We start from the raw sequence: 57,671 nt of genomic DNA on the forward strand, positions 1-57,671 counted from the left end.
TTATTTGCAGGTTATTCAGATGATATCGACAATTATTTAAGTTTTTCAAGAACAATCATGTTCTTTCCTATTTTTTATTTAGGTTATTTATTTACTAGTGAACATACACGCTTATTAAGAAGTAAAAAATTCATGCCAATCGCTGTCAGCATTCTACTCCTTTTTTATATCATTTATACTTTACATCCTATAAACGCTGATTGGCTTTTAGGAGATTCACCGTATATGTCACTGGAAGGTAAACAAGATTTATATAGTCCAATTAAACGATTGCTATTATACTTTATTATTTTAATTACAATGTTTTCTTTCCTTAATTTAGTACCTGAAAAAGAAAGATTTTTCACATATATTGGTCGTCGCACTATGTATGTATATTTACTACACGGCATTGTAATTGGGATTATTCGTGGTTTTGATATTTATCCATTTAAAGATCAGATTTCTATAATGACATATATATATCTAATCTTACTCACAAGTATTATTGTATATGTATTATCAACAAGATTTATATCTAAGTGGACCAACCCAGTCATAAACTTACAATCCCCTGCCAACTTTAAAGATTAATACAATATTCAACCGATTTGTAGTTGATTCAAATATGTTATGATAGTATTAATTTGATATTAAAAGCTAATCATACTTTTTTATCTACAGATCGGTATTTTTATTTTGAGGTGAAAAACAATGAAGTTATCTTTAAACGACAATTCTAAATATTTAACGGCACCAAGTATTAGGCAATTTTCAAATAAAATTAAAGATATTGATGATTGTATCAATTTAACAATCGGACAACCAGATTTTCCTATGCCTGATGTCGTAAAAAACGCATATATTAATGCAATAAAAGAAAACCAAACAAAATATTCCCATAACAAAGGGTTACTTGAAACACGTAATGCAGTCAGTCATTATTTTAAACAGCGCTATGATTTTCATTATAGTTCTGATGAAATCATTATTACAAATGGTGCTAGTGAAGCATTAGACACAGCTTTGAGAAGCATTATTAACCCAGGTGATGAAATATTAATCCCAAGCCCTATTTATGCAGGTTATATCCCTTTAATTAAAACACTAGGTGGCGTTCCTGTATATATCGACACTACAAAAACAAATTTCAAAATAACACCTGAAGCAATCAAGCAAAATATATCGTCAAAAACAAAAGCAATTCTTTTAAATTATCCAACAAATCCCACTGGTGTTATTTTAACTTATGATGAAATTCATGCACTTACAGAAATGTTAAAAAATGAAGAGATTTTTATCATTAGTGATGAAATTTATGCAGAAAATACCTTTAATCATCAACATACTTCTTTTGCTGAATTTGAATCCATCCGCGATCAGTTATTGCTTGTAAGTGGATTAAGTAAATCTCACTCTGCTACAGGTATTCGTATTGGTTTTTTAATAGGTCCTGAATATTTAATTGAAAAGTTAACATATATGCATGCTTATAATTGTATATGTGCTAATGTACCTGCTCAAATTGCTTGTATAGCAGCTTTAAACGAAGGATTAGACGCGCCTCATTATATGAATAAAGCATATATTGAAAGACGAGACTTTTTAATTACAAAACTTCAAACTTTAGGTTTTAAACTCGACGCTAAACCAGAGGGTGCTTTTTATATCTTCCCTAGCATCGAAAATTTCACTGAAAATGATTTTGATTTTTGCGTAGATGTACTTGAAAAAGCACATGTTGCAATGGTACCAGGTTCTGCCTTTACAGATATCGGTAAAGGCCATGTACGTATTTCTTACGCCTATGAACTCGATGCTTTAAAAGAGGCTATGAGAAGATTAGAGCTTTATATTAAAGAACACTATGAATAACAATATATTAATTTGTAGATAAAATATATTTATCATTGGTCAATATGCCAATATATGTATTCAATATTTGAGGCAATAACCTAAGTGAATACATACATGATTTTTTATGCGCATTAACATCCAACATCAGACTACTGCATAAAAATTGATAAACGCTAAGATACAGTCAATCATTGCAGTGATAAATAAAATCCTTGTATATAAAGAAAGCCATTATGAAGAAGCTTTTGAGGAAACAAAATTGTATATACCTACATACTTTAAGTAGTGGTGAATTTCTTAAAAACATCTGCTTTTTAAGAAATACGTTATAAAAGAGGTTCGTAAATGAAATTCAAAGAAAATTCATTTACGGGCTTCTTTTATACTATGATTTATTTTGCAAACATATACGTTTTATTGATAGATGTTTTTTTCAGCAAACTTTTTCATCAATTTATAATATATATCTATATCTTCCGAACTCATATTAAACTGTGTTAAAATTTCTTCTGAGATTTGTTCAAATTTCTCTTTTAATCCATTTCCTTTTTTTGTCAATTGTACTTTGACTCTGCGCTCATCCTCTTCTGTTCTCATGCGTTCAATTAATCCTTTTTTTTCTAGCCTTTTAATAATTGTGCTTATTGTACCAGAATCTAAATATAACTGATCGCATAATGTTTTTATAAATACAGGATTTGAATTTTCTATATGTAACATCACAACATAATTAGGAAAGCTAATATCATACTGCTTTAGGTGTTTATTAAACTTATTTACTATCTCTTTACTAGAAACATAATACAGAAAACACATATCCTTCATAAGGTCTTTATTTTTATATAGTGCCATTCATTACTCTCCTCTGCCCTTTTTTATTATATTAATAGAAATTTTATTTTGGGTCAAATATAATAATAAAATGTTTAAAACTTTTAAAATCAATAATATTAGTCAATAGAATATTCTGAAAACGAAATTCATCCATTTTACATGTTTTTTAATTACTTTTAAATAATAAATTAAAAATCTGAATTCTCATATTATATTTTAATTTTTTCCTTAGTGAAATGAACATTTTATAAATATTCGATTTATAAGCTTACAAGCTTTTTGATCTTAATGCCTGTCACGATATGTAAAATAATGAATAAATAGCTGTTAATATATAAAAAAACGCTAATTTCCATATAATTTAATAGAAATTAACGTTTTTGGTTAGTTTTATCTCATAACCTATAGCCACAGCTAACTAATTTTATTGATATACTGCTGTTAAACAATTTTGCTTATGGGAATTTAGGGAATTGATCAAAATCAGGGTTACGTTTTTCTTTAAACGCATCTCTACCTTCTTTAGCTTCGTCAGTTGTATAATACAATAGCGTAGCATCGCCTGCCATTTGTTGTAATCCTGCTAATCCGTCAGTATCAGCGTTCATTGCCGCCTTTAAGAATCTTAATGCTGTAGGAGAATGTTGCATGATTTCTTCACACCATTTTACTGTTTCATCCTCTATATCAGCTAAAGGTACAACGGTATTTACTAAGCCCATATCTAAAGCTTCTTGTGCATTATATTGACGGCATAAATACCAAATTTCACGTGCTTTCTTATGTCCTACAATACGAGCTAAATATCCTGAACCATAACCAGCATCAAATGATCCTACTTTTGGTCCTGTTTGACCAAATATTGCATTATCTGCAGCAATTGTTAAGTCACAAACAACATTCAAGACATTTCCACCACCGATGGCATATCCTCTAACCATCGCAATTACTGGTTTTGGAATAATTCGTATAAGTCTTTGTAAATCCAACACATTAAGACGAGGAATTTGGTCATCACCAACATAACCACCATGGCCACGTACTTTTTGGTCTCCACCTGAACAGAATGCCTTTTCACCTTCACCTGTTAAGACAATAACTGAAATACGTTGGTCATCTCTAGCTCTTGTAAAAGCATCTATCATTTCTTGTACTGTATTTGGTGTAAATGCATTACGAACTTCAGGTCTATTGATTGTTACTTTTGCTATACCGTTATAAAATTCATACTTAATATCTTTATATTCTTTAATTGTTTCCCATTGTCTAGTCATTTTGCTCCTCCTTAAAAATAAAACCTAATACTATTTTATCAAATTCTGTCATTTCTTCCACATGTACCGTATGACCACACCCATTCACTTCATATAAGCTCGTCTCTGGTATTAAATCGCACATATTATAAGCAGTTTTTATAAATTTTTCATCTAAACTACCTACAATTATACACGTTGGAACTGTAATGTTTGCTATTTTCGGCCATAAATTAGGCATATGGCCAGTGCCATAGTCTCTTAAAGCTTTTGCTAATCGCATGGGATTTTGTTGCAATCGCATTCGACGAATTTTTTGTTTTATTTCTGTACTTAAACCATACTGACTTTGAAATAAAGGTAATTTTTCCCAATCATTTACAAAAATTTCTAATCCAGCTATTTCTAAAACTTTTGCACGCGCCTGATCAATTTGTATTCTTTCTATGCGATCATCTTCATCTGCAATACCTGGAGAACTACTTTCCAATATTAAACCATCTAAGTGATGCTTTCCATGGAGTGCGTAATATAAAGCAATTCTACCACCCATAGAATAACCATGTAAAAAAATACGGTATGATGACTTAAATGAAGTTAATGTATCATCTAATGATTGACAAATAAATTCAAAATTCCAAGTATAATTTTTACTTGATTGATCAAGCCCATGACCAGGCAAGTCAATAGTTAATACATTTATTTCATCAGTGAACGTCATGATATGTTCATCGAATGTCGATTGATCACTTATAAATCCATGCAATAATACGAGCAAATCTTTTGAGTTATTTGTAGCTTGATGAAATTTATAATGTAACATCGATAATATCACTCAATTTCGAATAGAGATTTTGGTGTTGGTTTAAATTCTCATCACGGTTTGTAATGATTTCATATATATGCGCACCAAGTTTTGATAGTTCAGCATATTTAAAAGTCTCAATTGTTTCAAAACGTCTGTAAGAAAAATCATAAAGTAATGCAGCATGTTCAAAGTTTAATCCTGTCGGTGTACCAAAAAGTCTTTCAAAATAAATATCAGCTGCCGATTTTTGTGGTAGAAAAGAGAAAATTCCGCCACCATCATTATTTATGAGTATGATATTTAGGTTGATATTATTTAATTTTGACATGAGCAAACCATTCATATCATGATAGAATGCTAAATCACCTATTAATAATGTTACGCGTTTATGTGCTGCCATTCCTATCGCAGTAGAAATAACACCATCTATGCCATTAGCTCCTCTATTAGCATAAACCTCTGCTTCACAATCTACAAATAAATTATCGACATCACGGATTGGCATACTATTGCTAACAAACAGCGTATCTTCTTTCGTTAATTTATCTAATACATTTGCTACAAAAGCTGATTCATCTGTAGCAGTTCTCAAATGGTCTTTGATTTTAATATGTGCTTGTTTCTCTAATGATTGCCATTTTTCTAACCAATTTTTGCGTTCTACGGTAGGAATTTCAGAAAGTTGTCTAAAGAAATCATTGGCCGACATTTCGTAAGATACGTGTGGTACCTTTGGAAATGCATCTGGTTGATCATTATTTTGCACTAATATTTGAAATGCTTCTGTAGCTTTTAACCATTGATTTACTTTTTTAGAAATCACTGGTTTACCTACACGAATAATAAAATCAGCATTTATAGATAACCCCGATCTATACAATAAATCATAAGTTGTCACTACATTAGGATGATGTTCTTTACGTAATTGACTCAAAGGGTCTGCTAATATAGGCATGTCATGAATCGTCGCAAAAGTAAGTATTTGATCGACATCTTGATGTTGCATATCACCTACAACAATAAGTCCTTTGCGTTTTTGCATAATCGCTTTGATTTCATTCAAACTTGCTGTCTTTTGATAATGTGGCAATATCTTGTTATCTGAACTTAACCATTCTACTTTTTCTAAGTTCGGAGTTAATGGTTCCCTAAATGGTAAATTCAGATGTATTGGCCCACGATGTGGCCCATAAAAATATTGACTTGCTTTTTGCATTTGAAAATTTATCGTGTCTAACAAATAATCTTGTGCTTCATCAGCATCCGCTATTGGAAAATCAAATTGATATTGAACATAGTTCTCAAACATATTTGTTTGATTTATCGCTTGAGGTGCACCTATTTCCCTTAATTCATGTGGTCTATCACTCGTCAAAACGACTAATGGTAAATGACTTAAATTACTTTCTGCAATCGCAGGTGTATAATTGGCAGCCGCGGTCCCTGATGTACATAAGATCGCAACTGGTCTTTCGCTACCTTTCATTAATCCCATTGCAAAAAAAGCAGCACTACGTTCATCTGGATGAATCCAAGATTTTAATTTAGGATGTGCCTCTATAGCAATAGCTAAAGGTGTTGAACGTGACCCAGGGCTTATTACCACTTCTCTTATGCCATATGCATATAGTTCTGAGACTAATGTAAAAACTTGTTTTGTTAAAGCGTCTGTGTAATTATTCATATTTCTCTACTCCTAAAGCTTTCATCATCGGATTGAATTTAACAGCAGTTTCTTCCACTTCACTATCAGCATCAGAATTTTGTACAATACCGCACCCAGCAAACAAAGTAGCCTGATTCTTTTTAATTAACATAGATCTAATCGCTACGATGAACTCACAGTTATCATACATATCAATATAACCTACCGGAGCACCATATAGGCCTCGAGTACCAAACTCATTGTTTTCTATATAAGAAATAGCTTCTTCTTTAGGATAACCACCTAATGCTGGTGTAGGATGAAGATTATCCAATAATCCAATATATGAATTCTGTATTAAGCGCCCTTCAATTTTTGTATATAAATGGTATAAATGATCGTTCGTTAAAATTTGTGGTTTTTTATTAAATGTTATTTGCTCTACATAAGGCTTGATATCATTTAAAATACTTTTCACAACAAAATGATGCTCATTTAAATTCTTTTTATCATTTAAAAATCCATCAATGTTTGCCTTATCTATGTCATCTCGGTGTGTTCTTTTAATCGTACCAGCAACTGCTTTAGTTGATAGCACATCATCTTTTACTTCCATTAATTGCTCAGGAGTCTGGGAAAAAAACACACTATCCTTTGATTCAAGCACAAATAAATAGCTATTATGTTCACCTTGCATTGCCCTATTTAATATATATGGGATGTTAATGTTTTTATCAAACATAATGAGTCTTTTTCTTGCAAGTACAATTTTTTTATTTTCATCTAAAATATCAATTGTATCTTTAACTAGGTCACGCCATTCGTCTTTATAGATATCGTCAATTCTTTTAATTTCCCCTATTTCATTATTGGGTTGAACGTCCTTTTGCGTAAGTTTATCAATAATTGCTAAGAAAGCATCCATCTCAAACTTATCAGATTCGACAGTATACGTTATAAAAGATTGTCCCTCTTCCATCGTGACGAGTACTTCAGGCAAGACAAAATGATTAATGCCAAACTCACGCCATTCATCACCTGATTTGTGTGTTGAAAATTGGAAACCGCCACAAATTTTCAAATGATGTTTTTCAGAATTTGGATGTATTAACTCAATATCATTTTTATACTTTTCCCACTCACGAAAAATGGATTGTTTATTTTCAAAATCATTTTTAAATCTCGTAATAGCATGATAGCCAAAGAATGAAGTTTCGTTGTCATTTTTCTTGAAATAAAAACGGTCTCCTGCACAATCTTCGGTTAAATGAAATAATAATGTAGGTTCTAGTTCATAATCTAATTTTGCTTCTACAGAAACCCAAGTTTGGTTACTTTCGTATACCGCTTCGACAATTTCACTTTCCTTGACATCTAAAGTCATCTATTTCACTTCTTTCATTTCATTATCTGTTTACACTCATTATAATATTGTACCACTTTTCACAATCTGTGTACGTTTTTCAGCTTATTTCATGTAGACATTTTTTACGTAAGTTGACCTTTACAACTTCTTCTATTAAAATTAATTTGATAAAAATTAATTATATTAAAAGAATTCGAGGTAAATTATTATGGCATCTCAATACCAACAATATTCAACGGTCAGAAAATACTGGCATCTAATGCGGCCACACACTTTGACTGCTGCAGTAGTTCCAGTTTTAGTAGGTACTGCAACTGCAAAAATATTCCTTCTAGGTAGTGAAGATCATTTAAAGCTTAGCCTATTCATAGCTATGTTAGTCGCTTGTTTACTTATCCAAGCAGCTACAAACATGTTTAACGAATACTATGATTTTAAAAAAGGCTTGGATGACCATACTTCAGTAGGTATCGGTGGCGCAATTGTGCGTAATGGCATGAGTCCAAAATTAGTCATGAACTTAGCCATAACGTTCTATATTATCGCAGCAATATTAGGCATATTTATCGCTTCCCAAAGTTCTTTCTGGTTACTACCAATTGGGTTAGTATGCATGGCCGTAGGTTACTTATATACAGGTGGACCATTCCCTATTTCTTGGACGCCCTTTGGTGAACTATTCTCCGGAATTTTTATGGGCATGATCATTATTTTAATTGCTTTCTTTATCCAAACTGGTAATTTACAAAGTTTAGCAGTATGGATTAGTATTCCAATTGTAATTACGATCGGGCTTATCAATATGGGCAATAATATCAGAGATTGGGCAAAAGATAAGGCAAGTGGCCGGAAAACATTACCTATTTTATTAGGGAAAAATAATGCTGTACGCTTTTTAGCATTGATGTATATCGTTGCTTATTTACTCGTTATCTACATTACTTTCTTTAAACCTGGTGGTTCAATTTTCTTCTTGCTAGCCTTATTGTCATTCCCAATGCCAATCAAAGCAGTTAGAAGATTTAAAAAGAACGACACACCTGAAACAATGATGCCTGCAATGGCTGCTACAGGTAAAACTAATACATTCTTTGGTTTCCTTTATGCATTAGGTATCTATATAAGTGCCCTATTAGGTGGTATTTAATAACAACTAATTTTAAGCTTTATGCTTATATATACAAAATCGTTCTTCATTCATTTGATGAACGATTTTTATTTTTAACAAATATAACCTAAATATGTACTAAGTGATAATGCATATGACCATATAAATCAAATTCACTTGCAATTTCAAAACCTAATTTTTCATAGACGCGTAATGCTGTAAGATTATCTATATCACAATTTAAACTCCATTTTTCATCTGGATAGTTCGCAATGACATGTTTGATTAATTTCGTTGCTACACCATTCCCACGGTATTGCGGAAATGTTGCTACAGTTTCAATATACCATTCATCATCATTAGCCTCTTTCATAGGCATAGGTGTACCATAGGATTTTATATCTGCTTCTAAGTCCATATCTAGCCACGCTTGTTCCAGTTCCAATTCCTTATTGCCTGGATATGCAATTAAACATCCTGCTACATTGCCATCAATTTCATACACCCATACATTACTAATATGTCCTCTATATTTAACATCTACCATGCTTTGTTCCATTATTTTTAGCAAACGAAACTTTTCGACTTCTTTTACCATATCGATATCTAATTGACTCCAAATGATATAACATAATTCTGCAATATCTTTTTTGTCACTAGGTTTAGCTTTTCTAATCATTTGATTTCTCCTTTATTTATAGCAATTATTAATTCTATTATATATGAATCAAATTAAAATTTCGATGTAATAACAACTTTATAACTCAAATTTTGTCACATGTTTTGTTTGTTCATTTTCACGATTTAAGAGATAATTAGAATAATAATTTAGATAACGAAAGGATATTATACACATGAAAGTAAACAAAGTCATTTACGTCGCGCTTGCATTTCTTTTAGGATGGTGTGGCATCCATAAATTTTACTCAAACCAATTACTACAAGGTATTATTCACTTAATATTTTTCTGGACTGGTATTCCCTATATTATTGCTATCATTAGTGGTATCTTAACAATTTTCTTTAACAAAGCAGATGAAAACGGGCTCATCACTTTCGAAAAATAGTTTTATACTAACGTTTTAAAAAATACACTTATATTTTCATTACTCTGATAATAAATGGGTAAAGGTATGTATGAAGCATGTATGAGTTTCGTTTAGGAGGTAAAAGTTTATGAATATTATAAAACGTGTTTTTAGAACACTGATTGTCGGTTATATTGTAAGAGGAATTAGAAACTTAATAAGTAAAAAAACAAAATAAATTCAAGCCCCACTAACTCAATATATTGAGTTAGTGGGGCTTATGTATGAGCAATGATTCCCCTGTCACATTGCAATAACGAAAAACAAAACCATATATTAATAAATCACCCTCTATTCTGTCCCCATTCACATCTAAAGTATTCATTCAAACTTACTTTTATGTTTTACTGAAAGGCAATTGTTATTTCTAATATTTGCTAATATTGTCGCATAATTTGTATTACGTATTTATCGAAAATTATCCGTACATACCAAAAACCCGTTAAATCAACGTATTACTTACGTCAACTTAACGAGAATACTGTATTATCTTTAGCGTCTTTTAAACCTTCCATTTTGTTATGTGATAATATTGCACAGACTTTACCAGCTTCTTCATAGAATTTTTAATATTCGCCTATCTAGCTTACCATTATGTAAGTTTTTATCTACACTCCATTGTTCTACTTGTATTACTAATTGATCTAATGTGTTAGCAATTTAAATGTTATCCCATATCTAACAATATCGTTAGGTTTTATATATTGCTTCAAATTTATTTTTTAAAATGTTTCAATTGTGTTGGAGACGATTAAATTGGAACAACCTAATAAAAGTCAAAATATTTTATCTGCACTAAGTTATTTTAGTATGCTTTTCGCACCAATTATATTTCCAATATTAGTTTGGATATTAGCTGAAAAGCCAACTTCTACACATGGTAGAAAAGCATTATTTAATCACATTTGGGTATATATTTTCTTTTTCTTAGCAAATGTAGGTTTCATCTTTTCTCGAGAAGTCTTCGATAAACCTTTTGACAATCAAGAAGTAATATCTAATGTTTCATTCGGAATAGGAATATTTTTATTACTAATTGCAGGTATTTTCTTCCTTTTTAACATCATTCGTGGTATCAAATTACTTACGAATAAGTAACATTCCCCATCCTTAACTGGGTGGTTTTTTTCTATCTTCTATATTTACTTGCTGACCAACTTAAGTAATAATTTTGTCATTTCATTTAACTTACGCTACTCAAAATTTTCAAATATATTAACATCCAATTCATTAGGAGTGCTAATATGAGCCTTATCATTTATACATTATTAATCTTTCTACCTGTATTCATTGTTATAGGAATAATTGAATATTTCACACACAAGAAAAAATGACAGTCTTGTAAGGTTTGTTTAAATGCTCTCTTCAATATGTTGTAATTAACTTATCAACTTTATGAAGGAGTTTTCAATATGTTTACAACTATACTTGTAATACTTACTATCCTTGCGATTATATTAGCTACAGCAATTCCAATAGCATTCATCGTATTAATAGTTAAAGTATTAAGTAATTAACTTTTTATAGCCATAATTGGTGATATTTTATGTTTATTCATCTCCCATATCGCTTAGTAGATTTCTAAATTCTTTTGTGCCGTCTATTTCATACATTTTCCGTAATATATTTCTTTAGGTTTGATGTTTAAGCTCTATAGAGAGTTGTTTTGCATTACATATACTCTAATAAATGCTTTTTTCAACTCTTGCATACGTTCTTTTGTTAAAAACGTACTATCCACCTACATTAAAAAGGATAAGATACCAAACCAATTTTAAGTATGTGAATTTTTTATCCTCTTTTAAGAATTACACAATATTTTTTAATCAAAATTATATTGTACACTCGCACACACAAACACCGTAAATTAATAAATGGAAATGTATATATTGAAAGAGAATAATAGGTCATGCAAACTTTGAAATTACTTGGAGCGTATATAGTCATTTACTAGAAGAATTAAAATCAGAGGAAGATAATCAGCTAGATGAAGCCCTTAATTTTTAATTGGACAACTAAACGGACAAAATAATTTTAAAACTGGTCAAATTGTCCACATGTTGACCAAAATTTATAGGATTCACTTTTATGTATTTTTTACAAAATAAAAAGAACGCTGATTTAACAACGTTCTTTCGTTATCCAAAGTATTCACTTGGAATGATTTTTCTGTTTTTACGGAAACGGAGGGATTCGAACCCTCGCGCCGCTCTCGCGACCTACACCCTTAGCAGGGGCGCCTCTTCAGCCAACTTGAGTACGTTTCCAATGGCTCCACAGGTAGGACTCGAACCTACGACCGATCGGTTAACAGCCGATAGCTCTACCACTGAGCTACTGTGGATAAATAGTATCTCTAATCAAGCACAAATATTATTATATCAATTAATAGCAAATTTTCAAGTCATATCACAAAAAAATATGCAGAACATTTACACTAAATTAATATAATATTCCGCATATTCCACTTTTACATCAATATTTTTAATAAACTTTACTATTTACTTTCAAACAAAGAGTACTTAGCGAGCGCTTCATATATATTTAATTGTGGTTTTGTATAATCTATAGGAGATTCTGGATCAAAAGTGGCAACTCTTGCTGCTCTATCCATCATATAATAGTAATAAATGCCATTTAAATATTGATGTTGCATGCTATGAGCTGAGATATTCACAATGATAGATTGATTATCAACAAAGTTCACTCTACATTTTTTATCTTTTAGTGATCTAATACTTTGAACATAATGGATATTAATCCATGTATTTTGTGTTTTTCTATCAGAATGTGTCGGGAAAAAATAAGTGGGAAATAATGGAGTAAATAAAATTGGGGGCTTGCTACTAATGCCTGTAATACGGATTGTGTCCTCTTTTTTAAAAACATAACTACTACCATAAAATCTACAAGAACGATCAATGATTTTATGGGTGCGTTCTTTTATCGTACTTTCGTCTTCTTTATATCTTAATACTCGTGTTCCTTCATATTGGCCAGCAGGCAAATGGCACGGTTGTAATGTCATATCACCTTTTTTTATAATATACGGTTGTATCATAGTTGTAACCTCCTTGCAGTTTTGGTGATACTCAAATAATATACTATCGTCATTTTAAAATCAACTTATATTATAAAATAATTTCTATATATTCTACAATTAAATTTTAGCTGCGAATCTTTTTCTATTTCTTAATTATTGAAAGTTTCGTATTACACTTATTTTTTCGGAAAAGTCAGAATATTCGTTGATTTAAAAATCAAAACCTTGTATAATATATTTTAAATATAGATAGAGGGGTTGTGTTGGCAATGAAACATAATACACATGTAAAATACAATACTTTAGAGTCTTTTGTTTCTACAATTAATGACTTAGGTATTGAATTAATTATTGATGAATCATTAAGGAATGTACGTAAACAGCAACTAGAAAATCTCATCGATCATGCGCTTAAAAATAAAAACGAGAATGATTTCAAACGCTATACAGAAGAATACAAAAATTTGGAGGCATATCTCGTTGGTTAATTTAGTCATAATTCATTTAAAATAAGGTCTATTCACTAATTAATTATAGTTAGCGAATAGACCTTTAATATTGTTCATTTAAGACATTAATCTGATTAACTCATATCTATCAATATCTCCAAAATAATGATAAATATCATACTCTGCTAAAGCTTCTTCTATACTATCAAAATCATGCAACGTACCTTCCAATGCATGTTCTAATTCAGTAACATCTCCTACGCCAAAGAAGTCACCGAAAATTTTAGCATGTTCAATTCTCCCCTTTTTAACATCCAGTTTAATTTGAACAAAACCTTTTTCAAATTTTTCTTCTCGCTCAAAATTATATTTAGGATTTCTACCATAATTCCATTCCCAAGTTCGATATTTTTCATTACTTAATTGCTCTATATTGGCCCAATCCTCCTCTGAAAGCTTATATTCTTCAACTTGTGTCGCCTCACCAAATATTGTTTTTAAAATAATTTCTTTGAAAGTATCAATATCTAATGGTTCAGTTAAAAATTCTGAGATGTTAGCAACTCTACTTCTCACAGATTTAATGCCTTTTGATTTGATTTTTGCAGGATTCACACGCAAAGCATTTTGAACTTCATTTAATTCACTGTTTAACATTAAAGTACCATGGCTAAACATTCTATCTTTTACTTTGACCATCGCATTACCGGAAATTTTAGCTTTACCGATTTGAATATCGTTTCGGCCACTCATTTCAGCATCTAAGCCAAGCGATTTCAATGCTTCTACAATAGGTTCAGTGAACTTTTTAAAATTATGAAAACTATTGCCATCATCATCTGTTATAAAACTAAAATTAAGGTTACCTGTATCATGATACACGGCACCGCCACCTGAAATACGTCTTACTACATCTATACCATGTTCATCAATATAGGGTTGATTAACTTCTTCAATCGTATTCTGATTTTTACCAATAATAATTGACGGACGATTGACATAAAACAGAAAATAACTATCGTCATTCGGCATGTGTTTTAATACATATTCTTCCATTGCCAAATTTAAAGTTGGATCGGTAATATCATTATTACTAATAAATTTCATTTACTGCACTCCTTTTCCTCTTAATACCCTTACCTTATTTATGCAATATTTTTATTAAAAATGCCAATCATTTAACTGATTTATACTAATTTTTCTAAAAAAAGAATGATAACTGTATATTTAAAGGTTATTTGTTTATTTGTCTGTTGTTTTTTTGTATAATACTATCTAGTTAGCATTTCTAGGGAGGATTCAATATGACTGTTGCAGAAGTCGGAAATATAGTGGAATTTTATGACGGTTTAAAAGGCCGCGTAGAAAAAATTAATGATAACTCTGTAATTGTAGATTTAACAATTATGGAAAACTTCAATGATCTAGACCTGCCTGAAAAAACTGTCATCAATCACAAACGATATACAATCGTCGAACAAGAAGGATAGTTTATATGAATAGAATTTCAAACGCTTTAATCTGGTTTATTGTAAGTTTTATCGTTTTTCACATTATTTTATATATAATGTGGGGCGAAAAGCAAGAATACTGGTACCTTTATACTGGTATCATGCTCATCGCAGGTATCAGTTATATCTTTTACCAAAGAGATATTGAATCAAAAAGATTATTAACATCTCTAGGGATAGGAATTATTACTGGTATCGTGCTCATTATTGTACAGCTTATTTTAGCGGTTATCTCATCAGATATTCAGTATACAGCACTGATTAAAGAGTTAACGCGAACAGGCGTATATTTTAAATGGCAAATGTTAGTTACATTATTATTTGTAATACCATGTCATGAACTCTATATGAGAACTGTATTGCAAAAAGAACTACTCAAATTAAACATTCCTATGTGGTTAAGTGTATTAATAACAGCAATTTGTTCTGCTTCTTTATTTTTCTATCTAGATAAAATGTGGATTGTTTTCTTTGTGTTTATCGTTCAAATTGTGCTTTCATTAAGCTATTATTATACGCGCAGAATTGCTACGACTGTAATAGCACAAATTGTTGCAGTTGTTATTCTATTAATTTTCCACGGTTAAATTGAAACGAAAACTCAGGCTTATGAATGATGTGAAAAAGGGTTGAGATATTAGCCCTCTTATCCAAACTTTAAAAGAGATTAACCATGAATGAAATGATCTCTGCACGAAAATAAACGCCAACTTCTATTGAAATAATATAGAAATTGGCGTTTTCTTTGGTTTTATAACATTTTTTACAGCTAATGATGACATTCAAACTTTATGTGTCCTATCAAATAATAACGTTAAATGTTTGTTTCTGTTCGATATGGTAATCATTATTTTTTAAATTTCTAGAAATTAATTCTACCATTGTAATTTCTCCAGTTTCATGTATGACAGCATTTTCTAAATACTGCTTGTAGTTTCTATAGCAGTAATCAGTCATGCTTACACGATACATGTGATCCAACTTAATATTTTCTAATGTTACACGGTGATAAGGTTCAGCATTCATATCTATGGTGTATTGAACACCTTGCCAAAACGTACATAAGGTTTCATCTACAATTGTTAAGCTCAATGCGCCGTCACTAAATTCTATATGTGAATAGCAATATTCTAAAATATCGTGAATTTGTTGACCTTTCATTGTTAAATCAACAGGTACATCTGGATGAGGATAAGCATTGAATAAATCTTCATTTGTAATGATGCCTCTGAGTCCTTCTTCACCACTCGTTGGTAAGTGCACACACGATATATCATAATCATAGGCTAACCGAATACTATCATGTAATAACTGTGTAAATGGATGTGGTTTTGTAATAACATCACTCAAACCATTTACCTCAGCTGATAAAGTATTTTCGTTAATGCTTTCTTCACTCCAATTACAAACTGTTTTTCTATCATAAAAAGTCAAATCTAATAATGCTTGGTCTTCTGGATAATGATTTAGATCTACGATTTTAGAATTGACATTTTCTAATTCATATGAATTTGTGCGCTTTTTAAAGTTTATTTTCACATGAATAAGTTGTTCAGCATTTTGTCCAGCTTGCACATAAAGCGTTTGATCATCTCTACCAATGAATGTTTGATGTTGATGACCAGTGATTAATAAATCAATAACGCCTAAAGTTTGCATTATTTTTTCCGCTTCATTAACATTTTGTTCACGTTTATTTGATGTTTTATTGAGTTGATTAAGCCCACCATGGTATATAACAATTAAAAAGTCAGGCATTTCACTTTCGTGAATAAATCGAATCCAGCGTTTAGAAGAGCGCAATGTCTTTTCAATCCGTACATCATTTTCCATTTCAAAATGTTCACGCTCCATTAAACCATCTGAAGTTAAACCCACAATTGCGATTTTTGCACCTTCAATTTCTTTAATTGTATATGGTGTAGAAAAATATGGTTCTTTCGTACGTTTATATTCAATATTAGCGGATAACCAAGGGAACCTCGACAATGATACAGCTCTCGAAAAGAATGACAGTCCAAATTTAAATTCATTAGGACTAATACCACTTGCATCGTATTGCATGGCATTCATTAATTTTATCATTGGATGACGCTTATACGGAGCTACAACTGCATAATAAAATGCTGCTAACGAACCTGCTAAACTACCGCCACTATCTAATAGGATAACGTGATCATTTGTTTCTCTAATATTTTTAACATAAGCGCCTGCTCTATAAATATTTGAATTATTTTCACCACTTTGAAAATAACTATGCATATCAGAAGTAGTAATAATGTCTATTGCGATTTTTTCACTTTTTTTCATACGCCTCTCCCCTCATTAATCATAGTCTAACACGTTTCTAAATTAGCTTGAAACAATTATGAACATATATGATTAGCAATATTTACTTCCTTTATTTCAAAATTAAAAGCACCAGCACATCATTTGTTAGATATACTGGCGCCATGGTCTCACAACTTATTAAGTTTAGATTTACTTTTGACAATTAACCAATTTGAACGCGTTCTTTAGGATAATGGAATTTATCTGGTTCTCTACGTCCACCAATCATAATGATAAAACTGATTAAGCCTACACGACCAATGAGCATCAATAGCATCAAAACACCTTTACTCATATCATTCACATCACCTGTAATACCCAGCGATAACCCACAGGTTCCAAATGCCGACATGACTTCGAAAAATGCTTGTAAAAATGATACCTTTCCATTTTCAACAACTAGTATAAAAATCATGCTCGTAAAAGTTAATATACTGGCCATGATAAATACAGCAAATGAACGTTGAACATCAGTAATGTGAATCTCACGATTAAATGCTTTGATAGATGTTTTTTCTGGTTGGTTGCTAAAGTTTAAAAGGAATAATATTAAAATAGCAAATGTCGTTGTTCTAATACCACCACCTACTGAACTTGGAGATGAACCTATAAACATCAGTATACCCATAACGATATTTGTACCTTCACCAAATCCACTTACATCAATAGTTTGAAGTCCTGCACTCCTAGTGGTAGCTGATTGAAACAATGCATAAAATAACGATTTATGCCAACTCATATTTTGAAAAGCTTGGTTATGTTCAAATAATAGAATAATTATCACACCAAAAATAAACAAACCAAAATATGTTACCGTTGTAATTTTTGCAAATAATGAAAATCTAAAATTAGGAATTCGATTTTTTATATATGCTTTCACTTCTATTAATACAGGAAAACCAATTGAACCTAACATAATTAAAAACATAACGATTGTTTGTACAAAATAGTCATTTGCATAAGGTATAAGTGACTGTCCTGTTATATCAAGTCCACCATTTGTCGTCGCCGATACCGATACAAATAATCCTTGCATGATTGCATATTGTATATCCGGGTTATCTCTATAAAAATAAAATGCTAATAGCGATGCACCAACAAGTTCTATAATGATGATTGTTCGAACAATATCTAAAATCAATTTCACAGTGCCACTCATCGTATGTTTATTATTATCTAGCATGATTAATTGGCGTTCGCGCATACCGATATGCTTACCTAAGACAACCCATAGCATGGTTCCGATGGCCATAACACCAATCCCACCCAAATTAAGTATCAGCATGATTATAACTTGACCAAAGGTTGTGTAAGTATCAATAATATTAACTGGCGTTAATCCTGTTACACTGACACCAGATACAGCAACAAACAACGAATCGATTGGATCTACAGACACATTGGACTTATGAACAAAGGGCAAGTTCAGCATTAAAAATGCTACAATAATTGCCACGATATAATACATTACAATCCCTTGTTGAGGACTTGATTTTTTTAACAATTGGTTGAAAATGGACAACGTTTCTTCACCTCAACGTTACTTCAGTTTAATCTTAATATCCTTTTCTTTACCATCTCTATAGATTTTAGCTGGTAATGTTTTTAAATCATCTTTATGATTAAAGATAATTTGTCTGTATCTAAGATTATCTTCTAATTCTTTACCATCTAATTCTACTATGACATCATTTTTTTGCAACCCAGATTTTTCACCTAATGAATCTTTTTTAACTTCACCTATAAATACGCCTTTTTTAACGTCTTCTGGTAAATTAATAGATTGCTTTGTAGCCTCATCAATATCTCCAATATTAGCAATCTTTACGCCAGTGTTAGGATATTTGACTTCACCTTTAGCTTCTAACTGCTTGGCAATATCTTCAGCGTCATTGATTGGTATAGCAAAGGCGATACCCTCAACATTATCCATATCTATTTTTAGTGATGCTATACCTACTAACTTACTATTTCTATCGATAACTGCACCACCTGAGTTACCTGGATTTACAGGTGCGTCTATTTGAAAAGCACTCATTAATACATCAAATTGATCATCTTTATTGATATCTACTGGTATGTGTCTATTCAAACCTGAAATAATACCATCAGATATACTACCTTTAAAGTCTACACCTAAGGGATTTCCTACTACTATGATCGGTTCACCTAGTACTAAAGTACTGGAATCGCCTATTTTAATTGGCTTCACTTTACTATCTGATTTTACTTTAGCTTTAACAACGGCGATATCTGAATATTTATCCGTTCCAATAACTTTTCCAATAGAATAGTCATCATTACCATATGTAATCTTTTGTTCTTTTTTATCTCCAACTACATGTGCGTTGGTCATAATAAAAATAGAGTCGCCCACTTTTTTGTAGACGACACCTGAACCTAATTCATTTTCTTTACCTGCTTCTTGTGTCTCTTTTTCAGCAGAAGTCCTATCATCACTCGTATCATTTTCAACAGTTACTACGGAATGAATTGCACTGTTCGCACTTTTCATTGTTGCTGTATAAGTCTTATCTTTATTTTGATTATCATGAAAGACATGATCATTTGAAGTACCATTTTCATCAACATTTTTGAATATAGCCTGTATGAGTGTCAGTAAAACAATAACTGCCACAACAATTAGAATTTTGGCCCAATGTTCAATAAAGAAAGCCTTAATTTTATCTAGCGTGTTAGGCGTATTATGGTACTTATTTTCTGTGTTAGAATTCGCATATTCCCTAGAACTTTTTTGTTGTGGAGTTTGTTCATCATTATTCAAATAATAATCAACTCTAGATTGTTGCGCATTTTCTGAATAAAAGTTCTGTTCTTGTTCTTTTTCAGGTGGGACATTTTGTTCATTTGACGATGTACTGTCATTTTGAGTCTCGCTCACAGTGTGTACTGATTTTGAGTCTTTTCTATTTTCTTCTGCCACCATATCGTCGTTTTCATTATATGAATGATTGATGTTATTTGCTGAAGTTGTTTCATTGCGCTGTGTGTCTTCTTGCGTATGTTTGGAATTCTGTGCTGCAGCAATCGCTTGTTGTTGCTGAATTTCTTCTTGTGTTAGCTTTTCAATACGTGCTTTTCTTAAATTTTCTTTCACACGTTCTTCATTATTTTTAGCAAGTATTTCAGCTTTTTCTTCGCGCTGTTTTCTAGCTTTACGCTCTTGTTGCACACGTTGTTCCCGTTCCTCGTTATGAAAGTATTCACGTCGTTTACGTCCATACTTTACTTTTGGGATGACATGTTTTTTATTTTGCGTCACAGTAAGCCCCCCTATTACTTTTGATTACAATTCTATTATGACATAACATATATAATTTTTCTGCTTTATTTTGTCATATAAAGTTAGCATACTACAGATTATAGTCTCTTTTAGTAAAAAATTCTAACTTTATCACATATAGAGCAAAAAGCCTGAGTCATAAATTTTATGACTCAGGCTTACATATATTATTTATGTTCTTTTTTATTTTTTTTAACAGATGTTAACCAACCGATAATTACAAGTGCAATCATGACCGTCCAGAAAATTGATTGCCATAATACACTGTGTGGGAAATGTTCTGGTAATATTTTAATATCAGGGTGTGCTAGCACCATAATTACTAATTTAATACCTACCCAACCTACAATCGCAAATGCAGCGCCTTCTAAACCAGGATATTTGTTCAATAAATTTACAAACCAAGTGGCTGCAAAACGCATGATGATCACACCTAGCATACCGCCTAGGAACATGACTGCAAATTGACCAAGGTCCATACCGCCAAAGTGTATACCAACAGTAGGTAAAGTTACTGCAATAGCAAGTGCAGCTAACATAGAATCAATCGCAAATGCTATATCAGCAAATTCTACTTTTAATACTGTACCCCAAAATGCTTTTGGACTTGCATGTATTTCCTCACCCGATTCATCATAATGATGATCATCAGTACCATCCTCTTTTTGATGATCTTTTTCTTTAAAGAATGAAATGAGATTTTTAATCGACATGTATAATAAGTAAATTGCACCAAGCGCTTGAATCCACCAAAAATGTGCAATAATGCTTATTAAGAATAAAGAAATAAAACGGAAAATAAATGCGCCTAACAGTCCATAGAACAATGCTTTTTTACGTTGTTCAGGTGGCAAATGTTTAACCATAACTGCCATTACAACAGCATTATCTGCTGCTAATAAACCTTCTAAAAATACCAGTACTACTAGAACCCATAAATAAGGTAAAATCAAACTCGGATCCATTTAGGACAACTCCTTTAGTTTTTTTACATAAAAATAGAGACCTAAGCTAATTAAATGCTACACACATTTTTTAATCATATACACCCACTAAAGTAAATTAAACTTTCAGTCTTATATAATTTGTATGTTTGTAACATTTATAAGCAAAGGTCTCACTCGACAGTATTTTTCCTGCCCATTTTACCGGAAACGTTTAACGTTTCGTAATGACGACAAAATGACTATGTTAAAAAGATATATAAAACAGATATTTTATGATGATATGACTATCTCATATTTCTCTTTAAAAACAGTTGAGTTACTCCCCTCCGACTACAAAGTCATAGGTATTCTATTAATAATATAGTATTATACACAATTAATCATGTTATAACAAACTGTATAATTTAATTTCCGGAAATTTTTCTTCAAACCATCTCGTTGCAAATTCATTTTCAAATAAGAAGACATAATTATCATAAACATCTTTTACTAGTATAGAACGAGAAGAACTCATTTTATCTTTAATATCTTCTTCATTTTCAATCCATCTTGCAATTTTTGGACCAACCGGTTCCATGATGACATCAACATTATATTCATTTTTAAGTCTATGTTCAAAAACTTCAAATTGTAGTTGACCAACTGCACCAATGAGAATTTGATTCGTATGCAGTGCTTTATAGTATTGAATGGCACCTTCTTGAACTAACTGTTCAATTCCTTTATGGAAGTGTTTTTGTTTCATGACGTTTTTCGCAGAAACTTTCATAAATATTTCTGGTGTAAACTGTGGTAATTCTTGGAAACTGAATTTTTGATTTCCACCTACTAATGTATCTCCAATTTGGTAATTACCTGTGTCATACAAGCCTATAATATCTCCAGCGACTGCATGATTGACAGTTTCTTTGTCATCAGCCATAAATGAAGTTGAACGTGTTATTTTTTGTTTCTTTTTCGTTCTTTGTAATGTAACATCCATACCTCGTTCGAAAGCACCACTAACAACCCTCATAAATGCAATTCTGTCTCTGTGTTTAGGGTCCATATTCGCTTGGATTTTGAAAATAAAGCCTGAAAAATCTGTATCATATGGTGTAACTTCTATATCTTCTTTCGTTTGTCGAGCACTTGGCATAGGGGCATGATCAACATAAGCATTTAAGAAATTTTGTACACCAAAGTTTGCTAACGCTGACCCAAAGAACACTGGTGTTAAATCACCTTTTCTCAAAGCTTCATTATCAAATGTTTCTCCCGCTTCTTCTACCAACATTAATTCTTCTATTGCTTGTGTAAAGGCACTATCATTTTTAATTTTATGATCTTCTTCCAATTCATAATCATCATTTAAATGAAGCACATTTTGTTCGTCTCTAAAAGGCTCAATCGTATGTGTATCTCGATCAATGATACCAAAGAAATTTTGTCCCATACCCACTGGCCAATTCATAGGATATGTTTCGATTTCCAAAGTAGACTCGATTTCATCCAATAATTCAAACGGTTCTTTACCTACTCTATCTAATTTATTGATAAATGTGAAAATAGGAATGCCCCTCATTTTACAAACTTTGAATAGTTTTAAAGTTTGCGGTTCAATACCTTTCGCACAATCTATAACCATTACAGCACTGTCCACGGCCATTAATGTTCTATATGTGTCTTCAGAAAAATCTTCATGTCCAGGCGTATCTAAAATGTTAATTTTGTAATGATCATAATCAAATTGCATCACTGAACTTGTCACTGAGATACCACGTTCTTGTTCAACTTTCATCCAGTCACTTGTCGCAAATTTACCGCTTTTTTTACCTTTTACAGTCCCTGCTTCTCTAATTGCACCACCAAATAATAGTAACTTTTCTGTTAATGTGGTTTTACCAGCATCTGGATGGGAAATAATCGCAAAAGTTTTTCTGGATTCTACTTCTTCCTTTATACTCATTTGTTCTCTCCTTTAATTCTCAAATATCGATTGACCAATATCATCAGCAATTTGTACTGCTGTTGACTCATCAAGTAACGTAAACAAGTGTATCACAAGTTCCTCCTTGATATCATCATCATTTAACGAAGTATCAATTTCTAATGACCAATTCAAGTCTGGTATTGCCAAAAGCAAGACTTCATCGTTATCATTTTTATAAATATAACTACGGACTGTTACATCATTCAAAGTGATAAGTCTAATCTCCATTCGGGCCACCGCCAAACTTTTTATAAGCTGCTTCTAAACCGATTAAATCATCTCGATGTGGTACTTTTACATGACCAGGCATAATTTGGTAAGGTTCACGTCCCTTAGAAGCCAAGACAACTGTATCGCCAGGATTAGCAATTTCAATAGCATGACGAATCCCCTCTGCACGGTCTTCAAATTCTATATAATTATTATGTGTTGCGCCTTTAGCGAGTTCGCTTGTTAATTTTTTAGGGTCATCATTTGCTGGGTTGTCTGGTGTAAAAATAACGTAATCCGCTCTACAAGCGACGCGCCCCATTTCAGGTGTTTTACCCATATCTCTTTCTCCAGCCATACCACACAAGAAAATTAATTTTTGTTTTGCAAAAGGTTTCACAGCATCTATCAGTTTATCCATACCATCCGCTGTATGTGCATAATCAATAATTAAATTAATTGGCAATTGTGGATCTAAAACTTCAAGTCGACCTTCAACAGGTTCTAAATTTTCTACGGCTTGAATAATTTCTTCTAACGTAGCACCTTTTGCCCAGACAGCTATCATTGCAGCCATAATATTAGAAACGTTGAAGATGCCTACATAGGGTGACTTTACAGAAAATGTACCTTCAGGTGTATTAAAATCAAACGTTACGCCTTGTAATGACTCATTAATATTTTCAGCCATAAATTGTGCACGTTCATTTATGCCATAGGTAAAGACTTCATAAGGTGTAACTGAAGCTAAATATTCTGAAAATCCGTCATCTTGATTTAATACAACATATTTTTCTTTTGATAAATCTTCACCTAACTGGCTGAATAATAATGATTTAGCATGACCATAAGCTTCCATTGTGCCATGAAAGTCTAAATGATCTTGCGTTAAATTTGAAAATACCGCCACATCAAAATTAACGCCACTTAAACGTCCCAATGACAAACCATGACTTGATACTTCTAAAGTCATAGCTTGGGCTTGCTTTTCTACAGCTTCATGAATTTTTTTAGTTAGCGCTACTGTTTCAGGGGTTGTGTTTGTACCTTTAGATTTTTCCTCATTAATTTGGAAACCATTAGTACCTAAATAAGCACTACCTTTATCTAATTTTCTATATATATGATGTATCATTGTCGCTATAGATGTTTTACCATTGGTTCCAGTAATACCGTATGTAGTTAGTTGTTTACTTGGATAATTAAATAGTACATTTACGAGTAAACTGGCAACACGCAACGTGTCAGGAACGATAACTTGAGTTACATCACCTTTCAACAATTGTTCATGATTTACTACAATGACTTTACAGCCTTGATTTACAACATCTTGACAAAATTTATGACTATCGACTGTATAACCTTTAGAAGCAACAAATATACTTCCTTCTTTAGCAGTACGCGAGTCTGTTGTTATATCATTAACATTCATATCTAATGTACCTATCACTTGTTTAACTCTTATTTTTTTAAACAACACATTTGCATTCAACATTAACCGCTCCTTTATTTCCAATACTTCTATTATACACATTTTCAAGTGATTTTATAGAAACTAATATTGCTATTTATTTCTTTCTCTACTATTATATATTTTTCGTTTTCATTTAAAAAATTTTATAACTATCATGAGCAAAAACTAGATTCAGATTGTTAATCATATGTAATTCATTGTGTAGATTTTCTTTTTTATTTGTTTAGTTTCTTTTAAGGTTGCTTATTTTAAAAGAAAGCGTGGTATGGTATACATATAGAACAATCTAAATTTAGCGTGATATAATTTTTAAAAATAAGTATGAATCATTTTCTATGCGCTTGTAAAATGATATAATCCCTAATAATTATGTTTTTTCTTTCGCATGACAATAAAATGCGTTAAACTTAGCATGAGCTAAATTTATACTATTGGAGGGTGACTCAAAATGGTTACTCGTAACAAAAAAATATTGATTATTACTGGTTCTTTTGGTAATGGACATTTACAGGTTACTCAAAGCGTAGTAAACCAATTCAATGAAATGAATCTAGACAATTTAACTGTCATTGAACATGATTTATTTTTAGAAGCTCACCCAATTTTGACTTCTATATGTAAAAAGTGGTATATCAATAGTTTCAAGTATTTCAGAAATATGTACAAATCTTTTTACTATAGTAAACCTGACCAAATAGACAAATGTTTCTATAAATATTATGGATTAAATAAATTAATTAATTTATTACTAAAAGAAAAACCAGATTTAATATTGTTGACCTTCCCTACGCCAGTAATGTCTGTATTAACAGAACAATTTGATATGAATATCCCAATCGCCACAGTTATGACAGATTATAGATTACAAAAGAATTGGGTTACACCACATTCTCAAAGGTATTACTTGGCAACTGAAGAATTAAAGGATGAATTTGCTGAGATAGGGATTCCAAGACATCAATTAAAAGTTACTGGCATTCCAATATCTGATAAATTCGAACAAGATATTGATCAATCTTCATGGTTACGTCAAAATAATTTGAATCCAGATAAACCAACAATACTTATGTCCGCAGGTGCTTTTGGTGTTTCTAAAGGATTCGGTCAAATGATTAGTGATATTTTGACTAAAAGTCCACAATCACAAGTAGTCATGGTTTGTGGTAAAAATAAAGAGTTGAAACGCACATTATCTAGTCAATTTAAAAATTATGATAACGTACTTATCTTAGGTTATACAAAACAGATGAATGAATGGATGGCATCAAGTCAGTTGATGATTACAAAACCAGGTGGCATCACAATTTCTGAAGCACTAACCCGACAAATTCCAATGATTTTCTTAGATCCTGCACCTGGCCAGGAGTTAGAAAACGCGCTTTATTTTGAAGAAAAAGGTTACGGCACTATCGCTTATTCACCTGATGAAGCTATTCAGCAAGTAGCATCATTAACAAATCATTCAACTTCACTAGTGGAAATGTCTAAAGCAATGAGTGAATCGCGCATTCCATATTCAACATATAAATTATGCAAAGATTTGTTAGATCTTCTAGACCATTCAACACGTTATGAAGAAGTTTATGGAAAGGTTCCTTTATATGCAAAGCTCTTCGTTAAATAATACTAATTACAATTCAAGTAAAAATTTTATTATTATGTTGATTATTTTATTTTTAATGGAGTTTGCTAGAGGTATGTATGTGTTGAGTTATTTAGCATTACTTCCAACGGCAACTTCTATTGCGGTAGGTGTTACATCTATCGCTATTTCTATTCACTTTATTGCTGATGCAACAACCAACTTTGTCATAGGTTTTTTACTTAAACGGTTAGGTACAAAACTTGTTTTGACACTTGGATTTTTATTAGCGTTTGGTAGTTTGTTCTTAGTCATTTGGTTTCCTACATCACCTATTGTGCTAATCACAAGTGCAATATTACTAGGTATCGCAGTGAGTCCTATTTGGGTCATTATGCTTGCAAGTGTAGATGAAAATAATCGTGGTAAACAAATGGGTTATGTTTACTTCTCATGGTTACTAGGTTTATTAGTTGGAATGGTTGGAATGAACTTAATTTTTAAATTCCATCCAACTCGTTTCGCTTTTATGATGTCATTAGTCGTACTAATTGCATGGATTCTATACTATTTCGTTAAAATAAGACTGACTAATTATAATACAAAACCTGTAAAACAACAGTTAGGTCAAATTGTAAATGTCACTAAACGTCATTTAATTCTGTTTCCAGGTATTTTATTACAAGGTGCTTCTATCACTGCCTTAGTACCGATATTACCTACATATGCAACAAAAGTCGTGGGCGTTTCAACAGTTGAATATACGATCGCAATTATCGTTGGTGGCATAGGTTGTGCCATTTCTATGTTATTTTTATCTAAAATTATAGACAACAATGGCACATTATTTATGTATGGTATCATTTTTAGTGGATTTGTTTTATATACTTTAATGATATTTGCGTTATCTATTATTACGGATATTAAATTAGTTTGGGGCTTAGCATTATTTATCGGCCTAATGTATGGCATCTTGTTACCTGCATGGAATACTTTTATGGCAAGTCATATACACATGGATGAACAAGAAGAGACTTGGGGCGTGTTCAATAGTGTACAAGGTTTTGGCTCTATGATTGGTCCACTCGTAGGTGGTTTAATCACAGAATTCTCTAAATCTGTTAATAATACTTTTTATTTCTCAGCATTAGTATTTTTATTTTTAGCAATATTTTATGGTATTTATTTTGTTAAAAATAAAAAACACCATACACACACTTAACTATATTTAGCAATGTTCAATATACAAAAGAGTCGCCATCAATTTTTTAGATAAATTCTAAAATGATAGCGACTCTTTTAAGTTTCAATATTACCATAGATTGAAATGATAACTTTATATAAAAAAATTATGCAAAATTAAAATTCTCTAAGACTTTCCATTTTTCCGCACTTTCATCATAATAAACTAAAGAAAGTTGCTCGATTGCCTCTTTATAGTCAATACCCGCTAAGTTCAATTGACCAAAAATGTCTTCGAACTCTTGACTAGTCAAACCTTGTGCAATTGTAAAATGTGGTACAAATGGATGTTCAGGACGACCATAAAAATCACCACTATTAAATTGATTAAATAATTTTTCTAAATTGTCTGTTTTGGCAACTTTAAAATAAATTACATTTGTAATTGGCGCAAAGTTTGAAGCCTTTGTCGCGTGTACTTCAATCGGTGGTATTCCCTCGATTCTTGATTTGATTGTCTCTTTGACAGCGTCAAGATCACCTTCGTTTATTTTAAAATGCTCTTTAATCGTAATGTGTGGCATTATCGTTGCATAGTGAGCATCATAACGTTTACGATATGCATTTACTTCATCTTGAAACGCTTTTGACGGAATTAATGCTAATCCTAAAATCATTTAAATTCCTCCTTTGTTTAACATAACTACATTATATCAAATTTCACAAAAATTCGTTACTTTTAACTAAATTTCCTACAGATAATTAAAAAGAAATATTATCTGATAAAAAATATTTTAATAAATCTTCTAATAAATGTTTCCAAGATTTCCATCTATGACCACCATCAAACTCTGTATAATGATAAGTAATATCACTACGTTCGATAATTGATTTCAGCTGGCGATTAGGTGTTAAAAAATCCGCTTGTTTACCTGTCGTTGGTAAAGCAAAGTTTTTTTCTTCTAATCCAATTGCATGCCATATTGTCAATTGTTCTTGAAATTGACATCGTTCGATTAATGTTTTTATCACTTCATCATGTTGAGGACTCAATAATCCTACTTGGCTAAAAACTCTTGGATAAGATAATGCAGTAATCAAAGCTGCACTTCCAGCTAAACTGTCACCTAAAATAACTCTGCCATTTCCTACTTTATACGTTGGGAATTGAGCATCTATAAACGGTAAAATTTCATTCGCCATACATTTTACCGTTAAAGCCGTTTTTGCTCCTTGGGGATGAAATTCTGTTCTCCTTTTTTCAACATCTTCATAATGAAAACCTACAAATATTGCTCTTTCTACTTCATTTGTTTCCCATAATTTTTCATATGTTCTGTGTATTCTGCCAAAGCTAAAAAAGTCTAAACCATCAAAACAAAAGACGACTTTGTATTTAAATAGCTCTGTAAAATCTTTAGGTAAATAAATAGAAAGTGTAATGTCTCTATCTAATATGTCACTTGAAAAATTAATTTTATTAATTCGCCCTGCTTGAAAATTGTCCATAAAATAATGCGCCCCCTCATAGTCTTAATGACATTGTATCAAGAGACGCAATATTTTAAAATAACTCGTATTTATTTGTCTTAGTGACATATGTTTTTTAGTCGTTAATATTCTCTTTTTTTAGACGTTCAGGATAATCTTTCAGCCAAAATACAGCATTGGGTACTTTTTCAGCGTCTGGTTTATAAATAGCTTTTTTACCCGATCCTAAACGTTTTTTCTGCAATTCATAGTCTTTCAATGCACTTATAGCTGGTTTGTGTAATAGCCAAATTGCTATGATATTAAGCCAGGCCATCATACCTACACCTAAATCTCCCATCAGCCACGCAATATCCGCCGTTTTCACTGCGCCATAAACGGTTGCAAGAATTAATACAATTCGCGTTATATTGATAAATATAAAGGAAGTCTTATAATTTGTGTTTCTTGTTAAGTATGCAATATTGGTTTCTGCAATATAGTAATAAGCCAATATAGTAGTAAAGGCAAAGAAAAACAAAGCAATTGCTATAAAATAAGATCCAAATCCAGAGAACGATGGATCAAAATGATAACTTCCACCTTGTAATGCTTTGTCTATACCTGCTTGTGCATACATTGCAGTTCCAGAATAATCTTTATCTCCATTTGACATTTCAACAAAGATACCATTATCTTTTATTAAACTTGCTTTATCACTTGGTGTGTTACCGCCATCTGTTACATTATATGTACCAGAAAGCAAGATGATCAATGCTGTTGCAGTACAAACAAACAAAGTATCAACGTAAACTGAAAACGCTTGCACCAAACCTTGTTTTGCTGGGTGTGATACCTCTGCTGCTGCAGCTGCGTGTGGTCCTGTACCTTGTCCGGCCTCATTTGAATAAAGACCTCTTTTGACACCTATTTCAATCATTGCACCTACTATTCCACCAAAAGCAGCTTCCATACCAAATGCAGATTTGAAAATTAATGCAAATAATGAAGGAACCGCTTCAATATTAAGTATGATAATAATTACCGCCATTAAAATATAAAATACTGCCATAAATGGTACAACTGCAGTCGCTGCATTAGCAATCCACTTTATTCCTCCAAAAATGATTAGACCGATAATAATTGCTAAAAATATGGCTACAATCCATGGATTTAATTGAAATGCATTTTTCATAGAACTAGATATAGCATTTGATTGAACACCTGGTAATAACAATCCGACTGAAATCACAGTGACGATTGCAAAGATCAGGCCATATATTTTACCAAGTTTCCCCTTTATACCATATTCAATATAAAATGCTGGTCCACCTCTATATTGTCCCTTTTCTTCACGTTTATATATCTGACCTAGTGTCGATTCTATAAATGCACTACTCGCCCCTAAAAATGCTGTTGCCCACATCCAAAATACGGCACCCGGTCCACCAATAAATATCGCTGTTGATACCCCAACAATATTACCTGTACCTACACGACCTGCTAACGATAATGCGATTGCTTGAAAACTTGAAATACCTGTTGGTGACTTTTCCCCTTGAAACATAAGTCGAATCATTTCTTTAAAGTGTCTGACTTGGAAAAATTTCATAAATAGTGAAAATAATATACCAGTGATTAACAAACCATAAACTAATGGTTTGCTCCATACTATGTCATAGAGCCAAGTTAAAAAACCTTCTATCATAACGTATCCCCCTTGTTATACCATTAAAGAAAATGATATTTTTTTATATTATACACATATGTTATATTCCGCGCAACGCATTATATAAGTTATTATTTTCACAAATTATATATTTTGCTATGAATTTTTTGTATAAATAACATTAATGTATTTAATATTTATATTATCTTATAATGCACTACGCATTACTGATTTCACTTTCCTTTTACTCTGAAATTGCAATCAATCTTCACACGCACATTAAGTACAAAGTTTCACAAATTTATCTTTTGTTCTATCTTTTTTTAAGATATACTGAATTATAAATTAAAATAAAGTTTTATAGGAGGAACCGTTCTATGCTTAACAAAGTATGGTTTAGAACAGGTATCGCTTTATTAATCCTGTTTTTACTAATCAAACTGATTATGGAAGTACATAGTATTTTCACACCATTCATTATTATCCTTCAATCAGTATTGTTGCCATTATTATTAAGTGGCTTTTTATTTTATATTTGTTTGCCTTTTCAAAAAATACTTGAAAAGAATCATGTGCCACGTTGGGGCAGCATTACTATAATTTTTATAGGCTTAATTATTATTATTAGTATTGTTATTGGCGTGTTAGCTCCGTTGATTGCAGAACAAATTGAAAACTTAGTACATCAAATACCTGCATTACAACATGAAGTGCAGAACATCATCAATTTTGCACTAGATCAAATGGAAAGATTGCCGAATGATGTAACTGATAGAATTAATAAAATGGTACAATCTATTAGTGACAGTACCGCTGATATTCTATCTAACTCTTTAGGATACTTAACATCATTTATTTCAACCCTTTTCTTATTGATAATGGTTCCGTTCTTTTTAATCTATATGTTAAAAGACCATGAACGTTTCATCCCTTTCATTGCAAGATTGTTTAAAGGAGATAGAAAAGTTTTCACTGTAGAATTATTAAAAGATTTAAATGAAACTGTTAAATCTTATATCCAAGGCCAAGTAACAGTAAGTATCATTCTTGGAATAATCTTATACATTGGTTATTCAATTGTAGGCCTTAACTACACACTATTGCTTGTTATGTTTGCTTGTGTTGCAAATATGATACCGTTCTTAGGTCCTTGGATGGCATTTGCACCTGCTGCAGTCATTGCAATTATTCAAAGTCCTTCAACATTTATATGGGTATGTATTATCACGCTCATTGCACAACAATTAGAAGGCAATGTAATCACACCTAACGTAATGGGTAAATCACTGAGTATTCATCCTTTAACAATTATTGTGGTAATATTAGCTGCAGGTAACCTTGGTGGTTTCGGTTTAATCTTGATAGCCGTTCCGTTATATGCTGTAATAAAAACAGTTGTCAGAAATGTCTTTCGATATAGACAAGATATCATCGCTAAAGCAAATAGTGATGTCAAAGAATAAAATAACGTTATAAAACAAAAAGACTATTCGTTTCAACGACAGAAACGAATAGTCTTTTTTAATAGATAAATCTTTAATCATATTTTATTTACTTATATTTTAAATCATAAATTACTTAACGATATGATAACCACTATCTACATGGATGTTTTCACCTGTAACACCACTTGATAAATCACTCAATAAGTACGCTGCAGTTTTCCCTACTTCTTCTTGGTCTACATTACGTTTTAATGGCGCACGTTCTTCAATTTCTTTCATGATTGTGTTAAAACCACCAACACCTTTGGCGCTTAATGTACGAATTGGACCAGCTGAAATCGCATTGACACGGATATTATCTTCACCTAAATCTAATGCTAAATAGCGTACATTTGCTTCTAAACTCGCTTTAGCTACGCCCATTACATTGTAGTTTTGTACAGCATATTCACCACCTAAATAAGTTGTAGCAACGATACTACCACCTTCAGGCATAATTTTTTTTGCTTCTCTAGCAACAATTGTCAATGAATATGAACTAATATCTTGCGCCAATAAGAAACCATCACGAGATGTATCTGAAAAACGACCTCTTAAATCTTCCATATTAGCAAAAGCAATTGAATGATAAACACCATCAATGTTACCGACTTCTTCTCCAATTTTTGCGAAACCATTGATAACATCTTCATCTTTTTGTACATCTATTTGATACATTCTAATTGTTTGTTGATCTAATTGTTCTACAAGTTTTTCCATTTCTTTTTTACTACGATCTTTACGATATGTAAAAACTAAATTTGCACCTAATTTGTCTAATACTTTAGCTACACCAAAACCGATACTACGTTTATTAGCAATACCCATAATGACGAATGTTTTATTTTCTAAATTTAACATGAAAATAGCTCCTTTTTTAAATTTTCATTTTAAACTGGTTCGAGATGTTATAATCGTATTCCTATCACTTTGCTCGATGCCAATTCTAACAAACTTTATTTTAACATTGGTTTCATTGTTTAAACAATTCATATTACATTCTATATATGAATTCATCATTTTTAGATGTTATCAAGTTAAAATGCTTACCAATACTTCACTCAATAAATAAATATTAACAGCTCAAAACAGCTTTCATAAATTCATTTACTGCCTATTTTTAAATCAGTCTGGGACAAAAATCATATCCCAGACAATAATATTAATAATAAAACTCTAATTCACGTTTTAATTCATCAACATATTCTTTAGAACCCGTTACAATAACACGGTCTTTATAGCGTAATTGTGTATCACCATGAGGTACGATTGATTCATTATTTCGAATGATTCTCACAAATATAATATCACCGTCAAATGGGAAATTACGTAATTGAATTTGATCATATTTATGATTTAACATTGCAATTTCATATAACGATGTTTCCACATTACTTAAAAGATTTAGCATATTAGGGGTTTCTATTAAACCTTTCAAGAGTATTTTATTACTCATAAAACCACTAAATACTTCAATACCTTCACTTTGTAGACCTTCATCACCAGTACTCGCCTCTAATCTACAAATAACTCGATGAACACCATGCCTTTTAGCCATTAGCGCCACTTTTTTATTAATATCGTCATCATTTGTAGAACAAACAACGATATCTCTTTCAAATAAACCTAGTCGATCTAATAACGGTTCTTCGTAATCTGCAATTTCAATCATCGAAATCGCATCTGATAGTTTACGTTTATCACTTAAATCATTTCTATAATAAAGTGAAACTTGATAAAGTTGTGATGTTAAATTCTGAGCAATTGGAATAGTTAATTGATTTTTTCCTATTAAACTCACTTCAATTTGTCTTGTAGCCTCATCTGGCATTGGGAACATTTTCTTAAATATAATAGGTACAAAGACACATGTAATGACTGCACTTAAAATTAAAATACCTGATATTTCCGATGATATTGTTCCAAGTTTTTCAGCAATTTTTGCAGAAGCAATGACCAATGATAAAGTAGAGGTTAACAGGAATGCTGAAGATATTGTCGTTTTCATATCAAACCATCGGCGTACGTAAAACACTGGTATTAATTTAGATACTACAAATGCGAGTATTAAAAATGGAATAATAAGTAGTAACGAAGGTTCTTTTATTAACATTGGTATATTTAAATCCACACCAACCATGATAAAGAATATCGGTATAAAGAAACCATAACCAAAAGAATCTAATTTCTCCACCATATCTTCATCTGGGCCTAATAAAGAAACAATCACACCTGCTAGGAAAGCGCCTAGAATATTTTCTGCACCAACGCCTTCTGCTAAGGCAACTAGCATAATGATGAGTGCAAATACAGCTCGTATACCTATCTGTGTGGTACCATCCATCAATTTCTGTAAAAATTGTGCTTTTTTAAATATGCCACCTAGTAAATAAAAAACAAGCGCAAATACTACTAAACTGCCTATTAACCAAAGTGATGCACCACCTGAAGCATGTAGTGTTCCATATGCAGTTAACAATATCATTGTTACTAGGTCAGCTAATACTGCTACTAATAATATGAATTGTCCGATTGTAGTACGCATAATATTCATTTCTTTTAGTGTCGGTACAACAACACCTAATGAAATCGTAGAAATGATTATAATCATTAATAAGACATCATCAATTAAGCCAAACCACTTAAATGCATAAGCAAATACAATTGAAATTATCATAATAAATAAAAATACAGTAAGTGCTAATTGCAGGTGACCTGGTTCTTTATTTTTATCCTTATCTTTAGACGATCCTTTATCTTTTTTAAATGCTTTAAAATCAATTTCTAAACCACTTAAAAACATTAAAAAGATAAAACCTAATGTAGACAAGATATTTAACATAGCATCACGCTCTACTATGTTTAAAAAAGAGTGTCCTATGAGGATACCCATTAGTATTTCTGCTACAACGACAGGTAAGAATGTAATTCGTAATCTATTGATTAGTATCGGTGTAAGGAATGCTGCCATTACAACGACAACAAGTGATAAAAATTCCATGTAACCCCCTATAATAAGTAAGACATGAATGAAGTTGCTAATCCAAAGTAAATCAACATACTCACAATATCATTGATCGTAGTTATAAATGGACCACTTGCAACTGCAGGGTCAATATTTAATTTATTCATAACTAGTGGAATCATTGATCCCACTAAAGTACCTACTGTCATAGCAATCGTTAAACTGCTCGCTACGATCGTAGCTAAAATTGGCTGTCCATAAAGCACCAGTATAATAATAAATAACAATATAGCACAAATCAAACCACTTAAAAAGCCACTACCCGCTTCTCTCAATGCGACTTTGAAATTACTTTGTTCATCAATTTCACCAGTTGAAATATTACGTACTGATACGGCAAGTGATTGTGTGCCAGAGTTACCAGACATACCACTGATAATTGGAATAAATGCTGCCAACAACGATACTTGTGCTAATGTATCCTCAAATGATCCAAGTATCGTCGCTGTAATCATTCCTAAAAACGTTAAAATGATTAGCCATGGCAAACGTTTTTTAGCAGTTTTAATGACCGAATCATTTGTTGCATCAACATCAGATACCCCGGCTAAACGAGAGTAGTCCTCGCTCGCTTCTTCATCCATAACATCTAAGATATCATCGATTGTTATAATACCTAATAAATGATCTTGATAATCGACAACTGGCATAGCAATAAAATCATAATCACGCATTTTTTGCGCTACGTCTTCTTGGTCATCAGCAGCGTTAGCACTAATCACACGTTCGCTCATTATGTCTTCTATATAAGCATCATTTTCTGCTACGATTAAATCTCTTAGTGATAAAACCCCAGCTAATTGTTTATGCTCATTCACAGCAAATATGACATAAATTGTCTCAGCATCAGGCGCTTGTTCTTTAACTTGCATTAATGCTTCTTTTACAGGCATTGTTGATTTTAAAGAAATATATTCCGTCGTCATGATACCACCGGCGGTATCTTCTTCGTAATGTAGTAACGCTTTAATTTCTTTTGCATCTTCACGATTCATTAGTGTCAGCAAGCTAACAATTTTCTGCTTAGATAATTGATTCATAATGTCAACTGCATTATCGTATGACATATTTTCTAACACTTTGCTAGCATATGTAGCATCCATGGTATCGAATAGCGCTTCATACTCTTCTTCATCAATTTCTAATTGTTCGAAGAAATCCGCTACTTCTTCAGGGGACAATACTTCAAATATTTTTTGTCTAATATCTTCATCGCTATCCTCAAAGTATTCACTTTGTTCATATGTGTGCATCGCTAAGAATTCTTCTCTAAATTCACCTATATGATTTTCATGAAGTAGTTTATCTAACATTTCTTGATCATATACTTGCTCATCTTCTAAAACGATTTGATCTTTTTCATTTGCCAAAAGTCCCACCTCCATAGTTACTCAAATTATATCATATTAAATATATTTTCTATTGCATCATATCTATCCTGTATTTCAATTTTTTTATCATAGATTGGATGTATAAAAGATATTTTAAAACATCGTAATAACTGATGATTATAGCACGAGTGTCCGCCTCCATATAAATCATCACCCACAATAGGATGTCCTATATGTTGAAAATGAACACGAATTTGATGAGTTCGACCAGTTAATAAAGCAATTTCACATAAACTGTAATTCGTGACATGGTCTAAACGCCTATATTTTGTTATTGCTTGTTTGCCATGTGAATTGACTTGTCTTGTAATAATACTAGAAGGATCTCTAGCAATAGGTGCATTTATAATTCCATGTGATTTCATTTCACCAAAGCATACACATAAATACGTTTTATCAATGTGTATGTTTGACATAAGATGATGTAGAAAACCATGTTTTGCAACCACAACAATACCTGAAGTATTTCGATCAATCCTAGTGACAATATGTGGGACTATGTTTTGTTGTGATTGCTTAAAATAACCAAGAATTTGTTCGACTAAACTAAAATGCTTGTGCTCCCTTGATGGTGCACAATTTTGATTAGCTTCTTTGGAAACAATTAATAAGTATTCATCTTCATATAAAACATTTAAAGTTTTTTCAAATGGGACCAAGTTATGGCTTGCTGTTTCTTGAGCTAAATGTACTTCCACTATATCGTCTTTCTGTAATTGTTTGCGCACAGTCTCTGTTTGTCCATTAACGATTAAAGCGCCATTATGCTTAATGGCGCTAATTGTATTCTTAGAATACCCTTGTTCCTGTAAAAAGGTTCTTAGCATTTGAGGGCCTCTAATTATATACGTAAATTGCATTATTCGTCGTCTCCACTTGAAATAAAGGAATCATGTACCCTTTTCCAAAATGGAAACGGTCTAAATCTAGCAAATCTAATTTTTTCATTTGCCACTCTAAATTGGATTGCATTAACATTCTTATGTTTTATACTAACATGGTCTATGGTCGTTAAAATCTTATCATGATTCACTGGTGTAATCAGACATGTGTGGTGTTTGGGCAATACTAATGGTGAACCAACCGTTCTGAACACTCTATTATTAATAGAAGCGATTTCTGCAATTTGCATTGCTTCCAAAGAAGGATGAATCAATGCGCCACCTAACGCCTTATTATAAGCAGTGGAACCTGATGGTGTTGATACACACAGTCCATCTCCTCTAAAACGTTCGAATTGGTTCCCTCTTATATTCACATCTACAACAAGTGTAGAACCATTTTCAGTTTTCATTGTCGCTTCATTTAATGCCAAGTATCTCGTTTCATATCCATTATCGTTATAACGCACAATGATTTCTAATAGTGGATATTCTATAACTTGGAATTCTGAATTATTAATTTCAATAATTAATTTCTCCACTTCATGGGGCAACCAATCTGCATAGAAACCTAAATGTCCTGTATGTATCCCTACAAATGCACACCGTGATAACATATGGCTATATTGATGGAAAGCTTGTAATAATGTACCATCTCCACCAACTGATATGACTATTTCAGGATTTTCTGTATCTTCAACCATTTCAAAATCTTTCATGTGATTAATCATCTTATGCTTTAAAGCATTAGACTTTGAATCACCTTTAGATAAAATTGTATAGCGCATGATTACACCTCCTAGTCATTATCATGCTTTTTAGCACGTTTTTTGGAATAGTATTTTTGAGCCTCTTGTATTTCTTCTTTAATTTCTGACATTTCTTCATCAAGTAAAAACGCTGCTTCAGCCGCACGTTCTAGTCGGTGCTGGATTTCTGGCGGGTAATCTCCGTCGTATTTATAACGTAATGTGTGTTCGATTGTTGCCCAAAAATTCATCGCTAATGTTCTGATTTGTATTTCAGCTAAAATTGATTTTTCACCTTCAAGTGTTTCGATTGGATATTCAATAATAACATGATATGAACGATAGCCACTTTGTTTTGTATTGCTAATATAATCGCGTTCTTCTACTACTTTAAAATCTTGACGTTGTCTCAAGAGATTCACCACAATATCGATATCATCAACGAATTGACACATTAATCTCAAACCCGCGATATCGTACATTTCTTCATGTAATCGATCAAATGAGATTTGTCTTTTATTCGCTTTATCAATAATGCTAGTCATAGGTTTAACACGACCTGTCACAAATTCAATTGGTGAAGCATTATCTTCTACGTCATATTGTTTTCTAAGCCCTTTTAATTTAACTTTTAATTCATCAACTGCTTGTCTATATGGAGATAAAAACTGATCCCATTGATTCATTGTGCTTCACTCCGCTTCACTCTAATTCGAAAGTATCTTCCACAACAGAAACAAACTCCTTACCATAGTTTGAATTACCTTGAATATTTTCTAATATATAATTAAACTCTCTGTCGAATTGTTTTAGTTCTAATTGATCATTAATGATAATCTTCTTATTTTTATTCTCATGTAACATAGACCAGGTTTCTTGAACAAAAATCAAATATGAATATGACTGGCCATCATCTAAGATATATGCAAAACTATAATTATCACTATCAACAAGCATTTGTCCTGCTTCTTGTAAGCCTTCTGTAGATTGTTCTGTATAACACTTTAAACTATCTTCTGTTACTTTAATTTCATTCACATAAATACGCATGCTTGTTCCTCCTTATTCTTCATCATTTTAACATAATTATGACGTACATAACACGTTACATGACTATTATCATGTCATCAATTGGCTTAACGTAAATATAATAATTTTTAGCGTATAATGCAATCTAATTTAAATTAACTTACAAGTACTTTAAAATAAATTATCATAAGTATTTAAGGAGTGTAACGCGTGGCAACTAATAATGAAATTGAATTTAAACAACTATTGTCTAAAGACAATTACCAAGCAATATACAACACTTATTTTTTAGATACAAAACCATTTAGTCAAACCAATTATTACATCGATACACGAAATTTCGATTTAAAATCACATCACTCAGCTTTGAGAATTCGTATTAAAGAGGATACTTACGAAATGACATTAAAAGTACCAGCTGAAATTGGCTTGATGGAGTATAATTTCGACACAAAGGTTGAGCCAAAATTAAACAAACACATCAAAAGTCAGGACCTACCCCAAGATATTTTAAACCAACTCTTAAAAATGGATGTAGATATTAATGCATTAACCATATTAGGAGCTTTGACTACTGAACGCATAGAAAAAGAAATACATGGTAATTTACTTGTTTTGGATAAAAATCAGTATCTGGATTTTGAAGATTTCGAACTTGAATATGAAGTAAATGATTATGATGAAGGATTAATTCAATTTAAATCAATCCTTCATCAATTCAATATCACTCATGAAATTCCAAACAATAAAGTTCAAAGATTTTTCAATCGTAAACATAAATTAAGCAATAGTTAATTGCACACAATATTAAGAAGTCGAATTACTTCCAAATGTAAAAATTCATGTTATATTAGTATTATATTAATAGGATATGGTGATACTATGACACAAACACCTTACGAGGTTATCGGACAAGACGCCTTATTTAAAATGATTGACCATTTTTATTATATGGTACAACGTGATGATAGAATCAATTATTTGTTTCCTGGTGATTTTGAAGAAACAAGCAGAAAACAAAAACAGTTCTTAACACAATTTTTAGGCGGTCCTCAACTGTATACAGAAGAACATGGTCATCCTATGTTGAAAAAAAGACATTTAGAATTTGTAATAACAACGCACGAACGTGACGCATGGCTTGAAAATATGTATAAAGCTATTCAACAAGCAGATTTTCCTGCGGGCGTCGGGGATTATTTATATGAACGATTACGCTTAACAGCGAATCACATGGTTAATTCCGAAAATTAATTGTAGGTGAAAAAACATGGCTGAAGAATTAAAATTGATAAATGCTAATAGTCGTGAAGAAGCAAATCTTTCACCTTTGAGTAAGATTGAAATTTATTCCTTTTTCGATCCATTCAGTAAAGAGTGCTTTAAATTGTCTGCGATACTTTCAAAATTACGACTTGAGTATAAACAATATATTAGTATTAGACATATTTTAAATCCTTCCTTACGAGTATTAACAAAATGCCAAGCTCAAAGTACATCGAATTTAGATAATATCGCACTTGCATATAAAGCTGCTGAACTCCAAGGTCGATTACGGGCAGAGCGCTTTATACATCTTGTACAAAATGAGATAATACCAAAACGAGATATTATAACTGAAGAGATGGTCAATAATTGTATTAGTAATGCTGGACTTGATTATGAAGTCTTTAAAGAGGACTTACATAAAAGTTCGTTAAAAGAAAGTTTACAAGTTGACTTGCATATAGCTCGAGAAATGGAAATTGAAGAGGCACCTTCCCTTGTATTCTTTAACGAAGATATACATGAAGAAGGTTTAAAAGTTGAAGGCTTATACCCTTATCATATCTATACGTATATCATAAATGAACTTATTGGTTCACCAATTGAAAAAGAACTTCCACCAAGTTTGGAAACTTACATTTGCCAACAACAATTAGTAACCAAAGAAGAGTTGCTGACTATTTATGAATGGCCTGAAAAATTATTGAATAAAGAACTGAAAAAATTAGCATTACAGCAAAAAATAGAAAAACTTAGCTCACCAGAAGGAAAATTTTGGAAGTCAAAAGTTTGAAATGTTGCTAGTATTCACAACTATATAAGTTTCATTTTATTTGAAACAGATACTGCAGCATGTATTTTAATTGTTAAAAAGGACTGTCGACAAAGTCTCTGACTTTGTTGGCAGTTTTTTTGTGCACGTTTTCCGCGGGCATTGTTTTAGCCTGTAATCTTCAGCTAGTGCTCTTCCCCCAGGAGTCGACCCAAATCACTGCCAATATCACATTAAAAACGTTACTAACTTAGAGACTATTTTGTCTAAAACCAACGAGACAAATAATCGAAGAAATTGTAAAAAAAGATACTTTTTACTTCTAAGAAGCATCAGACAAAGGACTATTCCATAACAAAATGGATTAGTCCTTTTTAAATTTATCGATTGAGATTATACTGACTTAAACATAATATGATTTAAGTCTATAACCTCGTGCTTAGCTCAATTTCTCAGCGATCAACACGTTAAAAATTACTATAAACGATGTGTTTGAGCTCAAAAAGTATTCCGCACTTAACTAACTACAGTAAAAAAAGTTACACTTATATGAGTTTAGTATCTAAAGCATTTTCAAATCGTCATATAATATAAAATTTCTCGAACCAGGTACTAGTAAAATTTAAATAAACATTTGCAATTTACCTTAATATCATTGAAATATGTATTACAAAATTCCATAAAGAACAAAGAAAATGCCAACTTCTAAATTATTACTAAAGAAGTTGGCGCTTTTTTGCCTTTAGTTATTATATTTCAATTATTTTTTATAAAGAGAATCTCTACAACTTTTACTTATTTACTAATTGCTAAACATTATTTTCAATCTACATTAGTTTTCTATATAAAATTCAATGCAAATTATATGTTGAAATATCTGAATAGTTATTCAATTTCTTATACATCACCTAGTTATTTAAAAATGGATATAAAAAAAACGCCGTGTCTGATTACACGGCGCTAAACAAAGGGGATGGGAGAAATTTTTCACTTCAAACAAAGGGGTATGTTTGTTATGTGATTAATTTCATGTATATAATATAACACGCTGTTATATACCTTTCAACCATTAAAATTAAATAAATACCCTTTGTCACAAACTTGTCATATTGTAAACGAATACATTCATACTAAGCTTTCATTAACTTTTCAAAAGCGTCTAATTTTTGTTCAAATACTTGGCAAGCTTGTTCAATTGGTTCGGGTGTTGTCATATCTACACCAGCATTTTTCAAGATTTCAATAGGATAATTTGAACTACCTTTTTTCAAGAATTCATTAATATATCGCTCAACAGCCGGTTTACCTTCTGTTAAAATTTGATGACTTAAACTTTGTGCTGCACTGTATCCGGTTGCATATTGATACACATAATAATTCATATAAAAGTGTGGTATTCTAGACCATTCTTTACTAATATTTTCATCTGTTTCAACAGAATCTCCAAAATATTTTCTGTTGAGATCTGCATATTCTTCATTCATTCGGTTAGCAGTTAATGGTTCTCCAGCTTCTTCTATTTGATGGATTTTATGTTCAAACTCTGCGAACATTGTTTGTCTAAATAGTGTTGCACGGAAACGTTCAAGTTCTTGATTTAATAGAAGTAATCTGCGCTTGTCGTCTAAATGCTTATCCATATAGTCACTTAATAATGCCTCATTACAAGTTGATGCGACTTCTGCAACAAAAATAGTGTAATCACTTAAATTAGATGGTTGATTTTGACGGCTAAAGTAGCTATGTGCTGAATGGCCAAATTCATGTACTAAGGTATATAAGTCAGAAACTGTATTTGACCAATTCAGTAATATAAACGGATTCGTTAAATGAGCACCTGAAGAGTATCCACCAGAACGTTTACCTTTATTTTCAAAGACATCTACCCATCGATGGTTCAAACCTTCTTCTACAACTTTCATATATTCTTCACCCATAGGTTGTAATGCTTTCAACATCCAATCTTTAGCTTCTTCGTAAGGCATTTCAAACTTAATATCTTTAACAAGGGGTGTATATACATCATACATTTTCATATCATCTAAGCCTAATAGTTCTTTGCGTAATTTAGTATAACGATGCAGTAAAGGTAAGTATTTATGAACTGTTTTCACTAAATTATCATAAACTGCTTCTGGAATGTGGTTATTACTCAAAGCAGCTTCTCTTGCCGTTTTATAATTATGTGTTCTAGCATTAAAGACGCTTTTCTTAACTTCTCCAGCTAGTGTCGCACTTAGTGTATTGTTATAAGCACCATATGCCTTATATAAATTTTCATATGCAGATTGACGTAATATGCGATCATCTGATTCCAAACACTTGATAAATGTTCCTTGTGTTAATGCGTGTCTTTGACCTTCACTATCTATTGCATCTTCAAATTCTAAGTCTGCATTGCTAAACATGCCATATACGTTGTCAGGTGTAGACAATGCATCTTGCGCCTCTGTCAATAATCTTTCTTTATCAGCACTTAATACGTGCGGTCTCTTTTCATTAATTAATTTTAAATCAAATTTATAACGTTTCAAATCATCATTTTCATCAATAAATCTTTGAATCGTTGCTTCATCTATTTGTAGAATTTCAGGTACTAAAAAACTCCATGCTGAGCTGAATTTTATAATTAATTGATGTGCTCTGGATTCATAACCTGTGTATTTATCATTCACCGTATCTTGATCTTGTTTTAAATGGGCATACACATATACTTTTTCTAATTTAGAACCTAATTCATCTTCTAATGCTAATGCATTATATAGTGTCGATGAGCTATCAGCTAAATGACCGACATATTGTTGTTCTTCACCTATATTATTTTCAACATCTTTAAATGCATCTTCAAAAGCATTATCAGATTCAAAGATGGTAGATAAATCCCAAGTATATTCTGGATATTGACGTTCTTGCTCTTCTCTTGTTAATTGTTGTGTCATAATATCTAGTAAACCTCCTATAAAGTCTATTAGTATAATTTTCTCACGTCATAGCCATTTTTGCACGCTATAACACCCATGATTATAATAGAATTGTTTGAATTTTTGAACAATGCTATAACATATTTTTGTTTTATCTGTTTCACTATTATAAAATTGGTTTAATTCTAGTAGTTGTATAAATTGTGTCATATTAAAAGTGTTCGTTTGCCACATATATATAAGTTGTAATTGCCAATACACAGGATGGGACTTAATATACATTTGTTCTGGATAAATGATTCCTAGATATTTACCTACCCATTCATCAGTTAACTTTAAATTATACATCACACTTAAACTTGGTTCTAAAACTGAATGTGTCTTACGACATAGACTTAAATAACGTCTTATAGCACTTTTTGATAATTTTAACGTTTGTGTTGTAGCATGATAACCATGTTTTAACTGAAATTGATTAACTAAATATTCTAATGGTATATCATACCTTTTCGCAATAAATTGTTGTCCTCCTATAAAATTAATCACTTTATAACCAAAAAGAACTTCATGTGTTGTATCCCATGATAATAACAACCTATTATAAATATTAATAAAATTTCTTTCGTATTTTGATAAGTATACAATGCTATTATTTTTATTATATTTTACATTTTTTATTATCCAATAAACTTTATAACCAGCATTTTGTAAAGCTTTACTGCGCCTTGAAATACATGCTAACGTTATTTTTGAAAATTGTATTTCGAATGCAATTTCATCATCAATGATTAAATCAGGATATTGGTAACTTTGTGATACATATGGTTCAATGCTGACTTTATGATTTAAATCTTTTAGCTGTTGAGCAATGCGGTATTTCAACTTATAGTGTGCTTGTGATTCATTTTTATGGCAATATAAACGATCATTACGAACATGCGCAAAATGAGGCGTATAGTATGCCCCCTTTTTTAATAACACTTTCCCTTTACAAAATGGGCAACGGTAGTTTTTACTTTTTATTGCATTTTTTGCCCAGACGGTCTGGTTTTGATCATTGTTTGCGTATAACATTTCGTCACCTCATATAATTACACGCAGGAAGTCATCAAGTTACTATCACTTTATTTAAGAAAAAAACATTATTAATACAAAAAGCCATAAGTTAACAATTAACTTATGGCTCAGTATCTAAATAATATTACTAATTAAATCATGACCAGTATTGATAATAATTTATATTAGTTTTTAATCATCATTATTCATTTGTATCAGGAAAATAACGACGTACTTGTGAAGCGACGTTATGACTCATAATAATTTTTGCATAATCATTTAAATATACTTCTGATTTATCAGTAGGATATGCGAACTCAAGTAATTGACTGTAACTATCGTTAATTGTTTCTTGTCCAACTGTTTCATCAAAGTGAACAGCGTAGTAATATACATTATTAAGACTATATAATAAATCTTCAAACTCATCTACGCTTTGATTATTATGGTAGGCATAATCAATTACTTCTTCTAAGTCATTAAATCTAACTATAACAGTACGCGTATTTTGTGGTTTACGTTTGTTGCGTTCTTGATCTTGTTGCGTTTCTTTTTGTTGTTGACGTTGTTCAAATAAATCCTCTAAACTATCATCTTGCTCAAATGTTTGTGATAATAAATCATTAACTTGATGATCTAATTGATCATTGTCTTCATCAGACATATTGATAAGATCTTCGTTTTTAGATTTAGAAATCGTTACTTCAACACCTTTTTCAAAAGCATGTACTTGAATCCATAAAGGGCCTTCTACAACAAAATCTTCTTCTTCATTGATTTCTTCCATCATGTTCCAAAAGAATTCTTCTCCACGTTTGCGATTAGTCCATAAATCTTCACGTTTAAAGCCTCTTGCTTCTATATCACTATATGTTATAAATAGTTTAACGGTAGTGTCGTCAACTCGCTCTATTCTCATATCATCTCACTCCTTACAGTCGATGAATAGTAATCATTATTGTATTAGAACGTAGTAAGAATTACAATTAATTTGTTTGATTAATTTTTACTATTTTCTATTTGGTCTCTTATAATAACATATACCCTTATAAAAGGCCAAAAAACAGCACTTTCTATAGAGTGCTGTTTGAATTCAGTCAATAATCATTCACAATTGAATAATCGATTTGCTTGACGTAAGTATATATTTATCTGTTACGGTAAATACAACAAAACCACAAAGCAATATCACAATAACATTACTTTATGGCTTAATCGCTCTATTTATAAATTAATCAACCATACGTTGCGCTTCTTGCAATTGGAACGTACGTACTTTTCTAGGTAAAAAACGTCTAATTTCGTCTTCATTATAACCAACTTGTAAACGTTTATCATCTAAGATAATTGGACGTCTTAATAAACCTGGGTTATCTTGGATAATTGAATATAAGTCTTGAAGTGGTAAAGCATCAATATCTACATTTAATTTTTGATAAGTTTTAGAACGAGTAGATATGATTTCGTCTGTTCCATCTTCAGTCATTTTTAAAATTTGTTTGATTTCATCAATTGTTAAGTGTTCTGAAAAAATGTTACGCTCCGTATACGGAATGTCATGTTCTTGTAACCATGCTTTCGCTTTACGGCAAGATGTGCAACTTGGTGAAGTAAATAATGTTACCATACATCTCACTCTCCTATTTTTCATGAATATAAATTCATTAGATTTCAATTTTATATGATTAAGAAATTATAAAGTATTTTTATCTCTCTTAACCTTACAATTAAAGTATACCCTATCAACATTAAAATTAAATGAGAATTCTCTAATTTTTTTAAAAAATTTCAAATAAGCTTAATTCCCAATCAACTTAGTTAGAAATATTGATATGTATACAGTTTAACATAACTTACAAATGATTGAAATACTGTTATACTATTACTAAAGTATATAAACTAAATTATTATAAAGGTAGGCATCAAAAAATGGAAACTTTATTTTCTGGTATCCAACCTAGCGGTATTCCAACGCTTGGTAACTATATTGGTGCGTTGAAGCAATTTGGTGAAGTCCAAGACGATTATGATTGTTTCTTCTGCATCGTGGATCAACATGCGATTACAATTCCACAAGACCGATTAAAACTACGTAAACAAACAAGACAGCTAGCAGCAATTTATTTAGCATCAGGCATTGACCCAGAAAAATCAACATTATTCATACAATCTGAGGTGCCGGCGCACGTGCAAGCGAGCTGGATGTTAACAACTATTTCATCGATTGGTGAATTAGAACGCATGACACAATTTAAAGATAAAGCAGTAAAACAAACTGAAGGCATACCTGCAGGGTTACTTACATATCCACCATTAATGGCAGCAGATATCGTCATTTATAACACAAATATCGTTCCTGTTGGAGACGATCAAAAACAACATATTGAATTAACTAGAAATTTAGTAGATCGATTCAATTCACGTTACAATGATGTACTTGTAAAACCAGAAATACGCATGCCAAAAGTTGGCGGTCGTGTTATGAGTTTACAGGATCCAACGAAAAAAATGAGTAAAAGTGACGACAACCAAAAAAATTATATCTCGTTATTAGATGAGCCAAATGTGGGTGCCAAAAAAATAAGAAGTGCAGTAACGGATTCAGATGGCATTATTAAATTTGACCGTGATAATAAACCTGGCATTTCAAATTTATTATCTATTTATTCAAGTTTAACAGACAAAACGATTGATGAACTCCAAACACAATATAAAGATTCTAACTATGGTGAATTTAAATCAGATTTAGCTGAAATTGTGAAAGACTTTTTAATTCAGTTCCAAGAAAAATATGAATATTATTTCAACTCTGATGAATTAGATACGATTTTAGATAATGGAAGAGATAAAGCTCAAAAAGCTTCATTTAAAACGTTGAAAAAAATGGAAAAAGCGATGGGCTTAGGCCGAAAAAGATAATCTATAAAATCATAGTGGAGATTGACATAAATCTCATTTAAAAAAATACTAATCCATTTGATGTGGATTAGTATTTTTTTAAACTCTTATGATGTTTAAGTTAATCTGCTAATGATTTATACCTACAAGTTCCACTCAAATGCCCTTGTTAGTTTTAGCAAATTACATTATCGTTAAATGTCAATTCTACTGAAGGAAAATAATAGTGCTATAAGAACAAAAATCCTTGTTATCAAAGAAAACGTCACTCTCTATATAACGACATAGAAAGTGACGTATTTTCATTATTTCAATAAGTTGTACTCAAATTTCATTTTTTACTTCTTTTTATTTCTTTTCGCCTGTTTCACGGTCAATTGATTTATCAATTTTCACTTCTTTTAACGATGTATCGCCGCCGATTTGGTGATAAATTAACCCTTTAACTTGAGGATTAGTTAAGTGTGCTTCACCTTTTTGATAAACAGGTGCTACTGGCGCATCATTGAGTAATAGTTCTTCCGCTTTTTTCATTGCTGCGTTACGTTCTTCAGGTTTTTTCAATAATTTACCATTTGCATCTTTAATAAGTTGGTCATATTTTTTGCTACTCCATGCAGTGTTATTTTGCGAATTACCTGTAGTCATAATATTTAAGAATGACAATGGGTCTGGATAATCCGGCCCCCAACCTGATAACGATGCTTCAAACGTTTCAGAAGACTCTTGATTTAAACGTTGTTTAAATGGTAATTGTTTAATCTTCAAAGTAACACCTGGCAACGTACTTTCTACTTGTGCTTTAATATATTCAGCAGAAATCTTTGCATCTGGTGTATCTTCAGTATTCATCGTAAATGTTAAATTTTTAATACCTAAATCTTTTTTTGCTTTTTCAAAATGTTGTTTGGCCGCTTTAGGATTATAAGTCAGTGGTGAATCTATGGAGTCAGCAAAGTCTTTACCATCTGGTGTTTCTGCCGTTAATTTAGCAGTAAATCCATCTGTCGCTTCTGAACCATTATTTTTTACTGAATTCACATACCCCTCTTTATTGATAGATTGTGCAATGGCTAACCTCAAATCTTTATTTTTAAATTCTGGTACGTTGTCTTGATTCATTTTAATATAAAACGTACTAGCCAATAAACGTTTTTTTAATCCTGGATTATCTTGATATTTATCCACCTGATCTGCAGTAATGGTTGTATCATCTACAGAACCAGTGTCATAAAGTGATGCACCTGCTTGCTGATCTTTTAACACTTTATAATTTACACGGTCTAATTGAACTTTTTCTTTGTCCCAATAATCTTCATTTTTAACTAACTGAATTTTATCTTCAACTTTCCAATTTTTAACTTTAAATGGACCATTAAAGACTGTTTTATCTGCAGTTGTAGCATATTGCTCGCCATTCTTTTTCACAACTTTTTCATTTTGTGGCATAAATGCTCCAAAAGCAAACATTTCATTAATATATGGGATTGGTTTTGTTAATTCAACTTTCAATGTATGATCATTCAAAGCTGTAACACCTAATTTATCAACATCTTTTTTCCCCATATTAATGTCTTCAGCATTTTTAATATCATACATTATGTAAGCATATTCAGCAGCTGTTTCTGGATTAACAACTCTTTTCCAAGCATATTCAAAATCATGAGCTGTAACAGGGTCACCGTTGGACCACTTAGCATCTTTACGCAGTTTAATAGTCAATGTCTTTCCACCATTACTCTTCTCTGGCATCTCTTTAGCAACACCTGGTTGAGCTTTATCATTTTTATCTAATGTATATAAACCTTCATACACTTGGTTATATATATCAAACGATACAGTATCAGTGGCTAAGGCAGTATCCAAAGAAGAAATATCTTGTGATATCACTTTTCTAAATACTTGTCCTTTATCCGAGTAAATACCTTCAGCACTACTACATCCCGCAGCGATTACCGTTAAAGCTAATAAAACTACAAATAGTTTGATCCTTTTCATATTAATCCCCCTTTCCCTTATACTGATGGCGCTTGTATTTGAGATTTTAATGTTTCTGCTTCCTCATCCGTAGTAAATACAAAATGGTCTGGTTGTATTTCATTTAAAGACCGTTGATCGTTTTTAGACGTGTCTTCTTTATACACTGTTCTTTTTCGCGAACGCTCACTTTCAGGATCTGGTTGTGGTACTGCTGAAAGTAATGATTTCGTATAAGGATGTAACGGATGATTATATATTTCATCTGCAGAACCTAATTCGACAATCTTACCAAAATGCATAACTGCAATTCTGTCTGAAATATATTTCACCATCGAAAGGTCATGAGCAATAAATAGAAATGTAATATTGTGTTCTCTTTGCAACTTTAATAACAAATTGACAACTTGTGCTTGTATTGAAACATCTAACGCTGAAATCGGTTCATCTGCAATAATAAATTCTGGTTCTACTGCTAATGCACGAGCAATACCGATACGTTGTCTTTGACCACCTGAAAATTCATGTGGATAACGATTGGCATGTTCTTTACTAAGTCCCACCGTTTCTAATAAATCATAAACTCTTCTTTTACGATCTTTTGTCCCACTAGCAAGCTTATGAATATCAATCCCTTCTGCCACTATATCCATGACTTTCAACCTTGGATTTAATGAAGCATAGGGGTCTTGGAAAATCATTTGCATCTTTTTATTAAACTTCAAAGAATCTTTACGATTTTTTATTTTTTGAATGTCTACACCGTCATAAAGAATTTCTCCACTCGTTACATCATTGAGTTTAATAATGGCTTTACCAGTAGTAGATTTCCCACAACCAGATTCACCAACTAATCCAAATGTTTCCCCTTTATAAATATCAAATGAAATATTTTCAATTGCACGTACTTCACTACGCTTACCTTCATTAAAATATTGCTTAACATTTTTCACTTGTAAAAGTATATCTTTATTTTGCATCATCAAACGCCACCCTTTCTACCTGTTGCGGCTTATCGTAATTATTAGGCATCTTACGTAAACGTTTTTTTACCATTTCTGGTGGTTCAACATGAGGTGCGCGTTCATCAAGTAACCAAGACTTTACAAAATGTGTATCAGAAATTTTGAACCATGGTGGTGGAGTTTTAAAGTCTACATCTAATGCATATTGGCTACGTTCAGCAAACGCATCTCCTTTAGGCGGGTGTAATAAATCTGGTGGTGTACCTGGAATAGCTAATAACGCTGTATCTGTACCAGTTGTCAGATCAGGCATCGATGATAATAATCCCCAAGTATATGGATGTTTTGGGTCATAAAATATTTCATCTACATCTCCTGTTTCAACCATTTGTCCTCCATACATAACAGCTACTCTATTAGCTATATTAGCAACAACACCTAAATCGTGTGTGATAAAAATGATTGAAGTACTTATTTTGCTTTGTAATTCTCTCATCAATTCTAATATTTGTGCTTGCATCGTTACATCAAGTGCAGTAGTTGGCTCATCTGCAATTAATACTTTAGGTTCACATGCAAGTGCTGTCGCAATGACTATCCTTTGTCTTTGTCCACCTGAGAATTGATGCGGATAAGCATTAAAACGTTTTTCAGCATTTGGTAAACCGACAAGATTCAATATTTCTAACGCTCTTTTCTTCGCATTTACTTTATTGTAATTTCTATGTTTCATTAATGGCTCCATGACTTGCTTCCCTATTTTCATTGTAGGATTTAACGAAGTCATTGGATCTTGAAATATCATAGAAATATCTTTACCTCGTAATTTAATCAATTCTTCTTCTGATTTTTTAGCTAAGTCTTCACCTAAGAAATTAATAACACCTTTTTTTATTCTTCCAGTATCGCCTTGGAATAATTTTGTAATAGCTTTTGTTGTCACTGATTTCCCTGAACCTGATTCACCAACAATCGCCAACGTTTCTCCTTTATCAAGAAAGAAATCCACGCCACGTACTGCCTGCACTTCCCCTGCGTCAATATCAAAGGAAACATGCAAATCGTTCACTTCTAATATTCTTTCTGACATAAAATGTTGCCCCCTTTTTTATTTACGCATTTTCGGATCAAATGCATCGCGTAATCCATCACTAAATAGATAGAAGAATAGTATTAATAAACTCAAAATAATAGCCGGAATAAATAATTCATGTGGATGAATCAATAACATTGCTCGACCTTCATTTACGAGTGACCCAAGAGAAGTTCTTGGCGCTGGTACCCCAATACCAATAAAGCTTAAGAATGCTTCGAAGAAGATTGCATTCGGTACTGTAAACATAGATGTAACTACAATAACCCCTAAAGTATTAGGTAATATGTGCTTAAATATTAATTTAAGTTTAGATGCACCTAGTGTTTTGGATGCTAATACAAATTCTTGGCCTTTTAATTTTAAGAATTCCCCTCTGACTACACGGCTCATGCCAATCCAACCTGTGATAGCCATCGCTAATATAATCGTCCATATAGATGGTTCAAAGATTAACACGAATAAAATAACAACAATCAACGTTGGGATAGATGCAACAATTTCAATAATACGCTGCATCACATTATCAATACGCCCCCCAAAAAATCCTGAAATCGCGCCATATATAACACCTATAAAAATATCAAGCAGTGCTGCAACAACACCGATGAATAGTGATACTTGTGCACCTTGCCAAGTACGAGACCATAAATCTCTACCTAATTGATCTGTACCAAACCAAAAGTTCTCTTTCACTCCAGCTTCTTTATACGCGTCTTTACCTTGAGCACCTTCGCCATCAAATGGTAAAAATGAAATTTGATCTAGTACAGGTATTTTAGCTGGTAAGTTACGTCTTTCAACATCTTGTTCAGCATAGTCATGCGCACTAAATAATGGTCCAATTAACGCTAAAATAATGATAATAATTAACCCTATCATACCAACTACCGCTAATTTATTACGCTTTAATTGTGACCAGGCATCCTGCCAAAAGTTTTTACTTTCTCGCTGTATTTCAGGCTCTTTTTCAATATCATTGTTACTTCTAATAAAATCTGATGCTGGTATTGCTTCTGAGGTATGTGACATAACTGCATTTGAATAATCTTGATTTAAATTTTCATTTTTATTATCAGCCATTATTTTTCACCTCCTTGTACACGTATACGTGGATCAATAACACCATATAATATATCTACAAGGAAAATAGAAACTATAAATAGTGTACTGAATAAAATAGTTGTCGCCATAATTACTGGGAAATCATTCGTGGTAATCGATCTTACGAATTGATCCCCTAACCCTGGCACACCAAAAATATTTTCAATTGTCAAAGTACCTGTTAATATACTCGCCAACATTGGCACAATAATTGTAATTACTGGAATCAAGGCATTTCTTAATGCATGTCCAAATAATACTCTCATTGTTGAATTACCTTTGGCACGTGCAAGTAAAATATAATCTGAACTCAACACTTCTATCATTTCTGCTCTTATGTATCTTGCTACCGTCGCTAAAACTGCTGCTGATAGTGCTAAAGATGGTAACACTGCTGTTGAAATACCTTCCCAACCTGCTACTGGGAACCATTGCAATCTTACTGAAAATACATATTGTAATAAAACAGCTAACACGAATGATGGTACCGATACCGCTATAACTGAAATTACTGTAGCTGTATAGTCAGCCCAGGTGTTTTGCCGGACTGCTGCAATGACCCCTAAAATCAGACCGAGTATGACCCCAATCACCATCGCTGTTAAACCCATTTCTAAAGATGGTAATAACCTTGGTTTGATTAAATCCCAAACTGGCTGGTTATCATATTGGAATGAGTTACCAAAGTCCCCCGTAACAACATTCTTTAAATAACTCGCATACTGAACTGGTACTGGGTCATTCAAACCATATTTTTCATTTAGAATTTGCTTTTGTTCTTCATTTAATTTTTCATCGTTAAATGGTGAACCTGGCATAAGTTTCATCAAGAAAAATGTAATGGTAATGATAATGAATAATGACAAAAACATATAACCCAATCGCTTTAAAACATATTTAAGCATATCGTATCCCCCTTTGAATCGAATTAAACATTCCCTTCACAATATTCAGAATATTTAATAACATTATACGTTTAGTTAAGATTTTAATCAATATTCTATTGCTTTACTTTATTAAAGAAATTAAAAATTAATTAATTTTTAACTTCTAATTAAATACTGTTGTTAACGAATTTATAGTAATTTTTATTCATTTTTTAGTTAACTTAAGTTACAATTAATTTAATTCTTTTTAGGGGGCGCCAACATGAAATATTTAAAGCACCTAGTAATTTTTTTACTTTTTACACCCATCATTTCATTTATTTTATGGCTATTTTCAAACCATACTTGGATAAACTTTATTAATACTTTATTTTATGTCTCTATGCTCTTAGCAATTGTCTTTTTTGTCATTTTGATCGTGCAAGAAGGCATTTTAGATCCCACGAGTTTTGGTTTTAGAAGGTTAAAATACCAATTGACAAGAAAGAAACATAGAAGTGCGTTTGAAAATGATGAATTTTTTAAACCTACCCAACCTAAAAAAGATTTTTACATTGTCTCTTCTTGGGTAAAAATTGCTTTTCTTTGTAATCTCATTTATGTCATTATCTCTATTTTCATATCATTTGCTATATAAAAAGACTGGATTAGAAATTGTGTTTAATAACAATAGCTAATCCAGCCTTTTTTGTTTACGACTATCAATGTTGGGATTATAGAAAAGAGCATAATATAGTAAGACAAATCCTAATAAAACAATGACTGCCACATAAATCGACATCATCCATGGCAATATAAATGCGCCAATAATAAGCCCAAAACGTGCTAAAATATTTCCACCGTAAAATGAAACCATTGCAAATGTGCTATACGTACTACGTTTATCTTCAGGAATCATTAAGAATCGTTGCGCATTTTGGATAGGTGAATATATTAATTCTCCTATCGTCGCTATAATTGAAAACAAACACAAAATCCAAAACGATGTTGCAGATGTCAAAATACTGTATCCTAATGTATACAAAACAATCCCAATCATAAATGCAATTCTAGTTGAAGTCGTTGCGACAATTCTGTTGACAGTAAATGTTAAAGTGGCGACAACTACTGTGTTAATAATCATAATGACCGTGAACATTCTGACACCATCTATATAAAAGCCCAAAATAGATAATGGTTCAAAAGCATCTTTCAATCTTACCACGACATAAGAATTTAAACTTAATTCAGCCATAATGACCATCATATAACCTAAATTTAGCATCATATAATATTTGTCTTTAACTACATCTCGGTAACTATCAAAAAATGTTTAAACTTAGTCGTAACATCGTCCTTTTTACTAATGACTTGTTTAACATCATAATACTTCTCAAATAAATACCAACTCACTAACATTGCGATAAAGAAGAGGATAAATAATAAATGTTTATGTCCCAAATATAACAATGCACCTAGTGCCATACCGATAGCCGTACCAATATTGAACATCCAATAATTGAGTTGGTATACATATTCTCTAACATCTTCATAAATAGCATCCATAATTGCCGCTTCAAATATAGGTTCACTTGCAGCAAACAATAATTGAAAGATAAACACAGCAATGCAAAAAATGAGTAAGCCAACGCCATTCATAGTAACTGTAATACTTAGAATAATTAAGCAAATTGCGTATAAACAATGGATGTAATTCACTGTTTTCTTCCTATTATAATTATCACCTAAATATCCACCTAAGAAAGACACTATAAAACTCACTATAATATTTATAATTAAAAACGTCCCTGCAAAAACTGCGTTCACTTTACTTGTTAAATAAAGTGCTATAAAAGGCATGATTGCCTGACTTGCAATAATCAAGATAAAATCTGCAATCATTCGTGTTTTCAAAGTTGTTGATAAAGATGAGAAGCGTTTCATCTTGACTGCCTCCTTTCAACCTAAATATAAAGCACATTATACATTAGGTGTACGTCATAAATATACAAAATACCAAATTTAATTATGTATTTTACTATTAATTATTTGTATTATTAATTTTTAATACTTTATACAGTCCAAAGCTTATTTATAAAATTTCCGTATCTGTTTCATAAATTTAGCCAAAAATAAATAAGGCTGGACAAATGAATTGTCTCAGCCTTTAACATTACATATTATTTTAGTCGCTAAATTTTTTCAAAACAAGCACGGCGTTATGGCCACCAAATCCTAGACTATTACTCATTGCATAAGTAATATCTAAGTCTTCAGCTTTATTAGGAACGATGTCTAAATCACATTCTGGGTCTGGAGATTTAGCATGGATAGTTGGTGCGATACGTCCATCTCTAATAGATAAGGCAGAAAAGATTGCTTCTAAACCACCAGTTGCACCTAATAAGTGACCAGTCATTGATTTTGTAGAGCTAATTTTTAAATTTTTAGCTGCGTCACCAAATGTATTTTTAATCGCTTGAATTTCAGTTAAATCACCTACTGGCGTACTTGTGCCATGCGCATTTAAATACTGTATATCTTGGGCCTCAATGCCAGCATCATCAATCGCAGCTTGCATTGCACGTGAGCCGCCTTCACCTTCTGGTGCTGGCGCAGTAATATGATAAGCATCACCTGTTGAACCATAACCAACTACTTCAGCATAAATTTCTGCACCACGTGCTTTTGCTGATTCTAATGATTCAAGTACAACAATACCTGCACCTTCACCCATCACAAAGCCATCACGACCTTCTTGGAATGGTCGACAAGCTGTTTCCTTATCTTCATTCGTTGTTAAGGCACGGCTTGCACTAAAGCCAGCTATAGCCATATGTGTGATTGGTGCTTCTGTACCTCCGGTAACCATAGCATCAGCGTCACCACGTTGGATAATCTTGAAAGCTTCTCCAATAGAGTTTGTACCTGTTGCACATGCTGTAACAGTAGCACCATTAGGACCTTTTGCACCTAAATCTATAGATACTTGGCCTGTAGCCATATCTGGAATTAACATCGGTACAAAGAAAGGACTCACACGTCTAGGACCACGCTCTAACAATTGACTATGTGATAATTCGAATGTTTCCATGCCTCCGATACCAGAGCC

Annotated in this window: 54 protein-coding genes, 2 tRNA genes and 1 pseudogene (2 of these 57 running past the window's edge); 17 read left to right on the forward strand and 40 right to left on the reverse strand. The window is 31.9% G+C overall.

All coding sequences use genetic code 11. The features are described from left to right. Positions 1–573, forward strand: the 3' portion of a protein-coding gene (locus KA867_RS10695; RefSeq protein WP_210137998.1) for an acyltransferase family protein. It extends 432 nt beyond the left edge of the window; only the last 573 of its 1,005 coding nucleotides appear in the window; its start codon lies beyond the left edge, outside the window; it ends in the stop codon at positions 571–573. Between the two features lie 120 nt (positions 574–693). Next, positions 694–1,854: an aminotransferase class I/II-fold pyridoxal phosphate-dependent enzyme gene (locus KA867_RS10700; RefSeq protein WP_210137999.1), complete on the forward strand. Its 1,161-nt coding sequence runs from the start codon at positions 694–696 to the stop codon at positions 1,852–1,854. A 396-nt stretch (positions 1,855–2,250) separates the two neighbouring features. Here KA867_RS10700 and KA867_RS10705 read toward each other — a convergent pair whose 3' ends face one another. From KA867_RS10705 to KA867_RS10725, 5 genes are all read right to left on the reverse strand, one after another. Next, entirely contained in the window at positions 2,251–2,688 is a 438-nt protein-coding gene (locus KA867_RS10705) for a MarR family winged helix-turn-helix transcriptional regulator (RefSeq protein ID WP_210138000.1), read from the reverse strand. A 437-nt stretch (positions 2,689–3,125) separates the two neighbouring features. Continuing rightward, a complete protein-coding gene (menB, locus tag KA867_RS10710; RefSeq protein ID WP_210138001.1) occupies positions 3,126–3,944 on the reverse strand; it encodes a 1,4-dihydroxy-2-naphthoyl-CoA synthase in 819 nt (272 codons plus the stop codon). Beyond that, complete coding sequence (gene menH, locus KA867_RS10715; RefSeq protein WP_210138002.1) at positions 3,937–4,746, reverse strand: 2-succinyl-6-hydroxy-2,4-cyclohexadiene-1-carboxylate synthase; 810 nt, start codon at positions 4,744–4,746, stop codon at positions 3,937–3,939. Before menH ends, menB begins: the two co-directional genes overlap by 8 nt. After that, the gene (gene menD, locus KA867_RS10720; RefSeq protein WP_210138003.1) at positions 4,733–6,415 is read right to left on the reverse strand and encodes a 2-succinyl-5-enolpyruvyl-6-hydroxy-3-cyclohexene-1-carboxylic-acid synthase; all 1,683 of its coding nucleotides are present in this window, start codon (positions 6,413–6,415) and stop codon (positions 4,733–4,735) included. Before menD ends, menH begins: the two co-directional genes overlap by 14 nt. Continuing rightward, entirely contained in the window at positions 6,408–7,760 is a 1,353-nt protein-coding gene (locus KA867_RS10725) for an isochorismate synthase (RefSeq protein ID WP_210138004.1), read from the reverse strand. The genes menD and KA867_RS10725 overlap by 8 nt, the downstream gene beginning before the upstream one ends. A gap of 190 nt (positions 7,761–7,950) precedes the next feature. Here KA867_RS10725 and KA867_RS10730 point away from each other — a divergent pair, with 190 nt between their 5' ends. Then, positions 7,951–8,889, forward strand: a complete 939-nt coding sequence (locus KA867_RS10730) for a 1,4-dihydroxy-2-naphthoate polyprenyltransferase (RefSeq protein ID WP_192946843.1) — start codon at positions 7,951–7,953, stop codon at positions 8,887–8,889. 88 nt (positions 8,890–8,977) lie between these two features. Here the strand turns inward: KA867_RS10730 and KA867_RS10735 are convergent, their stop codons facing one another. After that, positions 8,978–9,529, reverse strand: a complete 552-nt coding sequence (locus KA867_RS10735; RefSeq protein ID WP_210138005.1) for a GNAT family N-acetyltransferase — start codon at positions 9,527–9,529, stop codon at positions 8,978–8,980. A gap of 175 nt (positions 9,530–9,704) precedes the next feature. On the opposite strand from KA867_RS10735, the gene KA867_RS10740 reads away from it, so the two are divergent. Both KA867_RS10740 and KA867_RS13615 read left to right on the forward strand, forming a co-directional pair. Beyond that, complete coding sequence (locus tag KA867_RS10740) at positions 9,705–9,917, forward strand: TM2 domain-containing protein (protein ID WP_210138006.1); 213 nt, start codon at positions 9,705–9,707, stop codon at positions 9,915–9,917. 109 nt (positions 9,918–10,026) lie between these two features. Continuing rightward, complete coding sequence (locus KA867_RS13615; RefSeq protein WP_019469096.1) at positions 10,027–10,116, forward strand: SAR1012 family small protein; 90 nt, start codon at positions 10,027–10,029, stop codon at positions 10,114–10,116. Between the two features lie 292 nt (positions 10,117–10,408). Here KA867_RS13615 and KA867_RS13475 read toward each other — a convergent pair. After that, positions 10,409–10,598 (reverse strand): annotated as a pseudogene (locus KA867_RS13475) (nucleoside triphosphate pyrophosphohydrolase family protein); the annotation flags it as partial. Between the two features lie 96 nt (positions 10,599–10,694). On the opposite strand from KA867_RS13475, the gene KA867_RS10745 reads away from it, so the two are divergent. After that, positions 10,695–11,036: a magnetosome magnetite crystal formation protein family gene (locus tag KA867_RS10745; RefSeq protein ID WP_210138007.1), complete on the forward strand. Its 342-nt coding sequence runs from the start codon at positions 10,695–10,697 to the stop codon at positions 11,034–11,036. Positions 11,037–12,116: 1,080 nt separating this feature from the next. On the opposite strand, the gene KA867_RS10750 is transcribed toward KA867_RS10745, so the two are convergent. From KA867_RS10750 to KA867_RS10760, 3 genes are all read right to left on the reverse strand, one after another. Then, positions 12,117–12,205: transfer RNA gene (locus tag KA867_RS10750), tRNA-Ser, on the reverse strand. Positions 12,206–12,207: 2 nt separating this feature from the next. After that, positions 12,208–12,282, reverse strand: a tRNA-Asn gene (locus tag KA867_RS10755). A 153-nt stretch (positions 12,283–12,435) separates the two neighbouring features. After that, the gene (locus KA867_RS10760; protein WP_210138008.1) at positions 12,436–12,999 is read right to left on the reverse strand and encodes a competence protein ComK; all 564 of its coding nucleotides are present in this window, start codon (positions 12,997–12,999) and stop codon (positions 12,436–12,438) included. A gap of 251 nt (positions 13,000–13,250) precedes the next feature. On the opposite strand from KA867_RS10760, the gene KA867_RS10765 reads away from it, so the two are divergent. Next, on the forward strand, positions 13,251–13,469 hold the full coding sequence (locus KA867_RS10765; protein WP_019469091.1) for an IDEAL domain-containing protein: 219 nt from the start codon (positions 13,251–13,253) through the stop codon (positions 13,467–13,469). Positions 13,470–13,547: 78 nt separating this feature from the next. On the opposite strand, the gene lplA is transcribed toward KA867_RS10765, so the two are convergent. After that, entirely contained in the window at positions 13,548–14,537 is a 990-nt protein-coding gene (gene lplA / locus KA867_RS10770; protein WP_210138009.1) for a lipoate--protein ligase, read from the reverse strand. 197 nt (positions 14,538–14,734) lie between these two features. On the opposite strand from lplA, the gene KA867_RS10775 reads away from it, so the two are divergent. Together KA867_RS10775 and KA867_RS10780 are read left to right on the forward strand one after the other, a co-directional pair. After that, the gene (locus tag KA867_RS10775) at positions 14,735–14,920 is read left to right on the forward strand and encodes a YkvS family protein (RefSeq protein ID WP_002508073.1); all 186 of its coding nucleotides are present in this window, start codon (positions 14,735–14,737) and stop codon (positions 14,918–14,920) included. A gap of 5 nt (positions 14,921–14,925) precedes the next feature. After that, the gene (locus tag KA867_RS10780) at positions 14,926–15,528 is read left to right on the forward strand and encodes a CPBP family glutamic-type intramembrane protease (RefSeq protein ID WP_107384867.1); all 603 of its coding nucleotides are present in this window, start codon (positions 14,926–14,928) and stop codon (positions 15,526–15,528) included. A gap of 214 nt (positions 15,529–15,742) precedes the next feature. Here the strand turns inward: KA867_RS10780 and KA867_RS10785 are convergent, their stop codons facing one another. From KA867_RS10785 to KA867_RS10815, 7 genes are all read right to left on the reverse strand, one after another. After that, positions 15,743–17,251 (reverse strand): bifunctional metallophosphatase/5'-nucleotidase, encoded by a 1,509-nt coding sequence (locus KA867_RS10785; RefSeq protein ID WP_210138010.1) that lies wholly within the window; start codon positions 17,249–17,251, stop codon positions 15,743–15,745. A 184-nt stretch (positions 17,252–17,435) separates the two neighbouring features. Beyond that, positions 17,436–18,794: a TrkH family potassium uptake protein gene (locus tag KA867_RS10790; RefSeq protein WP_210138011.1), complete on the reverse strand. Its 1,359-nt coding sequence runs from the start codon at positions 18,792–18,794 to the stop codon at positions 17,436–17,438. A gap of 18 nt (positions 18,795–18,812) precedes the next feature. Beyond that, positions 18,813–20,555 (reverse strand): S1C family serine protease, encoded by a 1,743-nt coding sequence (locus KA867_RS10795; protein ID WP_210138012.1) that lies wholly within the window; start codon positions 20,553–20,555, stop codon positions 18,813–18,815. Positions 20,556–20,743: 188 nt separating this feature from the next. After that, positions 20,744–21,541, reverse strand: a complete 798-nt coding sequence (locus KA867_RS10800) for a TerC family protein (RefSeq protein ID WP_210138013.1) — start codon at positions 21,539–21,541, stop codon at positions 20,744–20,746. Positions 21,542–21,908: 367 nt separating this feature from the next. Beyond that, entirely contained in the window at positions 21,909–23,471 is a 1,563-nt protein-coding gene (locus tag KA867_RS10805; protein ID WP_210138014.1) for a peptide chain release factor 3, read from the reverse strand. 12 nt (positions 23,472–23,483) lie between these two features. Then, positions 23,484–23,723 (reverse strand): YueH family protein, encoded by a 240-nt coding sequence (locus KA867_RS10810; protein WP_210138015.1) that lies wholly within the window; start codon positions 23,721–23,723, stop codon positions 23,484–23,486. Then, positions 23,713–25,197 (reverse strand): UDP-N-acetylmuramoyl-L-alanyl-D-glutamate--L-lysine ligase, encoded by a 1,485-nt coding sequence (locus KA867_RS10815; protein ID WP_210138068.1) that lies wholly within the window; start codon positions 25,195–25,197, stop codon positions 23,713–23,715. The genes KA867_RS10810 and KA867_RS10815 overlap by 11 nt, the downstream gene beginning before the upstream one ends. Positions 25,198–25,627: 430 nt before the next feature. Between KA867_RS10815 and KA867_RS10820 the strand changes: the two genes are divergently transcribed. Both KA867_RS10820 and ltaA read left to right on the forward strand, forming a co-directional pair. Further along, entirely contained in the window at positions 25,628–26,803 is a 1,176-nt protein-coding gene (locus KA867_RS10820; protein WP_210138016.1) for a diglucosyl diacylglycerol synthase, read from the forward strand. Further along, entirely contained in the window at positions 26,781–27,983 is a 1,203-nt protein-coding gene (gene ltaA / locus KA867_RS10825; RefSeq protein WP_210138017.1) for a lipoteichoic acid biosynthesis MFS flippase LtaA, read from the forward strand. The genes KA867_RS10820 and ltaA overlap by 23 nt, the downstream gene beginning before the upstream one ends. A 127-nt stretch (positions 27,984–28,110) precedes the next feature. Here ltaA and KA867_RS10830 read toward each other — a convergent pair whose 3' ends face one another. From KA867_RS10830 to KA867_RS10840, 3 genes are all read right to left on the reverse strand, one after another. After that, complete coding sequence (locus KA867_RS10830; protein ID WP_019469079.1) at positions 28,111–28,620, reverse strand: YjcG family protein; 510 nt, start codon at positions 28,618–28,620, stop codon at positions 28,111–28,113. Between the two features lie 85 nt (positions 28,621–28,705). Beyond that, positions 28,706–29,452 carry an esterase family protein gene (locus KA867_RS10835; protein WP_210138018.1) on the reverse strand — a complete coding sequence of 249 codons (747 nt, stop codon included), beginning with the start codon at positions 29,450–29,452 and terminating at the stop codon, positions 28,706–28,708. A 97-nt stretch (positions 29,453–29,549) separates the two neighbouring features. Further along, the gene (locus KA867_RS10840) at positions 29,550–31,121 is read right to left on the reverse strand and encodes an alanine/glycine:cation symporter family protein (protein WP_210138019.1); all 1,572 of its coding nucleotides are present in this window, start codon (positions 31,119–31,121) and stop codon (positions 29,550–29,552) included. A 338-nt stretch (positions 31,122–31,459) separates the two neighbouring features. Between KA867_RS10840 and cozEa the strand changes: the two genes are divergently transcribed. Beyond that, the gene (cozEa, locus tag KA867_RS10845; RefSeq protein ID WP_210138020.1) at positions 31,460–32,545 is read left to right on the forward strand and encodes a lipoteichoic acid biosynthesis protein CozEa; all 1,086 of its coding nucleotides are present in this window, start codon (positions 31,460–31,462) and stop codon (positions 32,543–32,545) included. A gap of 111 nt (positions 32,546–32,656) precedes the next feature. On the opposite strand, the gene fabI is transcribed toward cozEa, so the two are convergent. From fabI to KA867_RS10880, 7 genes are all read right to left on the reverse strand, one after another. Then, entirely contained in the window at positions 32,657–33,427 is a 771-nt protein-coding gene (gene fabI / locus KA867_RS10850; protein WP_107384686.1) for an enoyl-ACP reductase FabI, read from the reverse strand. 301 nt (positions 33,428–33,728) lie between these two features. Beyond that, complete coding sequence (locus tag KA867_RS10855; protein ID WP_210138021.1) at positions 33,729–35,567, reverse strand: monovalent cation:proton antiporter family protein; 1,839 nt, start codon at positions 35,565–35,567, stop codon at positions 33,729–33,731. A gap of 8 nt (positions 35,568–35,575) precedes the next feature. Next, entirely contained in the window at positions 35,576–36,904 is a 1,329-nt protein-coding gene (mgtE, locus tag KA867_RS10860) for a magnesium transporter (protein WP_457315163.1), read from the reverse strand. An 83-nt stretch (positions 36,905–36,987) separates the two neighbouring features. Further along, positions 36,988–37,842, reverse strand: a complete 855-nt coding sequence (locus tag KA867_RS10865; RefSeq protein WP_210138022.1) for an RluA family pseudouridine synthase — start codon at positions 37,840–37,842, stop codon at positions 36,988–36,990. Beyond that, positions 37,842–38,651, reverse strand: coding sequence for an NAD kinase (locus KA867_RS10870; protein ID WP_019469071.1), 810 nt, complete (start codon positions 38,649–38,651; stop codon positions 37,842–37,844). The genes KA867_RS10865 and KA867_RS10870 overlap by 1 nt, the downstream gene beginning before the upstream one ends. Positions 38,652–38,662: 11 nt before the next feature. Then, positions 38,663–39,298, reverse strand: coding sequence for a GTP diphosphokinase (yjbM, locus tag KA867_RS10875; protein WP_019469070.1), 636 nt, complete (start codon positions 39,296–39,298; stop codon positions 38,663–38,665). A gap of 16 nt (positions 39,299–39,314) precedes the next feature. Continuing rightward, positions 39,315–39,662, reverse strand: a complete 348-nt coding sequence (locus tag KA867_RS10880) for a UPF0738 family protein (protein ID WP_107384680.1) — start codon at positions 39,660–39,662, stop codon at positions 39,315–39,317. A gap of 189 nt (positions 39,663–39,851) precedes the next feature. Here KA867_RS10880 and KA867_RS10885 point away from each other — a divergent pair, with 189 nt between their 5' ends. The 3 genes from KA867_RS10885 to yjbH all read left to right on the forward strand — a co-directional run bounded on the left by KA867_RS10885 (position 39,852) and on the right by yjbH (position 41,700). Beyond that, on the forward strand, positions 39,852–40,436 hold the full coding sequence (locus KA867_RS10885; RefSeq protein WP_210138023.1) for a CYTH domain-containing protein: 585 nt from the start codon (positions 39,852–39,854) through the stop codon (positions 40,434–40,436). Between the two features lie 87 nt (positions 40,437–40,523). After that, on the forward strand, positions 40,524–40,895 hold the full coding sequence (locus tag KA867_RS10890; RefSeq protein ID WP_040030141.1) for a globin domain-containing protein: 372 nt from the start codon (positions 40,524–40,526) through the stop codon (positions 40,893–40,895). Between the two features lie 16 nt (positions 40,896–40,911). Next, entirely contained in the window at positions 40,912–41,700 is a 789-nt protein-coding gene (yjbH, locus tag KA867_RS10895; protein ID WP_210138024.1) for a protease adaptor protein YjbH, read from the forward strand. Positions 41,701–42,809: 1,109 nt separating this feature from the next. Here yjbH and pepF read toward each other — a convergent pair. The 4 genes from pepF to spxA form a co-directional block, all read right to left on the reverse strand. Beyond that, positions 42,810–44,618, reverse strand: a complete 1,809-nt coding sequence (pepF, locus tag KA867_RS10900; protein WP_210138025.1) for an oligoendopeptidase F — start codon at positions 44,616–44,618, stop codon at positions 42,810–42,812. A gap of 48 nt (positions 44,619–44,666) precedes the next feature. Next, complete coding sequence (locus tag KA867_RS10905) at positions 44,667–45,674, reverse strand: competence protein CoiA (protein ID WP_210138026.1); 1,008 nt, start codon at positions 45,672–45,674, stop codon at positions 44,667–44,669. A 184-nt stretch (positions 45,675–45,858) separates the two neighbouring features. Further along, a complete protein-coding gene (gene mecA / locus KA867_RS10910) occupies positions 45,859–46,575 on the reverse strand; it encodes an adaptor protein MecA (protein ID WP_210138027.1) in 717 nt (238 codons plus the stop codon). Positions 46,576–46,887: 312 nt separating this feature from the next. Continuing rightward, complete coding sequence (gene spxA / locus KA867_RS10915; protein ID WP_040030144.1) at positions 46,888–47,283, reverse strand: transcriptional regulator SpxA; 396 nt, start codon at positions 47,281–47,283, stop codon at positions 46,888–46,890. A gap of 302 nt (positions 47,284–47,585) precedes the next feature. Here spxA and trpS point away from each other — a divergent pair, with 302 nt between their 5' ends. After that, positions 47,586–48,575, forward strand: coding sequence for a tryptophan--tRNA ligase (gene trpS, locus KA867_RS10920; RefSeq protein WP_210138028.1), 990 nt, complete (start codon positions 47,586–47,588; stop codon positions 48,573–48,575). Positions 48,576–48,902: 327 nt separating this feature from the next. Here trpS and KA867_RS10925 read toward each other — a convergent pair whose 3' ends face one another. Genes KA867_RS10925 through opp3b form a run of 5 tightly spaced genes read right to left on the reverse strand, consistent with a single transcriptional unit; the run spans position 48,903 to position 54,598 of the window. Beyond that, positions 48,903–50,552 carry a peptide ABC transporter substrate-binding protein gene (locus tag KA867_RS10925; RefSeq protein ID WP_210138029.1) on the reverse strand — a complete coding sequence of 550 codons (1,650 nt, stop codon included), beginning with the start codon at positions 50,550–50,552 and terminating at the stop codon, positions 48,903–48,905. 17 nt (positions 50,553–50,569) lie between these two features. Further along, positions 50,570–51,511 carry an ABC transporter ATP-binding protein gene (locus KA867_RS10930; protein ID WP_210138070.1) on the reverse strand — a complete coding sequence of 314 codons (942 nt, stop codon included), beginning with the start codon at positions 51,509–51,511 and terminating at the stop codon, positions 50,570–50,572. Further along, complete coding sequence (locus tag KA867_RS10935; RefSeq protein ID WP_210138030.1) at positions 51,501–52,586, reverse strand: ABC transporter ATP-binding protein; 1,086 nt, start codon at positions 52,584–52,586, stop codon at positions 51,501–51,503. Before KA867_RS10935 ends, KA867_RS10930 begins: the two co-directional genes overlap by 11 nt. A gap of 18 nt (positions 52,587–52,604) precedes the next feature. Beyond that, entirely contained in the window at positions 52,605–53,672 is a 1,068-nt protein-coding gene (opp3C, locus tag KA867_RS10940) for an oligopeptide ABC transporter permease (RefSeq protein WP_210138031.1), read from the reverse strand. Continuing rightward, a complete protein-coding gene (gene opp3b / locus KA867_RS10945; protein ID WP_210138032.1) occupies positions 53,672–54,598 on the reverse strand; it encodes an oligopeptide ABC transporter permease in 927 nt (308 codons plus the stop codon). Before opp3b ends, opp3C begins: the two co-directional genes overlap by 1 nt. Positions 54,599–54,842: 244 nt before the next feature. On the opposite strand from opp3b, the gene KA867_RS10950 reads away from it, so the two are divergent. After that, on the forward strand, positions 54,843–55,217 hold the full coding sequence (locus KA867_RS10950; RefSeq protein ID WP_210138033.1) for a DUF3899 domain-containing protein: 375 nt from the start codon (positions 54,843–54,845) through the stop codon (positions 55,215–55,217). 36 nt (positions 55,218–55,253) lie between these two features. Here the strand turns inward: KA867_RS10950 and KA867_RS13480 are convergent, their stop codons facing one another. The 3 genes from KA867_RS13480 to fabF all read right to left on the reverse strand — a co-directional run. Further along, positions 55,254–55,814 carry an MFS transporter gene (locus KA867_RS13480; RefSeq protein ID WP_245355965.1) on the reverse strand — a complete coding sequence of 187 codons (561 nt, stop codon included), beginning with the start codon at positions 55,812–55,814 and terminating at the stop codon, positions 55,254–55,256. A 50-nt stretch (positions 55,815–55,864) separates the two neighbouring features. Then, positions 55,865–56,503, reverse strand: coding sequence for an MFS transporter (locus KA867_RS13485; RefSeq protein WP_245355966.1), 639 nt, complete (start codon positions 56,501–56,503; stop codon positions 55,865–55,867). A gap of 241 nt (positions 56,504–56,744) precedes the next feature. After that, positions 56,745–57,671: the 3' portion of a beta-ketoacyl-ACP synthase II gene (gene fabF, locus KA867_RS10960; protein WP_210138034.1), read on the reverse strand. It continues 318 nt past the right edge of the window; the window shows 927 of its 1,245 coding nt (coding positions 319–1,245); its start codon lies off the right edge, out of view; its stop codon occupies positions 56,745–56,747.

Source organism: Staphylococcus sp. GDH8C109P, assembly GCF_017893405.1.
Classification (GTDB): domain Bacteria; phylum Bacillota; class Bacilli; order Staphylococcales; family Staphylococcaceae; genus Staphylococcus; species Staphylococcus cohnii.

Excerpts from the sequence above, each read along its gene's own strand:
- menB (WP_210138001.1), bottom strand. The coding sequence starts at position 3,944 with ATGACTAGACAATGGGAAACAATTAAAGAATATAAAGATATTAAGTAT.
- KA867_RS10935 (WP_210138030.1), bottom strand. The coding sequence starts at position 52,586 with ATGTCAGAAAGAATATTAGAAGTGAACGATTTGCATGTTTCCTTTGAT.
- trpS (WP_210138028.1), top strand. The coding sequence starts at position 47,586 with ATGGAAACTTTATTTTCTGGTATCCAACCTAGCGGTATTCCAACGCTT.
- KA867_RS10735 (WP_210138005.1), bottom strand. The coding sequence starts at position 9,529 with ATGATTAGAAAAGCTAAACCTAGTGACAAAAAAGATATTGCAGAATTA.
- KA867_RS10890 (WP_040030141.1), top strand. The coding sequence starts at position 40,524 with ATGACACAAACACCTTACGAGGTTATCGGACAAGACGCCTTATTTAAA.
- KA867_RS10800 (WP_210138013.1), bottom strand. The coding sequence starts at position 21,541 with ATGGATCCGAGTTTGATTTTACCTTATTTATGGGTTCTAGTAGTACTG.
- KA867_RS10810 (WP_210138015.1), bottom strand. The coding sequence starts at position 23,723 with ATGGAGATTAGACTTATCACTTTGAATGATGTAACAGTCCGTAGTTAT.
- opp3b (WP_210138032.1), bottom strand. The coding sequence starts at position 54,598 with ATGCTTAAATATGTTTTAAAGCGATTGGGTTATATGTTTTTGTCATTA.
- KA867_RS10785 (WP_210138010.1), bottom strand. The coding sequence starts at position 17,251 with ATGAAAAAAAGTGAAAAAATCGCAATAGACATTATTACTACTTCTGAT.
- KA867_RS10925 (WP_210138029.1), bottom strand. The coding sequence starts at position 50,552 with ATGAAAAGGATCAAACTATTTGTAGTTTTATTAGCTTTAACGGTAATC.
- KA867_RS13485 (WP_245355966.1), bottom strand. The coding sequence starts at position 56,503 with ATGAAACGCTTCTCATCTTTATCAACAACTTTGAAAACACGAATGATT.
- KA867_RS10930 (WP_210138070.1), bottom strand. The coding sequence starts at position 51,511 with ATGCAAAATAAAGATATACTTTTACAAGTGAAAAATGTTAAGCAATAT.
- cozEa (WP_210138020.1), top strand. The coding sequence starts at position 31,460 with ATGCTTAACAAAGTATGGTTTAGAACAGGTATCGCTTTATTAATCCTG.
- KA867_RS10765 (WP_019469091.1), top strand. The coding sequence starts at position 13,251 with ATGAAACATAATACACATGTAAAATACAATACTTTAGAGTCTTTTGTT.
- KA867_RS13615 (WP_019469096.1), top strand. The coding sequence starts at position 10,027 with ATGAATATTATAAAACGTGTTTTTAGAACACTGATTGTCGGTTATATT.
- KA867_RS10865 (WP_210138022.1), bottom strand. The coding sequence starts at position 37,842 with ATGCAATTTACGTATATAATTAGAGGCCCTCAAATGCTAAGAACCTTT.
- KA867_RS10740 (WP_210138006.1), top strand. The coding sequence starts at position 9,705 with ATGAAAGTAAACAAAGTCATTTACGTCGCGCTTGCATTTCTTTTAGGA.
- KA867_RS10760 (WP_210138008.1), bottom strand. The coding sequence starts at position 12,999 with ATGATACAACCGTATATTATAAAAAAAGGTGATATGACATTACAACCG.
- KA867_RS10780 (WP_107384867.1), top strand. The coding sequence starts at position 14,926 with ATGAATAGAATTTCAAACGCTTTAATCTGGTTTATTGTAAGTTTTATC.
- opp3C (WP_210138031.1), bottom strand. The coding sequence starts at position 53,672 with ATGGCTGATAATAAAAATGAAAATTTAAATCAAGATTATTCAAATGCA.
- menH (WP_210138002.1), bottom strand. The coding sequence starts at position 4,746 with ATGTTACATTATAAATTTCATCAAGCTACAAATAACTCAAAAGATTTG.
- menD (WP_210138003.1), bottom strand. The coding sequence starts at position 6,415 with ATGAATAATTACACAGACGCTTTAACAAAACAAGTTTTTACATTAGTC.
- KA867_RS10805 (WP_210138014.1), bottom strand. The coding sequence starts at position 23,471 with ATGAGTATAAAGGAAGAAGTAGAATCCAGAAAAACTTTTGCGATTATT.
- KA867_RS10820 (WP_210138016.1), top strand. The coding sequence starts at position 25,628 with ATGGTTACTCGTAACAAAAAAATATTGATTATTACTGGTTCTTTTGGT.
- lplA (WP_210138009.1), bottom strand. The coding sequence starts at position 14,537 with ATGAAATTTATTAGTAATAATGATATTACCGATCCAACTTTAAATTTG.
- KA867_RS13480 (WP_245355965.1), bottom strand. The coding sequence starts at position 55,814 with ATGGCTGAATTAAGTTTAAATTCTTATGTCGTGGTAAGATTGAAAGAT.
- KA867_RS10905 (WP_210138026.1), bottom strand. The coding sequence starts at position 45,674 with ATGTTATACGCAAACAATGATCAAAACCAGACCGTCTGGGCAAAAAAT.
- KA867_RS10880 (WP_107384680.1), bottom strand. The coding sequence starts at position 39,662 with ATGCGTATTTATGTGAATGAAATTAAAGTAACAGAAGATAGTTTAAAG.
- KA867_RS10705 (WP_210138000.1), bottom strand. The coding sequence starts at position 2,688 with ATGGCACTATATAAAAATAAAGACCTTATGAAGGATATGTGTTTTCTG.
- KA867_RS10855 (WP_210138021.1), bottom strand. The coding sequence starts at position 35,567 with ATGGAATTTTTATCACTTGTTGTCGTTGTAATGGCAGCATTCCTTACA.
- KA867_RS10835 (WP_210138018.1), bottom strand. The coding sequence starts at position 29,452 with ATGGACAATTTTCAAGCAGGGCGAATTAATAAAATTAATTTTTCAAGT.
- fabI (WP_107384686.1), bottom strand. The coding sequence starts at position 33,427 with ATGTTAAATTTAGAAAATAAAACATTCGTCATTATGGGTATTGCTAAT.
- ltaA (WP_210138017.1), top strand. The coding sequence starts at position 26,781 with ATGCAAAGCTCTTCGTTAAATAATACTAATTACAATTCAAGTAAAAAT.
- spxA (WP_040030144.1), bottom strand. The coding sequence starts at position 47,283 with ATGGTAACATTATTTACTTCACCAAGTTGCACATCTTGCCGTAAAGCG.
- mecA (WP_210138027.1), bottom strand. The coding sequence starts at position 46,575 with ATGAGAATAGAGCGAGTTGACGACACTACCGTTAAACTATTTATAACA.
- mgtE (WP_457315163.1), bottom strand. The coding sequence starts at position 36,904 with ATGTTAGATAAACTACTTCATGAAAATCATATAGGTGAATTTAGAGAA.
- KA867_RS10840 (WP_210138019.1), bottom strand. The coding sequence starts at position 31,121 with ATGATAGAAGGTTTTTTAACTTGGCTCTATGACATAGTATGGAGCAAA.
- KA867_RS10730 (WP_192946843.1), top strand. The coding sequence starts at position 7,951 with ATGGCATCTCAATACCAACAATATTCAACGGTCAGAAAATACTGGCAT.
- pepF (WP_210138025.1), bottom strand. The coding sequence starts at position 44,618 with ATGACACAACAATTAACAAGAGAAGAGCAAGAACGTCAATATCCAGAA.
- KA867_RS10950 (WP_210138033.1), top strand. The coding sequence starts at position 54,843 with ATGAAATATTTAAAGCACCTAGTAATTTTTTTACTTTTTACACCCATC.
- KA867_RS10700 (WP_210137999.1), top strand. The coding sequence starts at position 694 with ATGAAGTTATCTTTAAACGACAATTCTAAATATTTAACGGCACCAAGT.
- KA867_RS10830 (WP_019469079.1), bottom strand. The coding sequence starts at position 28,620 with ATGATTTTAGGATTAGCATTAATTCCGTCAAAAGCGTTTCAAGATGAA.
- KA867_RS10775 (WP_002508073.1), top strand. The coding sequence starts at position 14,735 with ATGACTGTTGCAGAAGTCGGAAATATAGTGGAATTTTATGACGGTTTA.
- yjbH (WP_210138024.1), top strand. The coding sequence starts at position 40,912 with ATGGCTGAAGAATTAAAATTGATAAATGCTAATAGTCGTGAAGAAGCA.
- yjbM (WP_019469070.1), bottom strand. The coding sequence starts at position 39,298 with ATGAATCAATGGGATCAGTTTTTATCTCCATATAGACAAGCAGTTGAT.
- KA867_RS10725 (WP_210138004.1), bottom strand. The coding sequence starts at position 7,760 with ATGACTTTAGATGTCAAGGAAAGTGAAATTGTCGAAGCGGTATACGAA.
- KA867_RS10870 (WP_019469071.1), bottom strand. The coding sequence starts at position 38,651 with ATGCGCTATACAATTTTATCTAAAGGTGATTCAAAGTCTAATGCTTTA.